57 protein-coding genes and 2 pseudogenes (2 of these 59 cut by a window edge) are annotated in these 55683 nt (G+C 59.8%); 30 read left to right on the forward strand and 29 right to left on the reverse strand.

Annotation, left to right across the window (positions count from 1 at the left end; genetic code table 11):
- The 4 genes from ACF6ZU_RS29110 to ACF6ZU_RS29125 all read right to left on the reverse strand — a co-directional run.
- Window positions 1-248, reverse strand: the start of a protein-coding gene (locus tag ACF6ZU_RS29110; RefSeq protein WP_392889408.1) for a LysR family transcriptional regulator. The gene continues 664 nt to the left of window position 1, outside the view; 248 of the gene's 912 nt are visible here — the first part of the coding sequence; its start codon is at window positions 246-248; its stop codon lies beyond the left edge, outside the window.
- A complete protein-coding gene (locus tag ACF6ZU_RS29115) occupies window positions 248-1168 on the reverse strand; it encodes a LysR family transcriptional regulator (protein WP_392889410.1) in 921 nt (306 codons plus the stop codon). Before ACF6ZU_RS29115 ends, ACF6ZU_RS29110 begins: the two co-directional genes overlap by 1 nt.
- 124 nt (window positions 1169-1292) lie before the next feature.
- Window positions 1293-1922, reverse strand: coding sequence for a glutathione S-transferase family protein (locus ACF6ZU_RS29120; protein ID WP_392889412.1), 630 nt, complete (start codon window positions 1920-1922; stop codon window positions 1293-1295).
- 359 nt (window positions 1923-2281) lie between these two features.
- The gene (locus ACF6ZU_RS29125; protein WP_392889414.1) at window positions 2282-3784 is read right to left on the reverse strand and encodes an aldehyde dehydrogenase family protein; all 1503 of its coding nucleotides are present in this window, start codon (window positions 3782-3784) and stop codon (window positions 2282-2284) included.
- A 226-nt stretch (window positions 3785-4010) separates the two neighbouring features.
- Between ACF6ZU_RS29125 and ACF6ZU_RS29130 the strand changes: the two genes are divergently transcribed.
- A complete protein-coding gene (locus tag ACF6ZU_RS29130; RefSeq protein ID WP_392889416.1) occupies window positions 4011-4160 on the forward strand; it encodes a peptidoglycan-binding protein in 150 nt (49 codons plus the stop codon).
- Between the two features lies 1 nt (window position 4161).
- Here the strand turns inward: ACF6ZU_RS29130 and ACF6ZU_RS29135 are convergent, their stop codons facing one another.
- Both ACF6ZU_RS29135 and ACF6ZU_RS29140 read right to left on the reverse strand, forming a co-directional pair.
- Window positions 4162-4584, reverse strand: coding sequence for a CZB domain-containing protein (locus ACF6ZU_RS29135; RefSeq protein ID WP_392893963.1), 423 nt, complete (start codon window positions 4582-4584; stop codon window positions 4162-4164).
- 6 nt (window positions 4585-4590) lie between these two features.
- Window positions 4591-5442 (reverse strand): annotated as a pseudogene (locus ACF6ZU_RS29140) (methyl-accepting chemotaxis protein); the annotation flags it as partial.
- A 228-nt stretch (window positions 5443-5670) separates the two neighbouring features.
- Between ACF6ZU_RS29140 and ACF6ZU_RS29145 the strand changes: the two are divergent.
- From ACF6ZU_RS29145 to ACF6ZU_RS29155, 3 genes are read left to right on the forward strand one after another with little or no spacing between them, the layout of a single operon-like run.
- Window positions 5671-5874: a hypothetical protein gene (locus tag ACF6ZU_RS29145; protein ID WP_392889418.1), complete on the forward strand. Its 204-nt coding sequence runs from the start codon at window positions 5671-5673 to the stop codon at window positions 5872-5874.
- A gap of 54 nt (window positions 5875-5928) precedes the next feature.
- The gene (locus tag ACF6ZU_RS29150) at window positions 5929-6444 is read left to right on the forward strand and encodes a DoxX family protein (RefSeq protein WP_392889420.1); all 516 of its coding nucleotides are present in this window, start codon (window positions 5929-5931) and stop codon (window positions 6442-6444) included.
- Between the two features lie 54 nt (window positions 6445-6498).
- Entirely contained in the window at window positions 6499-7197 is a 699-nt protein-coding gene (locus ACF6ZU_RS29155) for a dienelactone hydrolase family protein (RefSeq protein WP_392889422.1), read from the forward strand.
- Between the two features lie 193 nt (window positions 7198-7390).
- Here the strand turns inward: ACF6ZU_RS29155 and ACF6ZU_RS29160 are convergent, their stop codons facing one another.
- The 3 genes from ACF6ZU_RS29160 to ACF6ZU_RS29170 all read right to left on the reverse strand — a co-directional run bounded on the left by ACF6ZU_RS29160 (window position 7391) and on the right by ACF6ZU_RS29170 (window position 9785).
- A complete protein-coding gene (locus ACF6ZU_RS29160; RefSeq protein ID WP_392889424.1) occupies window positions 7391-7675 on the reverse strand; it encodes a hypothetical protein in 285 nt (94 codons plus the stop codon).
- A gap of 2 nt (window positions 7676-7677) precedes the next feature.
- The gene (locus ACF6ZU_RS29165; protein ID WP_392889427.1) at window positions 7678-8646 is read right to left on the reverse strand and encodes a nitrilase-related carbon-nitrogen hydrolase; all 969 of its coding nucleotides are present in this window, start codon (window positions 8644-8646) and stop codon (window positions 7678-7680) included.
- A gap of 200 nt (window positions 8647-8846) precedes the next feature.
- Complete coding sequence (locus ACF6ZU_RS29170) at window positions 8847-9785, reverse strand: GlxA family transcriptional regulator (RefSeq protein ID WP_392889429.1); 939 nt, start codon at window positions 9783-9785, stop codon at window positions 8847-8849.
- Window positions 9786-10207: 422 nt separating this feature from the next.
- Between ACF6ZU_RS29170 and ACF6ZU_RS29175 the strand changes: the two genes are divergently transcribed.
- A complete protein-coding gene (locus tag ACF6ZU_RS29175) occupies window positions 10208-11179 on the forward strand; it encodes a hypothetical protein (RefSeq protein ID WP_392889431.1) in 972 nt (323 codons plus the stop codon).
- Between the two features lie 99 nt (window positions 11180-11278).
- On the opposite strand, the gene ACF6ZU_RS29180 is transcribed toward ACF6ZU_RS29175, so the two are convergent.
- Together ACF6ZU_RS29180 and ACF6ZU_RS29185 are read right to left on the reverse strand one after the other, a co-directional pair.
- The gene (locus tag ACF6ZU_RS29180; RefSeq protein ID WP_392889434.1) at window positions 11279-12214 is read right to left on the reverse strand and encodes a Ppx/GppA family phosphatase; all 936 of its coding nucleotides are present in this window, start codon (window positions 12212-12214) and stop codon (window positions 11279-11281) included.
- A gap of 108 nt (window positions 12215-12322) precedes the next feature.
- Window positions 12323-12943 carry a cell wall hydrolase gene (locus tag ACF6ZU_RS29185; RefSeq protein WP_392889436.1) on the reverse strand — a complete coding sequence of 207 codons (621 nt, stop codon included), beginning with the start codon at window positions 12941-12943 and terminating at the stop codon, window positions 12323-12325.
- A 200-nt stretch (window positions 12944-13143) separates the two neighbouring features.
- Between ACF6ZU_RS29185 and ACF6ZU_RS29190 the strand changes: the two genes are divergently transcribed.
- Window positions 13144-13995, forward strand: a complete 852-nt coding sequence (locus tag ACF6ZU_RS29190) for a CAP domain-containing protein (protein WP_392889437.1) — start codon at window positions 13144-13146, stop codon at window positions 13993-13995.
- Between the two features lie 245 nt (window positions 13996-14240).
- The gene (locus ACF6ZU_RS29195) at window positions 14241-15140 is read left to right on the forward strand and encodes a bestrophin family protein (RefSeq protein WP_392889439.1); all 900 of its coding nucleotides are present in this window, start codon (window positions 14241-14243) and stop codon (window positions 15138-15140) included.
- An 18-nt stretch (window positions 15141-15158) separates the two neighbouring features.
- On the opposite strand, the gene ACF6ZU_RS29200 is transcribed toward ACF6ZU_RS29195, so the two are convergent.
- Together ACF6ZU_RS29200 and ACF6ZU_RS29205 are read right to left on the reverse strand one after the other, a co-directional pair.
- On the reverse strand, window positions 15159-15947 hold the full coding sequence (locus tag ACF6ZU_RS29200; RefSeq protein ID WP_392889441.1) for a DeoR/GlpR family DNA-binding transcription regulator: 789 nt from the start codon (window positions 15945-15947) through the stop codon (window positions 15159-15161).
- A gap of 68 nt (window positions 15948-16015) precedes the next feature.
- The gene (locus ACF6ZU_RS29205) at window positions 16016-16684 is read right to left on the reverse strand and encodes an ATPase (RefSeq protein WP_392889444.1); all 669 of its coding nucleotides are present in this window, start codon (window positions 16682-16684) and stop codon (window positions 16016-16018) included.
- Window positions 16685-16820: 136 nt separating this feature from the next.
- Between ACF6ZU_RS29205 and ACF6ZU_RS29210 the strand changes: the two genes are divergently transcribed.
- Window positions 16821-17174, forward strand: a complete 354-nt coding sequence (locus ACF6ZU_RS29210) for a hypothetical protein (protein ID WP_392889446.1) — start codon at window positions 16821-16823, stop codon at window positions 17172-17174.
- A 16-nt stretch (window positions 17175-17190) separates the two neighbouring features.
- Here ACF6ZU_RS29210 and ACF6ZU_RS29215 read toward each other — a convergent pair whose 3' ends face one another.
- Window positions 17191-19992 (reverse strand): amino acid adenylation domain-containing protein, encoded by a 2802-nt coding sequence (locus ACF6ZU_RS29215; protein ID WP_392889447.1) that lies wholly within the window; start codon window positions 19990-19992, stop codon window positions 17191-17193.
- Window positions 19993-20346: 354 nt separating this feature from the next.
- Between ACF6ZU_RS29215 and ACF6ZU_RS29220 the strand changes: the two genes are divergently transcribed.
- From ACF6ZU_RS29220 to ACF6ZU_RS29240, 5 genes and pseudogenes are all read left to right on the forward strand, one after another.
- Window positions 20347-21162 (forward strand): energy transducer TonB, encoded by an 816-nt coding sequence (locus ACF6ZU_RS29220; RefSeq protein ID WP_392889449.1) that lies wholly within the window; start codon window positions 20347-20349, stop codon window positions 21160-21162.
- An 84-nt stretch (window positions 21163-21246) separates the two neighbouring features.
- The gene (locus ACF6ZU_RS29225; RefSeq protein ID WP_392888638.1) at window positions 21247-21972 is read left to right on the forward strand and encodes a MotA/TolQ/ExbB proton channel family protein; all 726 of its coding nucleotides are present in this window, start codon (window positions 21247-21249) and stop codon (window positions 21970-21972) included.
- Window position 21973: 1 nt separating this feature from the next.
- A complete protein-coding gene (locus tag ACF6ZU_RS29230) occupies window positions 21974-22375 on the forward strand; it encodes an ExbD/TolR family protein (RefSeq protein WP_392889451.1) in 402 nt (133 codons plus the stop codon).
- Between the two features lie 483 nt (window positions 22376-22858).
- Window positions 22859-23254, forward strand: a complete 396-nt coding sequence (locus ACF6ZU_RS29235; RefSeq protein WP_392889453.1) for a RidA family protein — start codon at window positions 22859-22861, stop codon at window positions 23252-23254.
- A 37-nt stretch (window positions 23255-23291) separates the two neighbouring features.
- Window positions 23292-23828 (forward strand): annotated as a pseudogene (locus tag ACF6ZU_RS29240) (zinc-binding dehydrogenase); the annotation flags it as partial.
- Window positions 23829-23882: 54 nt separating this feature from the next.
- Here the strand turns inward: ACF6ZU_RS29240 and ACF6ZU_RS29245 are convergent.
- On the reverse strand, window positions 23883-24806 hold the full coding sequence (locus tag ACF6ZU_RS29245; RefSeq protein WP_392889456.1) for a LysR substrate-binding domain-containing protein: 924 nt from the start codon (window positions 24804-24806) through the stop codon (window positions 23883-23885).
- A 143-nt stretch (window positions 24807-24949) separates the two neighbouring features.
- Between ACF6ZU_RS29245 and ACF6ZU_RS29250 the strand changes: the two genes are divergently transcribed.
- A complete protein-coding gene (locus tag ACF6ZU_RS29250) occupies window positions 24950-25354 on the forward strand; it encodes a RidA family protein (protein ID WP_392889458.1) in 405 nt (134 codons plus the stop codon).
- Window positions 25355-25430: 76 nt separating this feature from the next.
- Window positions 25431-25925 carry a PaaI family thioesterase gene (locus ACF6ZU_RS29255; protein ID WP_392889460.1) on the forward strand — a complete coding sequence of 165 codons (495 nt, stop codon included), beginning with the start codon at window positions 25431-25433 and terminating at the stop codon, window positions 25923-25925.
- Here ACF6ZU_RS29255 and ACF6ZU_RS29260 read toward each other — a convergent pair.
- The 3 genes from ACF6ZU_RS29260 to ACF6ZU_RS29270 form a co-directional block, all read right to left on the reverse strand.
- Entirely contained in the window at window positions 25922-26317 is a 396-nt protein-coding gene (locus tag ACF6ZU_RS29260; protein WP_392889462.1) for a response regulator transcription factor, read from the reverse strand. The two genes, ACF6ZU_RS29255 and ACF6ZU_RS29260, sit on opposite strands and share 4 nt — an antisense overlap.
- Window positions 26318-26386: 69 nt before the next feature.
- Window positions 26387-27286 carry a LysR family transcriptional regulator gene (locus ACF6ZU_RS29265; protein WP_392889463.1) on the reverse strand — a complete coding sequence of 300 codons (900 nt, stop codon included), beginning with the start codon at window positions 27284-27286 and terminating at the stop codon, window positions 26387-26389.
- A gap of 30 nt (window positions 27287-27316) precedes the next feature.
- A complete protein-coding gene (locus ACF6ZU_RS29270; protein WP_392889465.1) occupies window positions 27317-28381 on the reverse strand; it encodes a hypothetical protein in 1065 nt (354 codons plus the stop codon).
- 372 nt (window positions 28382-28753) lie between these two features.
- On the opposite strand from ACF6ZU_RS29270, the gene ACF6ZU_RS29275 reads away from it, so the two are divergent.
- From ACF6ZU_RS29275 to ACF6ZU_RS29285, 3 genes are all read left to right on the forward strand, one after another.
- Window positions 28754-29737, forward strand: coding sequence for a quinone oxidoreductase family protein (locus ACF6ZU_RS29275; RefSeq protein WP_392889466.1), 984 nt, complete (start codon window positions 28754-28756; stop codon window positions 29735-29737).
- A gap of 571 nt (window positions 29738-30308) precedes the next feature.
- Window positions 30309-30818 (forward strand): phage infection protein, encoded by a 510-nt coding sequence (locus ACF6ZU_RS29280; protein WP_392893965.1) that lies wholly within the window; start codon window positions 30309-30311, stop codon window positions 30816-30818.
- Window positions 30819-31002: 184 nt separating this feature from the next.
- Window positions 31003-32520, forward strand: a complete 1518-nt coding sequence (locus ACF6ZU_RS29285) for a sensor histidine kinase (RefSeq protein ID WP_392889467.1) — start codon at window positions 31003-31005, stop codon at window positions 32518-32520.
- A 10-nt stretch (window positions 32521-32530) separates the two neighbouring features.
- Here ACF6ZU_RS29285 and ACF6ZU_RS29290 read toward each other — a convergent pair whose 3' ends face one another.
- Window positions 32531-33721: a patatin-like phospholipase family protein gene (locus ACF6ZU_RS29290; RefSeq protein ID WP_392889468.1), complete on the reverse strand. Its 1191-nt coding sequence runs from the start codon at window positions 33719-33721 to the stop codon at window positions 32531-32533.
- 395 nt (window positions 33722-34116) lie between these two features.
- On the opposite strand from ACF6ZU_RS29290, the gene ACF6ZU_RS29295 reads away from it, so the two are divergent.
- Window positions 34117-35136, forward strand: a complete 1020-nt coding sequence (locus ACF6ZU_RS29295; RefSeq protein WP_392889470.1) for a GlxA family transcriptional regulator — start codon at window positions 34117-34119, stop codon at window positions 35134-35136.
- On the opposite strand, the gene ACF6ZU_RS29300 is transcribed toward ACF6ZU_RS29295, so the two are convergent.
- The gene (locus ACF6ZU_RS29300) at window positions 35128-36573 is read right to left on the reverse strand and encodes a mechanosensitive ion channel domain-containing protein (protein ID WP_392889472.1); all 1446 of its coding nucleotides are present in this window, start codon (window positions 36571-36573) and stop codon (window positions 35128-35130) included. The genes ACF6ZU_RS29295 and ACF6ZU_RS29300 overlap by 9 nt on opposite strands.
- 18 nt (window positions 36574-36591) lie before the next feature.
- Complete coding sequence (locus ACF6ZU_RS29305; protein ID WP_392889474.1) at window positions 36592-37554, reverse strand: LysR family transcriptional regulator; 963 nt, start codon at window positions 37552-37554, stop codon at window positions 36592-36594.
- Window positions 37555-38392: 838 nt separating this feature from the next.
- Here ACF6ZU_RS29305 and ACF6ZU_RS29310 point away from each other — a divergent pair.
- From ACF6ZU_RS29310 to ACF6ZU_RS29325, 4 genes are all read left to right on the forward strand, one after another.
- Complete coding sequence (locus ACF6ZU_RS29310) at window positions 38393-39043, forward strand: response regulator transcription factor (protein WP_392889476.1); 651 nt, start codon at window positions 38393-38395, stop codon at window positions 39041-39043.
- Between the two features lie 103 nt (window positions 39044-39146).
- Entirely contained in the window at window positions 39147-39521 is a 375-nt protein-coding gene (locus ACF6ZU_RS29315) for a response regulator transcription factor (protein WP_392889478.1), read from the forward strand.
- Window positions 39522-39755: 234 nt separating this feature from the next.
- A complete protein-coding gene (locus ACF6ZU_RS29320) occupies window positions 39756-40958 on the forward strand; it encodes an NAD(P)/FAD-dependent oxidoreductase (protein WP_392889479.1) in 1203 nt (400 codons plus the stop codon).
- 112 nt (window positions 40959-41070) lie between these two features.
- On the forward strand, window positions 41071-41328 hold the full coding sequence (locus ACF6ZU_RS29325; RefSeq protein ID WP_392889481.1) for a transmembrane sensor/regulator PpyR: 258 nt from the start codon (window positions 41071-41073) through the stop codon (window positions 41326-41328).
- A gap of 776 nt (window positions 41329-42104) precedes the next feature.
- Here the strand turns inward: ACF6ZU_RS29325 and ACF6ZU_RS29330 are convergent.
- From ACF6ZU_RS29330 to ACF6ZU_RS29355, 6 genes are all read right to left on the reverse strand, one after another.
- A complete protein-coding gene (locus ACF6ZU_RS29330) occupies window positions 42105-43559 on the reverse strand; it encodes an ATP-binding protein (RefSeq protein WP_392889483.1) in 1455 nt (484 codons plus the stop codon).
- Between the two features lie 264 nt (window positions 43560-43823).
- Window positions 43824-44294, reverse strand: a complete 471-nt coding sequence (locus ACF6ZU_RS29335; RefSeq protein ID WP_392889484.1) for an Lrp/AsnC family transcriptional regulator — start codon at window positions 44292-44294, stop codon at window positions 43824-43826.
- Between the two features lie 26 nt (window positions 44295-44320).
- Window positions 44321-45622: an NAD(P)/FAD-dependent oxidoreductase gene (locus tag ACF6ZU_RS29340; RefSeq protein ID WP_392889486.1), complete on the reverse strand. Its 1302-nt coding sequence runs from the start codon at window positions 45620-45622 to the stop codon at window positions 44321-44323.
- Window positions 45623-45714: 92 nt separating this feature from the next.
- The gene (locus tag ACF6ZU_RS29345; protein WP_392889488.1) at window positions 45715-46554 is read right to left on the reverse strand and encodes a transporter substrate-binding domain-containing protein; all 840 of its coding nucleotides are present in this window, start codon (window positions 46552-46554) and stop codon (window positions 45715-45717) included.
- Between the two features lie 78 nt (window positions 46555-46632).
- A complete protein-coding gene (locus ACF6ZU_RS29350; RefSeq protein ID WP_392889489.1) occupies window positions 46633-47403 on the reverse strand; it encodes an amino acid ABC transporter ATP-binding protein in 771 nt (256 codons plus the stop codon).
- Between the two features lie 15 nt (window positions 47404-47418).
- Window positions 47419-48384 (reverse strand): amino acid ABC transporter permease, encoded by a 966-nt coding sequence (locus tag ACF6ZU_RS29355; RefSeq protein ID WP_392889491.1) that lies wholly within the window; start codon window positions 48382-48384, stop codon window positions 47419-47421.
- Between the two features lie 348 nt (window positions 48385-48732).
- Here ACF6ZU_RS29355 and ACF6ZU_RS29360 point away from each other — a divergent pair, with 348 nt between their 5' ends.
- Window positions 48733-50301 (forward strand): arylsulfatase, encoded by a 1569-nt coding sequence (locus ACF6ZU_RS29360; protein ID WP_392889493.1) that lies wholly within the window; start codon window positions 48733-48735, stop codon window positions 50299-50301.
- Window positions 50302-50373: 72 nt separating this feature from the next.
- Here ACF6ZU_RS29360 and ACF6ZU_RS29365 read toward each other — a convergent pair whose 3' ends face one another.
- A complete protein-coding gene (locus tag ACF6ZU_RS29365) occupies window positions 50374-51342 on the reverse strand; it encodes an MBL fold metallo-hydrolase (protein WP_392889495.1) in 969 nt (322 codons plus the stop codon).
- A 193-nt stretch (window positions 51343-51535) separates the two neighbouring features.
- Here ACF6ZU_RS29365 and ACF6ZU_RS29370 point away from each other — a divergent pair, with 193 nt between their 5' ends.
- The 4 genes from ACF6ZU_RS29370 to arsH all read left to right on the forward strand — a co-directional run bounded on the left by ACF6ZU_RS29370 (window position 51536) and on the right by arsH (window position 53842).
- Window positions 51536-52156, forward strand: coding sequence for a LysE family translocator (locus tag ACF6ZU_RS29370; protein WP_392889497.1), 621 nt, complete (start codon window positions 51536-51538; stop codon window positions 52154-52156).
- Window positions 52157-52264: 108 nt separating this feature from the next.
- Window positions 52265-52612 carry a metalloregulator ArsR/SmtB family transcription factor gene (locus ACF6ZU_RS29375; protein ID WP_392889499.1) on the forward strand — a complete coding sequence of 116 codons (348 nt, stop codon included), beginning with the start codon at window positions 52265-52267 and terminating at the stop codon, window positions 52610-52612.
- A gap of 45 nt (window positions 52613-52657) precedes the next feature.
- Window positions 52658-53128: an arsenate reductase ArsC gene (locus ACF6ZU_RS29380; protein ID WP_392889500.1), complete on the forward strand. Its 471-nt coding sequence runs from the start codon at window positions 52658-52660 to the stop codon at window positions 53126-53128.
- Window positions 53129-53140: 12 nt separating this feature from the next.
- A complete protein-coding gene (arsH, locus tag ACF6ZU_RS29385) occupies window positions 53141-53842 on the forward strand; it encodes an arsenical resistance protein ArsH (protein ID WP_392889502.1) in 702 nt (233 codons plus the stop codon).
- Between the two features lie 29 nt (window positions 53843-53871).
- Here the strand turns inward: arsH and ACF6ZU_RS29390 are convergent, their stop codons facing one another.
- A complete protein-coding gene (locus tag ACF6ZU_RS29390; RefSeq protein WP_392893967.1) occupies window positions 53872-54342 on the reverse strand; it encodes a GNAT family N-acetyltransferase in 471 nt (156 codons plus the stop codon).
- A 359-nt stretch (window positions 54343-54701) separates the two neighbouring features.
- On the opposite strand from ACF6ZU_RS29390, the gene ACF6ZU_RS29395 reads away from it, so the two are divergent.
- Complete coding sequence (locus ACF6ZU_RS29395) at window positions 54702-55556, forward strand: ABC transporter substrate-binding protein (protein ID WP_392889504.1); 855 nt, start codon at window positions 54702-54704, stop codon at window positions 55554-55556.
- Between the two features lie 83 nt (window positions 55557-55639).
- On the forward strand, window positions 55640-55683 hold the 5' end (the start) of the coding sequence (locus tag ACF6ZU_RS29400; RefSeq protein WP_392889506.1) for an amino acid ABC transporter permease/ATP-binding protein. It continues 1465 nt past the right edge of the window; only the first 44 of its 1509 coding nucleotides appear in the window; its start codon is at window positions 55640-55642; the stop codon falls past the right edge of the window.

The following is a 55683-nucleotide window of genomic DNA, read 5'->3' on the forward strand; positions in this document are numbered from 1 at the left end:
GCCGACGCCTCCGCTTCATCGATCGCCTTGAGGATGCGCGTGCAATCGGCCATGAACCCCGCACCGGCCGGCGTCAACGCAACCCCTTGGGTACTGCGCAACAACAAGGTCACCCCGAGGCGCGCCTCCAGCCGAGCGACGGCGCGGATCACCGTGGGCCCTGACACATTCAGGCGACGGGCCGCCGAGGCAAGGCTCGGACGCTCCGACAGCGCTTCGAACATCCGCATCTCGTGGTAGCGATCCATCAACCCCTGCCCTTTACGGCGGGCCTGAGTGCGGGGTCGGCGCCGAGACGTTCGGCGAGGAAATCGACGAAGGTCCGGACTTTCGCGGGCACGCGATTGCTCTTTGGGTACACCACATGGATCGGCAGCGCGGGCGGTTCGAACGCCTGGAGCACCACTTCGAGTTCGCCGGCGTCAACGTGACTGGCGACCTGATACGACAGCACTCGCGTGATTCCCCAGCCTCGGCATGCAATGCTGATCGCGGCCGCATTCGACGACACCATCAAGCGCGGGTCAAAGCGAAAGCTCAGCGCAGTGCCGTTGTTTTCGAACTGCCAGTCGCTGAGCAAATGACTGGCCGAAGACATGACGATATTTGCCTGGCTCAGCGCCTCGGGGTGTTGCGGCCGGCCATGCTTTTCAAAGTAGGACGGTGCGCCGCAGATCACCTGACGGACCTCGCCGACCGGAATCGCGTGCTGGCCATTCTCCTGCAGGTGGCCGATGCGGATCGCAACATCGATGCCCTCGTCGGCCATGCTCACCACGCGATCCACCATCAATGCGTTGAGGTACACCGAGGGAAAGCGGTCCATGTAGTCGACCAGTATCGGCGCCACGAACAACTCGCCGAACAGCACTGACGCGGTCACCGTCAAATGCCCGCACGGAATGGTGTAGCTGCCGGCCGCGGCCTCCTCCGCCTCCTCGACTTCACCGAGTATGCGTCGACAATCCTCCAGATAACGCTGGCCGGCTTCGCTCAAATGCAGGCTGCGGGTGGTACGCGACATCAGTTGCGTACCGATCCGCTCTTCCATTGCGGCGATGGCGCGGGTCACGCTGGGGGGAGAAATCTTCAGGCGTCGGGCCGCCGCTGCAAACCCTTCCTCCTCGGCGACGGCGAGGAAGATCTGCATTTCCTGAAAGCGATCCATGGGCGCCCCTGTCTTGATCCAAACACATAGAGGCCTGCGGGCGCGGGTGCGCTCGAAGGCCATCGCACAGAATTGTCGCCCTCAGCTCATCGGGCCAATGCCCGACAAGCGCCCGAGGTTCGCTCTACGCCTGTTGCAGGCCTGTGGCAGTTCGTTGCATGCCAACGAAACGCGGCAAGGCTTCGATGCTGGCCAGCCAGGCACGGACTTTAGGATAGTCGGCCAGGGAAACATTTCCTTCCGGGGCATGGGCCACGTAGGTGTAGGCCGCCACGTCGGCAATGGTTGGAGCTTCACCGGCGAGGAAGGCGCTTTCGCTCAATTGCTGTTCAAGAACTTGCAGTAAATCGTGGGAACGCTTGATTGCATCGACGGGATCGTAACCGGCGCCAAACACGGTGATCAGTCGCGCAGTGGCAGGCCCGGAATTGATCTGCCCCGCGGCGACTGACAACCAGCGTTGCACGTTAGCCTGCGCTTCCGGGTCGGACGGCAGCCATTGGCCGTTGCCGTATTTGGCGGCCAGGTACACCAGAATCGCGTTGGAATCCGCCAGGACCTTGCCATTGTCATCGATGACGGGCACCTGGCCGAAGCTGTTGAGCGCGAGAAATTCAGGCTTTTTGTGCGCGCCCTGCATCAGGTCGACAAAGACGAGTTCAGTCGGCAACCCCAACAGGGACAGCATCAACTCGACGCGATGGGAGTGGCCGGACAATGGGTGACGATACAGTTTGATCGCAGGCTGGGACATGACGTACTCCGCTGGGTGGGGGTTCGACCCGGTGATCGCGTCGATGGCGCCATGTTCCGCCCCTACCGCCATCAGCGGAATGCCCAGCTTTTACAATCCAGCATTTCATCTGGTGGAATGATCGCTGGCGCATGGCTGGCCGGTGATGGCGTTCTTGAGATCGCCATCGCCGGCAAGCCGGCTCCTACAAGTTTGCGTGACGTCTGGTCTCTCAGGTTCACTCCAACCTGTAGGAGCCGGCTTGCCGGCGATGGCGTCAGATCAATTAAAGGTGATGCCATGGGAAAAATCGGTATCGCCCGCAACAAAAAACGCACGCCCCGGCATTACCGGTGCGTGCGTTCAATGTTACTCGCGACTCAGCGTTTGACCGACAGATCGACCTGGGTCATGCGACTGCGGATGGTGAACACGCCGTCTCCGGAGAGAATCGCGCTGCGGGCAAACAGGCGGCCGCTTTCCCAGTTCGAAAGCCCCAGCTCCGGCTTGTTCAGCGCGTACTGCCCGTCGACCCAGCGGGTGATCCCGTTGCCGACAAAGGGCGCGTTGACCGCATTGTAGAAACGCTCATGCGCTTCGGCGTCTTCACTGATCAGCGACACGGTGAATTGCGGGCTGTAGCGGTTGAACAAGGCGATGGCGCTGTCCAGGTCATCGACGATCTTCAGGCTGACTTCCGGGGTTTCCTCCCATTCCCACTCGCGGCCCAACTGATCTTCGGGCAGCGGCTCGGCCTGCGCTTCGGTCTGGTAGCCTTCGGCGCGGCAGACATCGACGGTCCCGTGGCGCCAGTCGTAAGGCAAGTACGTCTCGCTGCCCTCGACGATGTGCAACTTGCTGCCCTCATCCCGTGCAGCGCCCGCCTGTTTCAAGGCCTGCAGGAACAGCGGCACCAGTTCGGCGGCGCGGTCGCGGTGAATCAGGCAGACGTTCAGGGTGTTGCAGACCTTGCGATCCAGGGAGTTGCGCACGACAGCGGCAAAGCGCTTGGCGTCGGCGTCCTTGTCGGCGATCAGCCAGGCGCCACCGGTGCCATGCAGGCTGACGGCGGTGCCGGCCTGTTGGGCGATGCTGCCCAATTGGCTGACCGCACGCCCCGAACCACGGGCCACGGCCAGCGACAGGCGCCGGTCGGCGAACATCGCCCAACCGGCGGCGTGATTGATGCTTTCCACCAGCGACACCGCGCCCACCGGCAAGCCGGCCTCGGCTAATGCCGGGTTCAACGCATGGGTGACGATGGCTTGCGCGGTGCCCAAGGCATCGCTGCCAATGCGCAGCACCGCGGTGTTGCCGGTGCGCAGCACGCCAGCGGCGTCGGCGAAGACGTTCGGCCGGCCTTCGAAGACGAACGCCACGATGCCCAGCGGCGAAACCACCTGCTCGACTTTCCAGCCGTCATGCTCGACGCAACTGATCACTTTGCCGCGTGTGGCCGGTGCATCGCGCCAGGCCCTGAGGCCGGCGATCATGTCGCGGCGCATGCGTTCATCGGCCAGCAGCCGCGTGGTCGAGCGTCCCCGCGATTTTGCCCACTCGATGTCAGCCAGGTTGGCCGCCTCGATCAGGTCCCAGCTGTCCTGATTTTCCAGACGCTGAGCGAACAGGTCGAAAAAGCTGCTGATCGCCTGGTCGGACACGGCGGACATCGCGGTGAACGCCGCTTCGGCCCGCTCGATCGCGACCGACGCGGCTTTCTGGTCGGCAACGGGGATCAGCAACAACTCACCGCTGACCTGCTCCACCAACAGGTGGTCCCCGGGCTGAAAGCGCAAGGCCAGTTCGGGGCTGACCACGGTGACGCGGTTACCAGCGAAAGGGATTGGCGTGCCAGCGACTAGACGTTCGAGCGCAGAAGACATGAAGCGGTTTCACCATGCAATGGGCGGTCGGAAAATGTATAGCAAATTTTCTGGAGCGTCATTAACCGCGGGCCACCCTGCGCGCTTCAAGCTAGACCGCCGCCCCTTGTGGGAGCGAGCCTGCTCGCGAAAAACGTCCAGGCAACGCGCGCCTTCAGACAGCAAGCGTTATCGTTGGCCTCCATCGCGAGCAGGCTCGCTCCCACAGGGGGCTTGAAGGCAACCGATGACGCATTACGCAGGCCTACCTGACCTACCTGGCTGGCATCCTGGCCCGGTCGACGGCATCGTCGGCAATCGCACCCGGGACGCGATGAATCTGTTTCAGGCGCAAGAGCACCTGGACGTCACCCGGGTAGAGGCGCTACCGCTCTGACTCAGCGCCCGGTCGGGGATTGCAGCCGTGCGTGCAGCAATCCCTTGACCGTGCGCATCACCGCCGCATTCGCGTCCTCCATCTGCCCGACGTGCTTGAGCGCCTCCTCCAGCTCGCCTCGGCCATGAGCGTCGAGTGCCGCCTGACCACTGCTGTGAACCAGTCGATGGGGCACTTCCATCCGCCGAAAATCGGCGTCGCGCTGTTGGTTCTGGTTCTGATCGCTGTAATACCACTGGCCGAACAGGCACTCGGTTTCGTCCGGCAGGGTCAGGGGTGAATGCGGCTTGGGATTGAGCAGGCGGTCGTACACCGTGACCTTGAGTGTCAGCTCTTGCAGGTTGGCCAGCTCGACGTCCGACAGCAAATGCGACTGGTCAATCTCGCGCTGCATCTGCTGCGCCTCGCCGTACATGCCGGCCATGGCCTCGGCGGTCCTGTCGATCACCGCGCCGAAAGCGTTGGAGACTTGGCTCTGTTGCGAAATCGCCTGTTTGGCCTGGCTGATTTCCTGCTGGATGGCCGAGGTTTCCTTGACGATTTCCCGGGTGGCTTCGGCGGTCTTTTCCGCCAGCAGCCGTACTTCCCCGGCGACCACCGCAAAGCCACGCCCGGTGTCCCCGGCGCGGGCGGCTTCGATGGCGGCGTTGAGGGCCAGCAGGTTGGTCTTGCGGGCGATGTCGCTGATCAGATCGACGATGCGGTCGATCTCGCTGGCGCGGCCCACCAGATGGGTGATCACTTCTTCCAGCGCGTCCAGACCGGCCGCCATGACCCGCGACTGTTCCTGCAGGTGGCTGACCTGTTCGCGGTTGTCGATGGCCGCGCGGGCGACGGTTTCCGCCCGTTGGTGATTGAGCTTGAGGCGCTGGTTGAGCATCGAGAAGGATTCGCTGACTGGCGACAGCGAGTTGCCGCAGATCAGCAGGTGTTGCGCCAGGCCCCGGAAAAAATCACGGTCGCGCAACTCGGCCTTACGGGCTTCCACCTGGGTTTCATCGACGTCTGCCGTGACCGGCGGCGGGATCACCGGCAAGGCCGGCACGACGTTGTAGCCAGTGGTTTTCCTGCGCCACGTGAAATTCATCGCCATCCCCCTACGCCCCCGACGCATTGCGTCAAAGGCGCGGACGATACGAATGATCAGGGCGGGATTAAAGATCCAATCCGCCGAAAAAAACCCAGACCAGCCAATTCGCGGGCTGAGCGCCGCCACGCCGGTTAATTGGAATACGTACTGTAGGAGCCGGCTTGCCGGCGATAGCGGTGTGTCAATCGACATATTTTCATCGCGTGAAAAGACGCCATCGCCGGCAAGCCGGCTCCTACAAGGATTGGTGAAATTTTTGGGTTACGTATCAGAGTGTGTACAGCCCCGTCCTTGACACACCCCATCCATAAAACCCCGCCCCCGCGACACATCGCAGATACACCCGATTGATGAAATGTGCCTGTCGATTGGCTCAGCCGATCAAAGCGCTCAACTCACTCAATGCTACGGAGAATCACCATGTTCAAGCTCTCGACTTCCTCCCTGACCCTCGGCCTGATCATTGCCGGCGGCCTGGCCCTGTCCAACGTCGCCTCGGCCTCCGAGTCCGAAGCGTTCAGCATGAAACAGCTGGCTCACGGCTATAGCCAGGCGCAGGCCGACTCAGCGGAAAAACCGGCCGAAGGCAAATGTGGCGAAGGCAAGTGCGGCGCCAGCGAGTAAACCCTGCACGGGGCCGCCGGGCCCCACATTCCTGACTGAACGGAGACCACGTCCATGAACTCTGCAATCTCGTCGGCCGTGAAAGGCCTGCACCTGAATCTCGACCGTGCCGGTAGCTGGCTCGCCCCCCTGACCTTGCGGTTGTTCATCGCCTGGGAATTTTTCGAGTCGGGCCTGGAAAAATGGAACGGCGACAACTGGTTCGCCGATATCCAGGACCGCTTCCCGTTCCCCTTCGACCAGGTACCGGCGACGCTGAACTGGGAACTGTCGATGTGGGCCGAACTGATTTGCGCCCTCGCGATCCTGGTCGGGTTTGGTACGCGTATTTCGGCGATTGTGTTGATCGTGGTGACGGTCGTGGCGACCGCGGCCGTTCACTGGCCGGCCGATTGGTCTACATTGAGTGAGCTTGCACAAGGTTATGCCATCACCAACAAGGGCCACGGCAACTTCAAGCTGCCGCTGATCTACCTCGCCGCCCTGATGCCGCTGTTGTTCTCGGGTGCCGGCAAGCTCAGCCTCGATACATTGCTGGCGCGATTCTTCTGGCGTCGCAATCAGCGCTGAAATGTTAACGTGGCACCCTGCACTTCCACCTTACTTGCGTAGACAGGAGCCACCATGAGCGTGACCACCCAATGGATCGAAATCGACAGCGCCGAAGGTAAGTTCGGCGCCTACCTGGCCATCCCGCATACCCAGAAAGGCCCGGGGATCGTGCTGATCCAGGAGATTTTCGGCGTCAACGAACACATCCGCTCCGTCGCCGAACAGTACGCCGCCGACGGTTACCTGGTGATTGCGCCAGACCTGTTCTGGCGCAGCGGCCACCGCATCGAACTGACCTACGACGAAGCGGGCTGGAAACGCGCCGTCGAATTGATGAACGCCACTGATGTCGGTAAAGCGCAGAAGGACATCGAACTGGCCATCGACGCCCTGAAAGCCCAACCGGGCCTGGACGGCGGCATCGCCTCCATCGGCTACTGCTTCGGCGGCCTGCTCTCGTACCACACCGCCGCCAACGGCCTGGTGGATGTGGCTATCGCTTACTACGGCGGCGGCATCCAGAATCAACTCGACCGTGCCGATGAAATCGAAGTGCCGCTGCTGATGCATTTCGGTGAACAGGACAGCCACATTCCCCTGGAAGCCGTGGAGAAAATCGCCGAGCGTTTCGACACCAATGACAACGTTGAAATCGTGGTTTACCCGGAAGCCGAGCATGGCTTCAACTGCTCGCACCGCGACAGCTACAACCAGCGCGCAGCGGCTGAGGCGCATGGCAATACGTTGATCTTCCTGGGCATGGAGCTTTAAGGCGCTACACGCCTTTTCGTAGGAGCCCGGCTTGCTGGCGATGGCGATTTCGTGGGCGCCATCGCCAGCAAGCTGGCTCCTACGGATCTCGGGTGTATTCGGGAGCGAGGGTTGACGCAAAACCTTGTAGGAGCCGGCTTGCCGGCGATGGCGATTTCACGGACGCCATCGCCAGCAAGCCAGACTCCTTTGTTTACTTGATCAACATCCCCAACGGGCTCAGCGGCCCGATCGGCATCAGCTCGAACGTCAGCAGATCCACCTCCCCCAGCGGCAATGCCTTGAGCAGGCGGTCCGCCTCTTCGACCGAATCGACGGTCATCAAAAAGATTACCCCCGCTTCGTTGTCGCGCATCCAGAACTGTTCCATCTTGCCGTCCAGGTACAGCTGCAAGGTGGCGGGTACTTCGGCGGGCAGGTAAGCGATGCGCTGCTCGGCGGTCAGGGGCTTGAGGGTTCCGATGGCCATGACTTTCATGATCACACCTCCTCCGCTTGCACAGTGACGGCCAGCTTCGGCTGCGAATTATGTTCATGAACATGGCGATGCGGCGTGCGGTCGATGTTCAGGCTGAGAATTTCCGGACGGCTGTAGTGACCGCGCCCGTCCATCTGGCGCTTGCGGATTTCGATCTGGAACAGGTCGATGTCGGTAATGACTTCGCCTTCCCCTTCAGTCAGCGCGTCCACCACTTCGCCTTGCGGGTCGATGATCGCGGTGTAGCAACCGCCGGAAATCGGGCCGATGGCGCAACCGGTGTCAGCCATGATTTGCGCCTGCTGTTCCGGATACAGCCAGGCCGTCGAGTTGACCACGAAGCACGCCGATTCCAGCGCATGCATGCGGATGCTGACTTCCATCTGCCGGGTGAACAGCGGGCCGGCGAACGAACCGGGGTACATCGAGGCGTGAATCTGCTCGCCGTCCTCGATCAAGGCATAACGCGCCAGCGGGTTGTAGTGTTCCCAGCAGGCGAGCTGGCCAATGCGGCCGACGGCGCTGTCGGTAGCGCGCAGGCCGGAACCGTCGCCCATGCCCCAGATCATCCGCTCGTGATAAGTCGGCGAAATCTTGCGCCGCGCCTGAATCAGGCTCCCATCCGCATCGAACAGCAATTGCGTGTTGTAGAGCGTGCTGCCATCGCGTTCGTTGACGCCGATGGACACCACCATATTGGCATCCTTCGCAGCTTTGCCGATGGCATCGGTGGTCGCGGATGGCACGACGACGGCCTGATCCAGCAGTTTGTAATGCTCGGAACCCATTTCGAACGGGCTCTGCACGAAGGAAAAGTACGGGTAGTACGGCACGATGGTTTCCGGGAAAACGGCGAACTGCACGCCCTTCTCGCCGAGTTCACGGATCTTGTTCACGACTTTTTCTACGGTGCCTTCACGGCTGTAGAGCACGGGGGCGATCTGGACGGCAGCGGCTTTTACGATGGTCATGGCGGTGATCTCATTGGGGAATGGGCTTCAACGAGATCTAGATTACGGTAATAATATTTTGTCTCAAATGTCGAATACGCCACCTTTTACGCCACACGCAAAACTGTAGGAGCCGGCTTGCCGGCGATGGCGATTTCAAGGACGCCATCGCCGGCAAGCCGGCTCCTACAGATTATGCAAGGGTTAAAAATCGTGTGTTCCTACAGGTCATTCCGATTCGCACGCTGAATGACTTGCGGCGGCTGGCCAAACGCTCGAATAAACGCCCGGCGCATACGCTCGCGATCACCAAACCCGGTCTCTGTCGCCACCACATCGATGGCATGGCGGCCGGTCTCCATCATCAGGCGCGCCGCCTCCACCCGCAGGTTTTCGATGGCCTTGGCCGGTGATTGCCCGGTCTCGGCATGGAACACCCGACTGAACTGCCGCGGGCTGAGGTTGGCCGCGCTGGCCAACTCCTCCACCGACAACCCGGACTTCAGATTCTCTTTGGCATAGATCAACGCAGACTGGATGCGATCCGTCTTCGGTTCTAGCTCAAGCATCACCGAAAACTGCGACTGCCCGCCCGCGCGCCGGTGGTACACCACCAATTGCCGGGCGACACGCCGCGCCACTTCAGCGCCCAGGTCCTTCTCAACCAGCGCCAGCGCCAGATCTACGCAAGCGCTCATGCCCGCCGCCGTCCAGACATTGCCGTCGTTGATGAAGATCCGGTCTTCTTCTACCCGCACGTTCGGATAGGCCTTCTGCAACGCCGGTGCATGACACCAGTGCGTGGTCGCCCGCCGGCCATCGAGCAAACCCGCTTCAGCGAGGGCAATGGCACCGGTGCAAATCGACCCCAGGCGTCGGGTGGTCTGGCTTGCGTTGCGCAGAAAATCCACCATGCCGGGCGAGACCGGGCGTATCAGGTTGTCCCCCATCACCAGCAGCGTGTCGAACGGACGCTGGTCGAACGCCGTGGTCTCCACACCGAAACCGGCCGAGGTCTGCACGGTGCCGCCCTGCTCGGACAACAAGGTGAGGGTGTACATCGGCTGATCGGCCGCACCGTTGGCCATTTCGAACGCCGCACACATGGCCAGGCCCAGCACCTGGAATTCGGGATAAACAATGAGGCCGATCTCGTGCATGACGGTGATTTCCGAATGACCGTAAAGGAGGCTGGATAGCTTTTCAGGCCATCGAATTTGCACTGTACGCCCTAATTAGGTCTATACCCAACGCAAAGCCATTGTCCGTTAGCGGGGATTGGTGGCTCGGCAATTGTCGAGGCGTTGAATTATGCGAAGTTTTAGCTGGTTCAATGTTCCAGCAAGAACAAGTGAATCTGCCTGCTTTCCGGAAACGGTCTCAGGCATCCCCAAATTTACTCGCAGGAAAATTGCGAGACACTGGCACTACTCCAATAGATTAATAGAAATAAAACGCAATTTTTTATTGCGTTTCGCTCTTATCAGGCTGTCAGTTTTGACAGTTACTTTTCAGCCAGCGCTCCTTCTACACTACTGCCAATAGTTTATTTATTCCTTTTTACAATAGCGAGATTAGTGCCATGCCAAAACTCTCTGAAACCATCGAGCAAGAACTTGCAGTAAAGATGTTTGTCAACCGCCACGAAATCTCAAAAGACACAAAAGCTGTTGTGTTCATACTGAAAGACAACCTTCTGGAAATCGAGAATGTACCGGATAATATAAAGACATTGCGAACTGGAATATCTGATTACGGAAGTATAAAAATCAACATAACACCAACTGGACCAGTCGAAGTGATAGAAGGAAAGGCAACCTTTAACATTAATTTACCTGAAGCTTTAAAGGGCAGTTTCAAGTTAATTGTCTATACCGCTGATGTCTCAGAGATTTTGGAGCGTGAATATTTTATTACGGAGCAATTAATCGATGAACTCAGAATCGAGATAGACGGGAAACCTGTTCCCGAAGGTTTCGTGCTCAGGCACGGTAAAATTTATGACGTTAAACTCGCCCAAATTTCATCAGGTCCGATAGCGCAAATCCCCATAGCCCTGAGTTCCAAAAATATTGAAGGCGACTCAAAATTCAAAAGCAATCCTGATTTCTACCATTATTCGCTACCTCACAGCTGGGAGCTCATACCCGAGAGTGGGTCAGGCAGGTTTCAGATTATTGCAATAGGTCAGAACATGAGCGAAACCCTGGAATCGTCGACATGCCAGCTCGAAGATTCAGGATTGCAAATTTATCACGAGGGCAAACTGATCCCCGAGGGAGAAGTAATATATCTTCGCGAAGAGACCAACACTAAACTGAAGATTAAAACCGGCGCTATTGGTCGTGTACTCGAGGTAAAATGGGGTGAGCCGAATGGTTACTTTGGCATTGCAATGGACCCCGATTTGCCTATTAACAACTCTGTACCACTGGAAGGTCAGACTTTCTCCGTGATAGCTGGCATACAAACTTCTGGAAATGGATTTGCGATAGACATAAAACTAGATGACGGCACTATTTGGTCAAGACGTCTTGAGTTTTTCGTCCGCTGAAATTAGACACTACTTTTTGGAAGCAAGCTAAACCTGCTTAACTTTGCGCTGGTAGTTGCGCCTTTACGCGCACGTCTAAACTCCTATTCGCAGATAACATCAAAGCCGGGACATCAACCCATGCAACACCCCAAAACGCAAACCCGGCTCTGAAGGCGTCATGTGCGAAACGCCGAAGACCTTGAACGCCGCCAGCATCAACACCAGTCCGCCCGGCAGGATGCTCAGGCGATGGCTTTGCAAACCGGCGAGCCTGAGCTGATTGACGTGCCCCACTTCCAGCAGGCGCAGCGACAGGCGCAACAGGCCGCTGTAGGTGATGCCGTTCTGGCCTTCGTCGTTCAGGCCGTTGGCCTTGAGCACTTTGGCCAGCATCCGGGCGGTGCCTGAAGAGCCGATGACCTGCTGCCAGCCCAGAGAGCGGTAGCGGCGCGCCACGCGTTCGAATTGCAGGGTCGCGACACGTTCGGCTTCCAGCAGCGCGGGCGCGGTGATGCGGCCGCCTTGAAAGTAACGCGCACCAAAGGTGCCGCTACCGATGGCAATGCTTTCGGTCAGCAGCGGCTGTGCGCCCTGCCCGAGGATCAATTCCGTGGAGCCGCCACCGACGTCGATCACCAACCGCTTGCGCTCCGTGCCGGGCACCGTGTGGGCCACGCCGGCGTAGACCAGCCGTGCTTCTTCATGCCCGGAAATTACGTCGATGCGGAATCCCAGGTGCCGTTCCGCGCTGGCCAGGAACAAAGGGGCGTTGTCGGCTTCGCGCACGGCGCTGGTGGCCACCGCGCGTACGCGACCGGGTTCGAAACCGCGCAGCTTCTTGCCGAAGCGTGCGAGCGCCTGCCAACCGCGATCCAGGGCCATTTCGTCGAGCGCCCCGCCCTGAAATCCTTCCGTTAACCGCACGGGTTCACGCAGGGTCTTCACTTCCTGGATCACCAGTTGCTGGTTACGCTTGACCGACTGGCCGATCATCAAGCGAAACGCATTGGAGCCCAGGTCGATGGCCGCAAACAGGGAGGCGTCGCCTTTCATTGAGGTATTCCTTGCACATTCAGCGGTCAGCCAACTCAGGTCGGCTGCACACCCAAGACGGTTTGCAAGGATCTTGGCACGGGTTCGATGACACCCAGATGACACCGACTATTTGGCCTCCCCGTTCCTGGGCTTATAGAAGAGGAACATGCTGGTCTCGGTGGTCTTGATGTATTTGCGGGCCCAATCGGGTTTTACGTTGCGGTCGTGGAAGTACATCGCGCCGTTGGTGCGGTCGTTGAGCTGTTTGTTGAGTGCCTTGCGCGCGATTTCCTTGGCGATGGCGTATTGGGTCTCTTCCTGAACCTGATCGGGACGCCCGTCGCACCACCAGGAAAACTGGCAATTCTTGGCTTCCGAACCTTGCTTGACCACAGCGCAGACGGTGTCCGGAAAACCTTCATGGCCCAGGCGATTCATCACCACGCTGGCTACCGCTTCCATGTCCGCGGCAGATTTGCCTTTGGCTTCCCAGTAGATCGAGCGCGCCAGGCAGGTGATGGCGTCGTCCAGCGGTGAAGCGCCGGCCGGATCGACGGCCTGCACTTCCGAGGTGGTAATCGCTTCGGCCTTAGGCACCGGGACATCGGCGCCCTTCTCCGCAGCTTTCTGTTCCAGCACTTCGGCCTTGTTTTCGGCCACTTCCTTTTTCTGTTCCTGTTCCGTCGCCGATGCCTGGCTGCCGAGTAACGTGATTGCAAAGCAGGTTGCTATCCAAATCAAGCGCATGATCGACCCTTCTGAGTGGACTGGATTCAAGCAGCGAAATGTCGGCGCTGAGTGCCCCTGGCGGGCGACATGGCTTGATTGTAGTTGTCATTTTTCATTGCGACAGACGGCCAGCATCCTGTATTTCGGCGCGAAAAGGCATTGCACTCACGGGGGTGAAATCGCGCATCATGGGCGCAGTCCGAACAAGGGAGATTTCCATGCGTGTCCTGTCATCCGTTTTGCGTCTTGCCACGTTGTCATTGGGCCTGTTGTTCGCCGCGAAGGCGCTGGCGGTCGACGAGAAACAACTGATCGACTCGATCAACGATTACCGCAGCCAGGTCCAGCGTTGCGCCGGCCAGGTCTCGTCGGAGCTGCCGCCGCTGGCGGGCGACCCCCGGTTGGCACTGTCCGCCACCAGCATCGGCAACCTGCAACAGGCCATGGTCGCCGCGAATTACCCGATGAAGAATGTGCAGGCGATCAGTTTGTCCGGACCGCGTGGTGCCGCCTCGGCGATGAAAGCGATACAGGAGAGTTTTTGCCAGATCGTGCTCGACCCGCAATTCGTCGATATCGGTGTCAGCCGCAATGACCGCGACTGGCGCATCGTACTGGCGCGACCGCTGTTGAGCGCGAAACTGGGCAGCTCGCAAGCCGAAGGCCAGAAGCTGCTGGCCGAACTCAACACCGCCCGCAGCCGCCCGCGTCAGTGCGGCAGTCAATCCTTCGCTGCTGCCGCGCCGCTGACCTGGAACGCCGTACTGGCGACCGCCGCCGAAGAGCATTCCCGCTCGATGGCCAACAACAATTACTTCGACCACAAGGACCGCGACGGCCGCACGCCGGGTGACCGGGCCGAACTGGCGGGTTACAGCGCGCAACTGATCGGCGAGAACATCGCGGCCGGGCAAGACACGGTGAGCAGAGTGGTGGAAGGTTGGGTCGCCAGTCCCGGTCACTGCGCCAACCTGATGAACCCGCAGTTCCAGGAGTTGGGCGCGGCGTATGCGGTGGACCCGAAGAGCGACTCGGGGATCTATTGGACGGTGATGTTCGGCACCCCGTAAACGCTTCTCCTGTAGGAGCGAGCCTGCTCGCGATGGACGTAAACGATGACGCGTTCTTTCTGAATGAACGCGGCGCCCTCAGGTCCATCGCGAGCAGGCTCGCTCCTACAGGTGCCGTGTGCGGTCGCTGTCATAGACTGTGTCGATCAACTGGTCATCTATAGTGATTGGACGCCCCGGCCCGTTGCTTCTAGCCTGCGCGCATTGATTTCGCGAACAGCGCCCTCCGACGCAGGCCAGGCACCATGATCGTCCGCCCCAAACCCAACCTGATCAACATCCTCACGTCGCTCAAGGGCTCGATTGCCAGGAAGATTGCGCTGCGTTGCCTGATGGTGACGCTGTTGGCGTCCATCATCGTGCTCGTGGAAACCCTGCACCCCAACTATTTCGCCAAGGTGAACGCGACGCCGTTTACCCTGCTCGGCCTGTCGCTGTCGATTTTCATGAGCTTTCGCAACAACGCCTGTTACGACCGCTGGTACGAAGCACGCAAAGCCTGGGGCGAAATGATCGTTGCGATCCGTTCGATGATCCGCGAAACCCAGGTGATCAAGGACGCGCACGCGCGGCAGACCATCCTGCGCAACCTTTGCGGGTTCGCCCACGCGCTGAACGCAAAATTGCACGGCAAGCGCGAGCTGGACGCTGCGGGTGAATGGATTGAACCGAAGCCGGACGGCAACGCGCCGGACATCAGTGGGCGCATTCTCAACCAGGTCGGCCAGCAATGTTCGGCACTCGGCGAGTCGGAAGCCATCAGTGAGTTTCGCTACACGATCATGGCCAGTCACCTGACGAGCCTGAGCCGGTCGCAGGCGGTCTGCGAGCGGATCAAGTACACGCCACTGCCCTTCGCCTACACCCTGCTGTTGCACCGTACGACTTACCTGTTCTGCATCCTGCTGCCCTTCGCCATGGCCGAATCGCTGGGCTGGCTGACGCCGGTGTTCACTGCCATCGTCAGCTACACGTTCTTCGGCCTGGATGCGATCGGCGATGAACTGGAGGACCCGTTCGGGCGTGACGAAAACGATCTGCCGACCCATGCGATCGTGCGCAATATCGAGCGCGAAATCCTCACTGCGCTGGGTGAAACACAACTTCCCCCGGCCCTTGAACCCGTGGATTTTGTGCTGAGCTGAAATCCGGGCCTGGCGGTTTCAGGCGTCCGCCTGGACCACGTCGATTCCCAGCTTGCGATAGTCGCCGATATCGCCCGATGCCACGTGCCGCTCGGTGATCAGCGTATGAATGCGGCTGCACGGCGCCACCACGAATGGCTCCACCGCGCCCAGCTTGTCCGCCGTGGTCACGGCAATGACCTGCGACGCACTGTCGATCAGCGCCTGTTTGACCGGCACTTCATCGAAGTGCAGCGAGCTGATGCCCACGTCCGGATGAATCGCACAGACCCCGGTAAACAGCACGTCAGCCTTGATGCCCTGCAACAGGCGCAGGGTTTCGTGACCGCTGACGGACATCGTTGCCAGGTTGAGTTGCCCGCCGGCCAGGATCACTTTGATGCCCGGGTATTCGGCGAGGATGATCGCAGTCATCGGTGAGGTGGTAATGGCGGTGATGGCGATGTCCGAGGGCAATGAACGGGCGATCTGCAGCGTGGTGCTGCCGGAATCGAACATCACGATCTGGCCGTTTTCCACCCGTGCCGCCGCGAGTTGTGCCAGGTGGGTCTTGACCTCATCGGTTTCGCTGACCCGGGTGAAGTAATCCTTGCCGGTGTCCTTGGGCCGTGGCAGCGCCCCGCCATGCACACGCTGCACCAGGCCGGCCGTGGCCAGTTCCGACAGGTCGCGGCGGATGGTGTCTTCGGAGACTGCGAAATGCTGGCTCAACTCGGAGGCCATGACCTTGCCGTCACGCTCGAGGAGCAGGAGGATTTTTTGCCGGCGCAGGGAAGGAAGCTCGGCCGTCGAATGCTGGTCTTGCATGTTTATGCCTGGGTTTGCGGGTTTATGCGAGATTAGCCAAACCCCTTTGCAAACACAATCGGCAAACGTCAGTTGCTCGCGACCTGCGCCATCGCCCCCGAGGTCACCAGCGCTTTCAGCGAAGCATCGAACTGCTTCAGCGCGTTCACTTGCAGCGTAGTTTGCTGGTCGATCTGCGCGGCAATCTCCGGAGCGGCCTTGCCATGCACCCACACCGAAGGCATTTGCTGTGCACGGGAACCCTCGGCCTGGCCGACGTACTGCAAGTTCGAGTCGTAGAATTTCGCCATGAACCGTGCTTCGACCTGGTTGTTGCGCTTCGAGACCAGGCGGTTGTAGGTGTCGAGCATCACCACCACGTCCGGGTGGGCTTGCACCAACGCGTCGAGGTTGTCGTAGACGGTCACCGACGCGAACTCTTTCTGCAACGAGCCCATCAGCCAGTTGATCGCCAGTTTCGGGTCGGAGCTTTTGACGAACGCAGTGCTGATACGTGAATCCAGCTCTGGATTCTTCGCACCGCTCAGCGCCACCGAATGGTATTGCTCAAGGTATTCGAGGGTGTTGACGGTGTTTTCGCTGTAGAGCACGCCCACCGACTGGGCATGCTGCAAGCTCGCGGCGCTGTCGGCGACCGGCGCAAAGTGGCAGGACTGGTCAGCGGCGTAGGCCGGTGCGGTAGCGGCAAGGCTGCCGGTCAACACGGCGACAAGGGCCAGCAAGGTAGAGATTCTCATCGCGCAGGTTCCTTCGGAGGCGAATTCGGTATGTGGCTATCCTCCTCCGATGCCGGGAAAACAGAACTTGCGTTTATTGATGGTGGTTATTGATTAAACGAATGGTTGGCATCACACCGCCCCTGTAGGAGCCAGCTTGCTGGCGATGGTCGTCAACGATGACGCTTGCTGTCTGAATGAACGCGGTGTCTGGGCGTTTTTCGCGAGCAGGCTCGCTCCTACAAGGGATCGGGTTCACACGGGTGAAATTGTAGGAGCCAGCCTGCTGGCGATGGACGTCAACGATGACGCTTGCTGTCTGAATGAACGCGGTGCCTGGGCGTTTTTCGCGAGCAGGCTCGCTCCTACAAGGGATCGGGTTCACACGGTTGAAATTGTAGGAGCCAGCCTGCTGGCGATGGACGTCAACGATGACGCTTGCTGTCTGAATGAACGCGGTGCCTGGGCGTTTTTCGCGAGCAGGCTCGCTCCCACATGGGGAGCGGTGTGATGCCAAGACCGGGGTTTCAGGCCACCCGCCCCACCGTCTCCGCACTCACTTTTTTCTTGCCCTTGTTCCAGCGCATCAACACCAGTCGCAGAACCCTGTTCCAGGCGTAACTCACCACAACGCCACCCACCAATGCCAGGATCACCGCAAACAACGGCTGGTCGAGGATGCGGCGGGCCACCGACTGGAATTGGAAGTGCGTCAGATAGATGTACAGCGTTGACGAAGCGATCAGCGCCAGCCCGCGCGCAATCAGGCCCGGGACGGGAATCGACTTGATCCAGATCACCGCGAGCACGGCCGGCACGGCGATATCGACATACCCCTTCACCTGCAGGTATTGCGCGCCATGCCCGTAGATAAACAGAAGATCTTCCCCGCCCATCACAATCACCGTCACCGCAGTGACCACCCATTTCTGCACGGTCGAATGGGCATAGTGAATCGCCATTCCGAGCACCATGATCGCCAGGTAATGGTGCGGCACGCGGTTATAGAGTTCGCTCGCATCGAACACATAGGTGCCGATCAGAATGTCGGCCACCGCCAGTCCGCACGCGGCAATGACCAGGTTCCGGAACGGGTCGGCCATGATCAGTTTGCGCACGCGCTCGAACGACAGGGCGAAGCCAATGATCAGGATCATCTGCAGGAGCACTTCGATATACCAATACGTGAATACCCCGACAACCCGCTCGGGAAACCAGTTGGAAACCAGCAGCACGGTTTGCCAATGCACCTTGTCGAACACCGCCTGGACCAGCACGGCATACAGAATGGTCGGCGCTGCAATACTGGCGACGGACTTCAATAGCGAACGTGCGTTACCGCGTTCATTGATGGCCTGGAGCTGAAACCTCGCCAGGCTCAGACCCGACACGATAAACAGCACCTTCGTCTCACCCGCCACCAGCCATTTGGTAAACAGATGCAGGTGGCCGGCGACGATCAGGAAGATCGAGATCACGCGCAACAGGACCGGAACTTCCATCGCTCGAAGGGAGAACCGGGAAGACCTGGCGCTCTGGGTCAATTCGCACAGCTCACTGACCGGGATCATTTCCCATTGATCGGGCAGATGACCAATCAGCTCTTCCAGCACCATGGAGGCCTGGACAAACGACAGCGAATCCCCGCCCAGCTCAACGAACGACAAGCTCGCATCGATACGCGGGACTTCGAGGATTTCCGACCAGGCGACCACCAGTTTTTGCGTCAGCGGCGAGAGGTTCTGGCTCGACTCCGGCGACATTGCGCTCGAATCGATCGAGGGCAACGCTCGCTTGTCGATCTTGCCGTTCGGTGTCAGCGGAATCGCCTCCAGGAACACGAACAGCGCCGGGACCATGTAGTCGGGCAGTTCCTTGCTGACATGATCACGCAATTCCTTCGATGAAACCGCCGTTGTCGCGACGCAATAGGCAACCAGCCGGGGAAGCGCACTGTCATGGTTGGCGAGCACGACGCACTGTTTGATGCGCGGGTGCCGTGAGATCGCGCCCTCGATTTCCGCCAGCTCGATTCGATGGCCGCGGATCTTGACCTGGCTGTCCCCACGACCCAGGAACGAGACACTGCCATCGGAAAGGTACGTGCCGAGGTCACCGGTTTTATAACAAATGTCGTCCTCGACATGGGTAAAGGGGTTCACCACAAATTTTTCCCGGGTCAGCACGGGATCATTCCAGTAGCCCAGCGACAGATAAGGGCTACGGATCAGGATTTCGCCGACCTCTGCCTCGCCGACCAGCTGCTGCGATTCATTCACCACCAGCAGCTGTGCGCCTTCGATGCCTTTTCCGAGCGGGATTTTGGCGTTGCCAGCGGCCGGGTCGATCTGGTGGAAGCCCATGGCCTGGGGGGTTTCCGTGGTTCCGTAGAAGTTGACGCTTTTGGCGTTGGGCGCAATGACGCGGATCTGTTCGTACAGCGTGTGGCTCAGCGCATCCCCGCCCCAGAACAGGTAGCGCAGGGCATCGAATCTCAGGTCGCCCAGTTTTGCGCCGGTTTCAATCAGCTTCCCCAGCGGTGGCGTCAGGTGAATGATGGAAATCCGCTGCTCATGAATCCACGTTGCCAATGCCACCGGGTCGATAAGGGTCGACTGAGCGGGACACATGACTTGCGCGCCAATCGACAACGGTGTGAACACGTCCCGGTAAACGGGATCATGCCCCAGGCCCGAGAGCAGGGAAAAACGATCGGCGCTGGAGAGCGAATGACGCTGGACGTGCCACTCGATGAAGTGCACCAACGGCGCATGGTGGGTGACGATGCCTTTTGGCTCGCCCGTGCTGCCCGATGTAAACGTGATATAGGCAGGTCGAGCGGGATCGACCTGAGGCAACACCTGCTGATGTCCGCCAAAGGCTTGCAGCGACTCGTCGGGACTTTCCGCTATTCGAACGACTTGCGCACTCGCCTGCTCAGGCAGCTCAACCGTTGCGTCGCCGCACAGCAGCACGAAGGACGGTTCCAGCACCCGAATGATTTGCGCCACGCGCGCCGGTGGGTAGGCGGCGTCCGCCACCGTGAACGTCAGCCCTGCACGCAATGCGCCGAGCATGGCGTAGACCAGCCCCGCACTGCGGCTCGCGACAATCACCACCCGGTCCGCCTCGGTCGCGCCATGGCCGATCAGGAAGGACGCAATGCCCCGGCTGATCGCTTCGAGCTGGCGATAGCTGCAGGCTGCGCCATGGGAAACCACCGCAACGGCATCGGGCGTTCGCCCCGCCTGCTCCAGGAAGTCCGCGAATATCGGACGTTCAGCACGACGTTCCAGGTCGAGCGCAGGGTTTGGGCGAAGGTCGTTCATATCGTTTTTATGCTCCGCGGCCAGACAAAAAATACACAGCCTAGTTCAGTTCGAATCGATTGCATGAACGTTAATGCACGGCAGCAGGTGGCGCCATTGCCGGCGGCAAAAAAAGGCTGAGGTTTGAGCCGTTGCGAAGGGTCGATTGCTGCTCCAGCAACACCTGATGAGCAGCCCGGTGCGTCTGGCAAGACACATCAGGGACTGCGACAGCCGTTTCAGCGCCATTTGACGCTGGATTGGCAATTGGTATGGCTCTTGCTCTAGCCCTTGCACAAGCATGTTTGCCTGCGCGGACACGAGTTGATGACGGGAAGGCATTTCCCGTGTTGCTAAACAGTCAGGAGTTAACCAATGGCCAATGTCCAAACCGCCACGGCACTGGATGTGCGCTGGCGACAGGCACCGAGCGGAGAGTTGCTCGACTTGGGACGGGTCTACCTCGGTCCTTTGGCGCAATCGCGCCTGCACAGCACACCCAAGCGCGTCCTGAGCCGCCGCGAAGCGGTGTTGCTCGGCGTCTTCGCGCTGGTGCTGCACGGCGCGGTGATCGTCTGGGTCAACAGCACCCCGACGCCGCCGCTGCCGGTGGTGCCGCCGGAAATCCCGCCGATGACCATCGAATTTTCACAACCGGCGCCGCCTGTGGTGGAACCGCCACCACCCGAGCCGATTGTGCAGCCGGTGGTCGAGCCTCCGCCGCCGGTGGAGGATGAACTGGCGGTCAAGCCGCCACCGCCGAAACCGATTCCCAAGCCCAAGCCCAAGCCTGTGGTCAAGCCTGTGCCTAAACCAGTGGCCAAACCGGTGGAGCAACCGCCCGCGCCACCGGCCCCACCGCAACCGGTCGCAGCCCCGGCGCCACCCGCACCGCCGGCGCCGAAACCGGTGACCCCGGCCTCGGCCAGCGCTGGTTATTTGAAGAACCCGGCACCGGAATATCCATCCTTGGCGATGCGTCGCGGCTGGGAAGGCACGGTGCTGTTGCGTGTACATGTATTGGCCAGTGGCAAGCCCGGGGAAATCCAGCTGCAGAAAAGCAGCGGTCGCGACCAGCTCGACGAGGCCGCACTGGCAGCAGTGAAGCGCTGGAGTTTCGTCCCGGCGAAACAGGGTGATGTCGCCCAGGACGGCTGGGTCAGCGTGCCGATCGACTTCAAGATCAAGTAACTCAACTTCGAACGCTTTTATCGCGGGCCACCTGACAAAAGGCGCATCGCTACACCTGATTAATGCCTTGCTGGAGAGCCCACCATGAACCTCATTGCGTCCCCGTTTGAATCCATCGAACACGCGGTCATCTGGCTGCTGATCATCTTCTCCGTCGCGACCTGGGGCCTGGCCTTGTTGAAAGGCGTGCAGTTCACCCGACTGAAGACCCAGGACCGCAAATTCCACAAGCAATTCTGGGCCGCCTCGAGCCTGGATTCCGCCGCCGAACTGGCCCACAGCCAACCCGGCGCCGCGGCCCGCGTGGCGCTCGCCGGTTACGCGGCGATCCAGGTCCCGGACGGCGTGCAGGCCACTGACCTGAGCCAGGCGATCAACCATCAGGACCGCCTCGAACGCGCTTTGCGCCAGCAGATCGTGCGCGAGCGGCGTTCGCTGGAAACCGGGTTGGCGATCCTCGCCAGCATCGGCAGCACCTCGCCCTTCATCGGTCTGTTCGGTACGGTCTGGGGGATCATGTCGGCATTGAAAGGCATCAGCGCGGCCGGCTCGGCGAGCCTGGAAACCGTGGCCGGGCCGATCGGTGCGGCGCTGGTCGCCACTGGTGTGGGCATCGCCGTCGCGGTGCCGGCGGTGCTGGTCTACAACTACCTGCTGCGCCGGTTGAAGCTGACCGCCGCCGACCTCGACGACTTCGCCCACGACTTCTACAGCCTGGCGCAGAAACATTCGTTTCGTGTGCTGACGCACCCGGCGCTGAAAAAATCCGGCGCCACCGCGACCGGGCAGAAAGTGAAGGAGGCGTCCTGAGATGGCCTTTTCCACACAAGACAATGACGAAGTGCTGAGCGAAATCAACGTCACGCCGCTGGTGGACGTGATGCTGGTGCTGCTGGTGGTGTTCATCGTCACCGCGCCGCTGCTGACCAACTCGATCCCGATCAACCTGCCGAAGACCGAATCGGTGGCGCCGGTGGAGCAGAAAGACCCGCTGGTGGTGAGCATCGACGACAAGGGCAAGCTGTTCATCAACAAGGACGAGATCCAGCCGGATTTGCTGGAAACCAACCTCAAGGACGCCAAAAGCAAAAACGCCGACGTGCGCGTGCAGCTGCAGGCCGACAACGGCGTGAACTACGGCGAAGTGGCCCGGGCGATGGCCTCGATCGAGCGGGCGGGCATCACCAAACTGTCGGTCATCACCGCGAAGTAGGAGCCGGCTTGCCGGCGATGGCGCCCGTGAGAACGCCATCGCCAGCAAGCTGGCTCCTACAGGGATCTTCGTCGCCATCAAGTGACATGACACACCATCAATCGTGTAGGAGCCGGCTTGCCGGCGATGGCGGAGTGTCAGGCACCATCGATGTCTGCTAATCGGTCGCCATCGCCAGCAAGCTGGCTCCTACAGGGATCTTTGTCGCCATCAAGTGACATGACACACCATCAATCGTGTAGGAGCCGGCTTGCCGGCGATGGCGGAGTGTCAGGCACCATCGATGTCTACTGATCGGCCGCCATCGCCAGCAAGCTGGCTCCTACAGGGATCTTCGTCGCCATCAAGTGACATGACACACCGCAAACCGTGTAGGAGACGGGGTGCCGGGGTTGGCCCCCTCCCGCCTGCGGCAATCTGGCGCCTGCGGAGATCGTTGAACGCTGGGTAGAATCCGTTGATTACCTGCCCGGAGTTCCCGCCATGTCAGACCGTGAAATCGTCATTCCAGACACTCTGAAACCCATCGTCGAACGCGCCGGTTACGCCCCTGCCGTCAGGGTCGGCGACACCTTGTACTGCGCCGGCCAGGTCGGACGAACCGCGGAACTGGAAGTGATCCGCGATCCCGAGCAACAGTTCATCAGCGCCTGGGAAAACCTGCGCAGCGTGCTTGAGGCCGGAGGTTGCCACTTCGAAGACGTGGTCGACATGACCACCTATCACGTGGACATGTCGCAGCACATGGCGGTGTTTCGCGAGGTGAAAAACCGCGTGTTCCCCAGAGGCCTGTGCGCCTGGACGTGCATCGGTGTCAGCGAACTGGCTCATCCAGGGCTGCTGGTGGAAATAAAATGCATCGCCGTGCGGCGCAGGTAAGCCGCTCCACATCGAGGCCGCGTTGACACTTCATCGGGTGGAATTCGACGTCAAGCCCACTGACCGGGTCGGTGTGGTGGGCATCGGCGGCCTCGGTCACCTGGCCTTGCGCTTCCTCAACGCCTGGGGCTGCGACGTCACTGCCTTCACTTCATCGCTGAGCAAGCAGGACGAAGCCAAGCGTCTGGGCGCACACCACGTGATCGCCTCGACGGACAGCAACGCCTTGAAAGCCATCGCCGGGACCCTCGACTTTCTGCTGATCACCGCCAACGCCGACCTCGACTGGCCAGCCATGCTCGGCACCCTGCGCGGCAAGGGGCGCCTGCATTTTGTCGGCATCGTGCCCGGCGCGATTCCCGTGCACGTGTTCAACCTGATCCCGCAACAGAAGAGCCTGTCCGCCTCCCCCGTCGGCTCGCCTGGCACCACCGCGACCATGCTGGAGTTCTGCGCCCGGCATCAGATCCTGCCGCAGGTCGAGCACTTCCCCATGAGCCGGGTCAACGAAGCCATCGATCACTTGCGCAGCGGCAAGGCGCGTTACCGCGTGGTGCTGGACGCCAGCAAGTAACCGGTCATAACCGATCGCTTCCTTAGCGTTCGGTGCGTGCCCCCCACCAGACAGTCATGAGGGGTGGCCTTTGACCGGCGCATGTTGCGCCATCAATTGCGCCACCCATTCGATGAACACACGGAGCTTGAGGCTGATGTGCCGGTTCGGCGGAAACGCCACGTAAAGCGGCATCGTATCGAGTTGCCAATCGGCAAACAGCGGAACCAGTTCGCCCCGCGCCTCGAAGGCCTTGGACATGTACTTCGGCAGCCACAGCACACCCAACCCCGCGAGGCCTGCCGAGAGATAGGCATTGCCATCGTCGACGGCCAGCGCGTAACGACCTTTGACGTGCACGTGTTCGCTGTGATTGTGCAGCGCATAGGGCACCGGCTTGCCGGTGCGTGCCCACAGGAAACCGACGATGCGATGCTCGGAGTCTTCCAGTTCCTGGGGATGGACGGGTGTGCCGTGTCGAGCCAGGTAGCTCGGTGCGGCAAAGACGCCGAGCGGCAGGTCAGCGACGCGCCGGGCCATCAATGACTGATCCCTCAGTTCGCCGCCGCGCACCACGCAATCGACATTCTCATCGATGATGTCGACGATGCGATCGCTGACGCCCATGTCGATCTGGATGTCCGGGTATCGCGCATAGAAATCGGGCAATGCCGGCATCAGGATCATGCTCGCCAACGGGCTCGGCACATCCACCCGCAATCGACCACGGGGCACTGCCGAGGCGCCGGACAGGCTGGTTTCAGCATCGTCCATGTCAGCCAGCAACCTGAGCACCCGCTCGTAATACACCGCGCCGTCAGCGGTGACGTTGACCTTGCGCGTGGTGCGGTTGAGCAACTTGACGCGCAGTCGCGCCTCCAGTTGCTGCACCAGTTGCGTCACGGTGGTCTTGCTCATGTGCAGGGTGTCGGCAGCCTTGGTGAAACTGCCCGCCTCCACCACCCGCGCGAACGCCTGCATCGCATCAAAACGGTCCATTGTCGCCCCGGTTATCGTTCGGATTGTTTGGGAATCCCAAACAGTGAGCGCCAAGGTTGCTCGTTTATCGCCCCGGCGCAAGCCCCTAGAGTTCACCCATCGTTGATTTCGGGTCGCTTCAGGCCCCTTGATGGAGGCACTTTATGACACAGCGTGACGTTGTTTTTCCGCCCGGACGCCAAGCGCTTTACGAGCGTAATCGCTACTCGCCGGCCGTTCGTTCCAATGGCTTTTTGTTCGTGTCGGGGCAAGTCGGCAGCACCGAGGATGGATCGCCCGAGGAGGATCTGGAGGCTCAGGTCCGACTGGCCTTCAACAACCTGAATGCGATCCTCGGCGCCGCCGGTTGCACTTTCGACGATGTGGTCGACGTGACCGTTTTCATCGTCGATCCCGAGTCGACGTTCGAGACCATCTGGAAGATCGTGCCGGAGTTCTGGGGCGAGGCGCCGCACCCGACGCTCACTGGGATCGGGGTGACCTGGCTGTATGGATTCCGCTTCGAGATCAAGGTGATCGCCCGGCTTCCGGAAGGCGACCGAAGCTGATCTGACGTCGGCGCGGAAATATGTTCGGCGTTAGAATCGAAAACGTTCAATCAACCTTTTCGAGGATGCTCCCGGTATGTCCACGCCCGACACTTCCCTGCAAGACACCGCCGCGCCCGACGGCGTTTGTTACGGCTGCGGCGGCGACAACCCGCACGGGCTGCAGATCAAGAGCTTCTGGCATGAGGACGGCGTGCATGTCATCGCCGAGCACATGCCCGAAGCCAAGTACTGCGGCTGGCCCGACCTGGTCTACGGCGGACTGATCGCGATGCTGGTTGACTGCCATTCCAACTGGACGGCGATGGCCTATCACTACCGCGAGGAACACCGCGATGCCGCCAGCCTGCCGCGCATCAACTGCGTCACGGGCAACCTGGGCATCAAGTTCATCAAACCGACGCCGATGGGCGTGCTGCTGACCCTGAAGGCAAAAGTCGAAGGGGAAGTCGGACGCAAGACCCGGGTCATCTGCGAGGTGTACGCGGGGGATGTGCTGACGGCGGTTGGCGATTCCGTGTTTGTGCGCGTCGATACCGGGCAATTGGCCGCGGTGGCCCACGGTCGCTAATCAGCGCGTTCTTGACTGGCCTTCATGGTGTTCAGCACGTGCTGCACGTGTGTCATGAGTTGCTCACCATTGAAGGGCTTCTTGAAATACCCTACCGCTCCCAATTCGCGGGCCTTGAGCTCGGGTGTCTCGCCGATGCAGGCGGTGATGAAGATCACCGGGAACCGCAGCTCGCGCGCTTGCAATGCTTCGACCATCTGCAGGCCATTCATGCCCGGCATGCGGATATCCGAAATCAGGCACGCGGTCGTGTCGAGCGCGTAGTCGGCCAGATACTCTTCGGCGCAGGCGTAAGTTCGTGCGGCGTATCCCATTGATCTGACCAGGCTGTCCAGCGAAATACGGATGGCTTCGTCGTCGTCAACGATCGAAATGATTGGTGTGTTTAACAATTAATTCAACCTTGAGTAATGGGAGCTGATTGATCCAGCTCAACTTGATTTAAGACGCTCATCCGCCTCTCAATTTTCATGTTGTTTCAGAAAATCAATGAACACGCGGAGCTTCTGCGGCATTGCGCTGCGGCTGAAGTAATACAGCGACAGGCTGCGTTGAGGACTCCAGTCCTCCAGAACGCGGATCAGCCGGCCGTCGGTGAGGTAATCCTGGACATAGCGATCGTAGAAGTAGGCATAGCCGCCGCCATTGAGCGCAGCGTCGAGCAGGGTCATGCCGTCATTGCTGGAAATGCGCCCCCGGGTTTCGATCTCGACGTCCTGGCCTTCCACTGTAAACGTCCACCGTTCATGGCCCCCGGTAACCGCACTTTTGTAGCGGATGCAATCATGGTGCATGAGGTCGGCCGGCACCTTTGGCACACCGTGACGCTTGATGTACTCGGGCGATGCCACCACTGCCATGCGAATCCCGGAGCCCAGCGGAACAGCGACCATGTCCTGTTCCAGAATGCTGTTCACCCGGATGCCGGCGTCGTAACCATCGTTGACGATGTCGACGACACGGCTCTCGATCGCAATATCCAGATTGATCTCTGGATAGGCCGCCAGAAACCGCGTCAACAACGGCTCCAGAAACATGACATAAGCGCTGCGCGACAGGGTCAGCCGCAGCGTGCCGGAAGGTTTCGCCGCGACCTCGGCCAGGTCGGCAAAAGCGCCCTTGAGCTCAAGCACCAGCGGCGCGACCTTGCGATAAAACACTTCACCCGCTTCGGTCAGGCTCACGCTGCGTGTCGTCCTGTTGAACAATCGAACGCCGGCCCTTTTTTCCAACTGGCGGATGGCGTGACTGATCGCAGACTTGCTCACGCCCATCATGACCGCCGCCGCGGTGAAGCCGCGCACGTCTGCCACGCAGACAAACACCGTCAACAGCTCAAATCCATCGGTATCGATCGTCAACGTCAGGCCCCTTCCAGTCGAGACAGCGCATCAGGACAAACGGACGCCCGTGATACCGAGCATGATGAGCAAGCTGATCAGCGCGCCGATAACGGCACCGCCCCACCAGGTTTTATTGGCACCGGATTTGGAAACACCGTGTGCCAGCATCACCACCCGCAGCCCGGAAAACAGGTGGGTAATGATGAAGAACACACCGATCGCATAATGCGGCAGCAAGCGGATACCCCAGGGATCACGAATCATCCCCACCGGATCACCGGAGGCGAAATCCCAGCCCGTTTCGATACCTGCGTAAGTCCTGGCGAATACGAACACAGCGTTCAGATGCCCCAATATGAATACGGCCAGAAACACGCCGGAGCCGACCTGGAAAATCCGGTAATTGTCGCTGCCGACCGAACTCCAGTTCCAGGCCAGGCGCAGGCCGCTAAACACCTGGAACAGCAAGGCGATCACGAGAACGGGTTCGACGAAGGATGAGCGATAGACGGTGCGCCCTATCTCCATGACCTGCGCATGAACCTGCGGGCCAGCGAGACCGAACAAATGGTTGAACAGATGGAAAGCGATAAATAACAGGACGATCGCACCTGCGATGCCGTGGGCTACTCGTAACGCCGGCATGGCGCGAATCGGGCGGATCGGCTGCTGCAGGCCGCTACCGTCCCGGCTCAGATAAAGCCCAAAGCCTATCCACGAGGCGGCCCAGAACCACTCATCGGGCACAGGACTGCCCAACATGATGAGATTGACCCCGACAAAACAGTACAGCGTCGGCGCGCAGATGATGAACAGCGCCAGGCGTCGTACTTTCAACTGCGCCACCGCATTGTGCTGGCGGGTGATGCGCTGGCACGCCAAGGCAAATCCCATCGCGGGAACGGAGAAAATGGCCAGCATCACCACGGTAGCCAAAAGCAGATAAACGGGAGAAATCACCGCACCCGGCTCGACGCTCGTGACCAGCGTATGAAAGGCATTCAAGAAATAAGGGTAGACCGAGGTCGTCAGCACTGGCGCCCACACAACCCACTTGCTCAGCGGCTTGCTTGCCGCCATTTGGTAAGGGCTGTCCGCCCATCTTTTGAACATCAAACAATCCTCGAAAGTAAATTAATTGCCTCAAGGACTGCGATAAAAAAGACGCCCTTGAACACTTCCACAAGAGTGCCAGAGAAACGTAAATACTTATGGGCGATTAAGTATGGTCACCTCATATGAAAGTATTAGTTTTCACGGTACGGAGCTTTTGATTACAGCTTTCCAGTAGCACCGAGCAACCCAGCGCGCCGACTTATCGTCGATTGTCAAATTTCACTGCACAGTCCGTATACCGTAAGACGGATTATCACTTGCTGGCTAGATCTTATAATTCGCCGCCCCTTACCATTAATCAAAACACTCCATGCCGCACTTCCTTACTCAAGTAGATGAGTGCGTCGAGTTGAAGAAGGAACACTAAACATGTCCAATAAAGCAAGAGCGGCCCGCATCCATGCCTATGGCCCGCCAGAAGTGCTGGTATTCGAAGATATCGAAGTACCTAATCCGGGCCCCGGCCAACTGCTGATCCGTAATACCGTCATCGGCCTGAATTTCGTGGAAGTCTATTACCGTCGCGGGACCTTCCCGGTGCCGGCGTTTCCAGCCGTTCTCGGCAACGAAGCCGCGGGCATCGTCGAAGCGGTCGGTGCTGGTGTTGTCGGCATCAAGCCAGGCGATCGCGTGGTTTATTCGGACGATATACACGGCGCCTATTCGACGCTGTGCCTCTACTCGGCGGATCGGGTGGCGATCGTTCCTGATGGCATCAGCGACAAACAGGCGGCTTCGAGCTTCCTCAAGGGCCTTACCGCCCGTTACCTGCTCAAGGAAACGGTCAAACTGAAAGCCGGCGATACCGTGCTTTATCACGCGGCAGCAGGCGGTGTCGGGCAACTGTTCACGCAATGGGCCAAGGCGCTGGGCATCCGGGTCATTGGCACGGTGTCTTCCGCGGAGAAAATGGCCATTGCCCTGGAAGCCGGCTGTTCACACGTGATCAACTACCGAACGGAAAATTTCGCCGAGCGCGTCATGGCACTCACAGGCAATGCGGGCGTGAAAGCTGTGTTCGATTCCGTGGGCAAAGACACGTTCGTCGACTCGCTGGCCGTTCTGCAACCCAGGGGAACGCTCGTCGTGTTCGGCAAGGCATCCGGCAATCCGCCGCTCATCAACCCGTTCGACCTTGCGCCGCGCTCACTGAACCTGACCTGGCCTGTACTGCCGGTGTATGTGGCGACGCCGCAACAATTAGCGGCGTCAGCTGAAGACCTGTTCCAGGCCATCAAGAGCGGAATCATCAAGGTTGAGCCGAGTCGGGTCTATCCCTTCGAACAACTGAAAGACGCACACCGGGACCTTGAAGAACGCCGAACTACGGGTGCAGCTGTTTTGATTGTTTGATCGCAGTTATTAGCATAAATGGGCGCATGACTCCTGGCACACCCGGTACACCGAGTTGCCGGGATCGCCAGCAAGCCGGCTCCTACAACAGCCCCTCAAATGCACTAAGACCTGTGTAAATCATACTTAGGGATGAATGACTCATACGAACATGCCTTCGGTAGACCCCTAGGCATAAGTGACTCGCCAGTTCGTTCCAGTACTATTTAATCAGCTTCGACAAAACGAAACTTCTACCGCTTTATCCGCTCATCGACATAAATAGCGCCTCGACTAACCAAGGGGATTTATGAACTGAGCCGATTAATTATTTTGGGTGAATATGATGAAGACTTCCGATCTGGGCCTGGCTATCGCATTTCTCGCCGCAACCGGTTTTATTACTACACACGCTGTTGCTACAGAAACGCAATCTGCACCTAATGTTGTCGCCGGTCGGGAGAATAATGCTTCCGATGACACGACCCCACCCGTGCAACAGCATCGGGCCCGATCGGCACCCACTCGTATAGCCGAAGGTGGTTCGGACAAATTGCTCGAGCGTCGCGTCGCCGAAGGTGGCTCGGACAAACTGCTCGAACGTCGTGTCGCCGAAGGCGGCTCGGACAAACTGCTCGAACGTCGTGTCGCCGAAGGCGGCTCGGACAAACTGCTCGAACGTCGTGTCGCCGAAGGCGGCTCGGACAAGCTGCTCGAACGTCGTGTCGCTGAAGGCGGCTCGGACAAGCTGCTCGAACGTCGTGTCGCCGAAGGCGGCTCGGACAAGCTGCTCGAACGTCGTGTCGCTGAAGGCGGCTCGGACAAGCTGCTTGAACGTCGTGTCGCCGAAGGCGGCTCGGACAAGCTGCTCGAACGTCGTGTCGCTGAAGGCGGCTCGGACAAGCTGCTTGAACGTCGTGTCGCTGAAGGCGGCTCGGACAAGCTGCTCGAACGTCGTGTCGCCGAAGGCGGGGCTGATCGCATGCGCGAACGCGGTCTTGCCGAAGGCGGGTCTGATCGCCTGATCGAACGTCGCGTCGCCGATTCCGGCTACTCGTACAACGCCAGAATGACTGTCGCGACCCATTTCTCCATGGACTGAGCAGGTCGCTTCAGTCCATGAGCACCGCCGCCCCTAAAGTTACACGCACGTTGTGAATTGACACCCCGGTTTGGTACCTCCTTTCCAAAATGGGTTTTTGCGCTCTTCCTATCGAAAGGGCGCTTTTTTTATCGGTCCGTAATTGCGCATTTTTTTCTGCAAAAAATTAGGCGAGGGAAAAAACATGCTGCTCACCCGACTGTGCAAACGTTTTCTGGAGTCAGACCGGCTGGCGTTCATCGCCTCTGTTTCCGCCGCCGTCACCATCTCGATCATCAATCTTCTGATTGACTCGGATCTGGCGCATGCCGTGCTCTACATCACCCTGCTGTTTATGTCGGCGCATGTTTTTTCGATCCGGGTAGTCACCATTGTCGCGTTGTTCTGCTTCCTCTTGGTCACCGGAAGTTTCATCGTCGATTACTTCTACGAAGCGACAGGCAGCATCGTGGGTTACATCCGGTGCCTCGTTTCGCTGGTCACCATCACGTTGTTGACCGTACGCAGCAAATGGTCGACCAACGAATTGCGTCGCAACCAGGCCTTTCTCACCGGGGCGCAACGATTGAGCCGGACCGGCAGCGTCGGGTTGCGCTTCGATCACGGCCGCTGCAGGGAAGTACGCTGGTCCGAGGAAGCGTTCCGCATCTACGGTTACCCACGGGACATCGAACCGTCCTGGACGCTGATGATCGCCCGGCTGCACCCGGATGATCGCTCAATGGCCGACAACCTGTTTGCACAACTGGCGGCGGGCGAACCGGACATCGAGGTCGAACAGCGATTGCTGATGCCCGATGGCAATCCGCGTTACGTGCAGATGGTGATCAATGCCATCAATCCCAACACTCCCGCTCATAGCCGCGAGTACGTGGCGGCTTTGATGGACATCACCGCGATGCGCCAGGCCGAGCAGGCCCTGCTCGATTCCCGGGCGCAACTGGCACACGTCACGCGAATGACATCGCTGGGCGAGCTCGCCGCCTCCATCGCCCATGAAGTGAACCAGCCATTGGCGGCGATTGTTTCCAGCGGCGAGTCCTGCATGCGCTGGATCGACCGTGAAAAACCAGAACTGGAAGAGGCCAAGCTGTCCCTGCAACGTATCATCCAGTGCTCGCTGCGGGCCAACGATGTCATCGCGGGTATTCGCGCGCTGTCGAAGAAGTGCGTGCCACAACGTCAACATTACGCCTTCGACAAAATCGTGACGGACGCTTTGGTCCTGGTTCAGCACGAGATGAGTCACAAGCACATCAAACAGCAGCTATCGCTGGATGCGGCCAACGCCCGTATCAATGGCGATCGCGTGCAGCTGCAGCAAGTCATCATCAATCTGGTAATGAATGCCTGTCAGGCCATGGGCAATTCGTGCCAAGGCATGCGTTCGCTGAAGCTCCGTACCTGGGTAGAACGATGCGAGGTCATGATCGAAGTCAGTGACAGCGGCACAGGCATCGATGAGGCTGATTTGCCGTCACTGTTCAATCCGTTCTACACCACCAAGGCGGAAGGTCTGGGCATGGGACTGTCCATTTGCCGCTCGATCATCGAGTTTCACGACGGCAGGATCTGGGCCGCGAACAACGAAGGACAAGGCGCAACGTTCATGTTTGCCTTGCCGCTGGTCAGGCACACACAAGCCGTCTCGAAGACCTTCATCGGCCCTGGCGAGCAATCGCCGCGCCTGAGTTTCAGTTGACGATTGAACATCAATGCCCGCCCCCGCCAGCCAAGGGAGCCTCGTCGCCGGCTCGCGTCAGTTCGGCGTAGCTGGCCACGCCTAGGTCAAACAACCCGGCCATGCGTGCCGCCGCAAAATCCAGCGGGTCGGCGTCCATGTCGGACGGCAGCGCGACGTAACGCAGCTGGACGTTATGACGATGGGCAAATGCCGTGGCCATCGCCAGGTGCATGCGCAGATTGGCGCGGCTCAGTGAGTCGAACGAACGACCCATGATTGCCACGGCCCCACCACTCAACTGATTGTGACGGGGCGCCATCGGCGCGTTGATCAGTATGAATATCTTGCCGGGCATCAGGCTCGGCTGATTGATTTGCCACTGCACCAGTGCTTCGGGCAACAACATGAAAGGCGCGTTGATTCCACCGTCGGCATGGATTTCAGACGTATCGCCATCCGCGATCGGGACCGGCGGAAAGATCCCCGGCACACTGGCCGACGCGGTCATGATCGTGCGAAACAGGGCCAGCGCCTGCTGCTCGTTGCCAGGTTCCCGGGCAGACAAGGCAATCGCGCCCATGTCCCAGATGTTGGTTTCCTGGGTATCGAGATTGGTGGTCGCCACCAGTAATCGGCGACCCTGCCGGTGCTGATCGGCAACGGCTTGCAACAGTGCCGGGCTGGTGTAGCGCTCGATGAGTTCGGCGAGTGGTTCGCCGCTGTAAAGCGACGGTCGCGCCAGCATGCCGAGGCCGCGCTCGGTCAGTTGGGTCGCACCGACACTGCGGTAACCCTGGATCAGTCGGGGGTCCCAGTATTTGCCGGCAAAAGCCAGCGGTGCGATCAACGCGCCGGTGCTGACGCCGGTGACCAGATCGAACTCGGGACGTGTACCGCTGCGGCTCCAGCCGACCAGCACCCCGGCGCCAAATGCGCCATTGGCCCCGCCGCCCGAGATCGCCAGTGCCGTAATACTCGTGCGTCCGGCTTTTTTGCGATCCGCGTCCCACGCCTGCATGAACGCCATGGATTGCTCGGCGTTGTCGGCGACGAAACGAAAACGCTTCAATGACGAGAACTCTTGAGCCGGCTTAGGTGTTGAAACCGTGTCAATCATCGGTCGGCTGAGCGAGCCGCACCCGCTCGGCACGAGCACCGCAGTGAGCAGGATCAACAGCAACGCACGGTACACAACCTGGCCCGGAGATTTTTCGCTCATGGCAATGTATCCCCGGTCAGTGACTCGGCAGTAGCAAAGGGAAGCGAGATGAGAGAAAGAATAGAGCACCCCAAAAAAGTCGACCGCTTTGTTCCAGGCCGCAAACCAACCGAATGAGCAGGTTTCTTTCGGTATTTACTCAGGTATCAAACGCTTGCGGGATGAGCCACAACACCCGGTCCAACAGGAAACTCTAATGGCTGGTGCAGGCGATGAATATGACATATAACCCTGAATAACAGCCAACCGAAAAAACGGCGTTCAGTGCCTGAAACCGTCATGAACGCCGGTTATCGCGACAACTTGACAACTTTTAGTCGAGGGCTTATTTCACCTCGCGCCAGTGCTTTCCACAACGACGCCACTGCTGGCGAAAACCGAGTTTTGAAACGCCCATGAATTCGATTGTCTGCAACACCCATCCATCCACCGAGCCGCTGTCACAGGCACGCACCTTGGTATTTCTGGCCTACCCACAGATGGGGCTGCTGGACTTGACCGGTGCACAGACTGTGTTCTGGGCGGCATCCAAAGCCATGGCCGAGCGTGGTTTGCCCGGTTACGCATTACACACGGCCAGCCTCGAAGGTGGATTGATTGCCACCGCCGAAGGCCTGTCGGTGCACACGACTTCCCTGCACTTGTTCAACGACGTGGCGGTCGACACGCTGATCGTGCCGGGCGCGCCCAACATCCGCCAGGCAATGATCGATGGCGTCGGGCTGGTGAACTGGCTGCGCGATGCCCACGTCAGGGCCAAACGCACCGCCTCTGTGTGCAGCGGCACATTCCTGCTGGCCCAGGCCGGGCTGCTTGAAGGGCTGCGCGCGGCCACGCATTGGGCGATGTGCGACATGCTCAAGAGCGGTTTCCCGGCGATTGATGTCGACATCGATGCCATTTTCATTCAGCAAGGCACGGTCTGGACTTCGGCGGGCGTGACCACCGGCATCGACATGGCGCTGGCGCTGGTCGAGGCGGATTGCGGTCGCGAGGTCGCGTTGCAGGTCGCCCGGGAACTGGTGGTGTTTCTCAAGCGTCCCGGTGGACAGGCGCAATTCAGCGTGTTGCTGCAATCGCAAACGGAGGACAGTGCCGGCTTCGACGACTTGCACATGTGGATCAGCGCGAACCTCGGCGATGCCAGCCTCACGGTCGAAGCACTGGCCCGGCAGGCGCAGATGAGCCCGCGCAACTTTGCCCGGGTGTACAAGCGCAAGATCGGCCGTACACCGGCGAAAGCCATCGAGATGTTCCGCATGGAAGCCGCGCGGCGGATGCTCGAAGACTCCCAGCGCAACATCGACCAGATCGCTCAGTTGTGTGGTTTTGGCGACGAGGAACGCATGCGCCACACCTTCCACCGCCACCTCTCGATATCGCCACGGGAATACCGCAGCCGGTTCTCACGCTGAGAGCAGGCGTTTCTTCTGCAGCCAGCTCAGGAAACCGCTGCGCTTGACCTGCTCCGGCTTTTTCGCGACCACCGACTCACGAATGTCTTCGCGCTGGTGCTGCAAATTATCCAGGGCCAGTTGCAGTTCGCTGTAGTGCTCCAGTTGCGTGTCGAGCATGTCTTTCTCGATCCGGAACAACCGCCCGCTGGTGATGCTGCGAAACTCTCCTCGAGAACGTCCTTGCGCAAGGATCCCCTCCTCGCCCATGACTTCGCCCGGCCCCATGCGCCCGGCCTCGATGAAACGTTCACCGTCATGAATCGAAACCGAGACCACGCCCGTACTGATTACCATCAGGCAATCGGCGATTTCGTCGAACGCGAGAAGCACTTCGTTGGCCTGGTAGTCCACGGGTGTCATGTGGTCCGCGAGCCGGTCGCGCTCTTCGAAGTTCAGCGAGCGGAAGACCCTGACATCCTCAAGCAACCTTCGCGGACGGCTCCAGGACTGGCTGGCCACCGTGCTACCCCACGTGACACCGGCGGATTCGAGGTGCCGATGCGCGAGATCAAACATCAGGTTGCGCACTTCGGTCTTGTGCGACATCGATTGGACGAAGCCCTTGAGCTCATATTCGTTGTACTCCAGGTGCGAGCTTTTGACCGACACCTTGGGCGCGAATCCGGGGAGCAAGGCGCGGGTGCCTTGCAGGGCTTTTTCCAGTGCATCAATGGCCCGTCGCGGCCGCACGCTGCTGGGAATCGCCATGATGATACTGACGCCATGCACATTGCCGGGCCGGCTGAAGTTGAGGATCTTGGCTTTTGCCGCCACGGAATTGGGCACCACCGCCATCGCCCCCAGTTCCGTCAGCAGATGAGTCGAACGCCAGTCGATCTCCACCACTTTGCCTTCGGTGCCGTCGATGGAGATACGATCATCCAGTTCATACGGCTTGGTGGTGTTGAGCACGATGCCGGAGAACACATCGCTCAAGGTGCTTTGCAAGGCGAGGCCGACAACGATGGCCATTACCCCCGAAGTTGCCAGCAGGCCCTTGACGGGTAGCTGCAAGACAAAGGCAGCGGCCCCGACGATGGCGATCAGGAAAATCGCGGCACCGATCAAGTCGTGCAACAAACGTGAGGTATGCGCTTCGCGCGAGGTCAGGCCATTGCTCAGAATCACCGTCAGCGTTCTGGCCGCAAACAGCCACCAGGCAATGCCCAATACAGTCGCGACCAGGTTGAGGATCGCATCCTCCGGCCACAACGGCGGCTGCAACGGGCTGATGCCGGCCGCCATCAACACCCAACAGAATGCTGCAAACACGACAACGCGCAAGGAAATGCGCAAGCCCGGCCGGGTGACGCCGAGGCAGTGCCAAAGTGACAGATCCAGCAGGATCAAGACTGACCCGACGATCAAGGGGTGGGCTTGCAAGAAAATGAGCATGTTCTGGTCCTGGATGCGTCAAGCGACCGCTGAAATGTAAGCCTTGACCGGCATCTGGCGGGCAGGCGACGCAGTCTGTTCACAGAGAAACGCGCTGCACCGCGAGCGCAACCAGCGCTCACCGGGATCGTTATGCGTTGCCCCGCGCCACACCATCGAAAGCTCTTGCTGCGGCAATTCAACCGGGGCGAATTCGGCCCTCAGGCCACCGATCGAAGCCATGGAAAGTGCGATGTAATCCGGAACGATGGCGATCATGTCGCTGTTTGCCAGGAGCACCGGCAACGCGCTGAACTGCGGCACCGTCAACACGACTTTGCGTTGACGACCGAGCTGACTCAGCGCGCGATCGGCCTCTTCAATGACATTGCCCATCGACGACACAACGGCGTGTGGGCGGCGGCAGAATTCGTCCAACCCCAACTCGCCGGGCTGCCCGTCGGCGCGCAACAGCATCGGACGGATTGGCCGCAACCCTTTGCGCCGGGCGTTGGCGGGCAGCTCCAGGGTGTGGCTGATGCCCAGTGAGATTTCCCCCGAGGTCAACAGTTGCGACATCTGCCAGTGATCCGCACGGCGCACCACCAGCGTCATGTTCGGCGCCTCGATCCGTAGACGGCGTAGCAGCAATGGCAGCAGCGCGTACTCGACATCGTCCGAAAGGCCGATGTGAAAGGTCGCTTCGCTGGTGGCAGGATCGAATGCCTGGCACCGACTCAGGGCCGCCGCGATGCCGTCGAGAGCGGGTGCGAGGTTGGAGAATATCTCTTCCGCACGGGAGGTGGGCTCCATGAACCGGCCCGAGCGAATAAACAGCGGATCATCGAACATCAGGCGCAGACGGCCGAGCGCACTGCTGATGGTCGGCTGACCGAGGAACAGCTTTTCGCCGACTCGGCTGACATTTCGTTCGTGCATCAGCGACTCGAAGACCACCAGCAGGTTGATGTCAGCACGACGCAGGTCATTTCTGTTCATCATGGGAAACCGCCCGGCCATGAGGCCACTGAGGTTAGAGAGTTGGCGTGTCACCTCGCCCCTTCAACCAGCCCGGAGCAGTGATGCGCGGTGTATGAACAGGTTATGCGGGAGGCCGGGTTTCGTATGTCGTACCTGAGGTCAGGTGGATCATCCATGGGTGTAGCGTTCGATACTTGAGTATGGGGTTGGGTGGGATTCCGGGGCTTGGTTTGACGGTGGCGGCGGCCGCAAGATCGCTATCGCCAGCAAGCCGGCTCCTACAGGGGGTTGGGGTGGATGGTGGTTGTATGTTCGCCACGAACTTGTAGGAGCCAGCTTGCTGGCGATGGCGGCCGTGAGATCGCCATCGCCGGCAAGCCGGCTCCTACAGGGGATTGGGGTGGATGGTGGTTGTATGTTCGCCGCGAATTTGTAGGAGCCAGCTTGCTGGCGATGGCGGCCGTGAGATCGCTATCGCCGGCAAGCCGGCTCCTACAGGGGATTGGGGTGGATGGTGGTTGTATGTTCGCCGCGAATTTGTAGGAGCCGGCTTGCTGGCGATGGCGGCCGTGAGATCGCCATCGCCGGCAAGCCGGCTCCTACAGGGGGTTGGGGGGATGGTGGTTGTATGCTCGCCACGAATTTGTAGGAGCCGGCTTGCTGGCGATAGCGGCCGTGATATCGCCATCACATGACGAGCCGCCTGGCCGTTTTTCAGGGGTTTATGTCCTAGTTGGATGGGAACGATTGCTTCTACGATGGGCAACCATGCTCCGCCTCTCGACACACGGAGCGCATGACACCAAAGAAGAAGTCCAGCCCGAGGACCGTTGATACCAATGCCCGCTACGGAAGCACCATGAACGAACATCACCCCATGAACAAAGTCGTCAACAACGAGCCGCTCGTGTTCATCGTCGATGACGACGCACCGTTGCGCGAAGCGCTCGGCAGTCTGTTGCGCTCCATCGGTTTGCAGGTCGAGCTGTTTGGCTCTGCCGCCGAATTCATGAATTACACCCGCCCGGACATTCCCAGCTGCCTGGTGCTGGATGTGCGCTTGCAGGGCACCAGCGGGCTGGATTTTCAACATGAGTTGGCGGCCGCCAACATCAACCTGCCGATCGTGTTCATGACCGGGCACGGCGACATTGCCATGACGGTACGGGCGATGAAGGCCGGTGCGGTGGATTTCCTCGCCAAACCGTTTCGCGAACAGGACCTGATCGATGCGGTTTCCGCCGCCCATGCCCGCGACAAGTCGCGCCGTGAAGCCGAGCGCGGCAACGATGAGTTGCGCGCCCGCTATGCGACGCTGACCCCGAGGGAACAAACCGTGATGACCCTGGCGGCGTCCGGACTGATGAATAAACAGATTGCCGGCGAAATCGGCCTGAGCGAGATCACGGTGAAGATCCACCGTGGCCAGGCCATGCGCAAGATGTTCGCCCGTTCTTTCGCCGATCTGGTGCGAATGGCCCAGGCACTCGGCGTCGATCGTCCTCAATAAGGTTTCTATACGCACGTATAGTATTCCGCGCGGCAGGACGGCGTATCTTGCGCTGATGGCGGGCGCCCTCGATGGGCTACCCGAGATCAGTCCGGGTAAATCAATGTCCTGCACTTCTATTGTTTCCGTTGTCGACGATGACGAGTCCGTGCGCACCGCACTGGACAGTCTGTTGCGCTCCCACGGCTATACCGTGCGGGTGTACGCCAACGCGGAGGCGTTTCTGTCGTCCACCGGGCCACAGGACACGGGCTGCCTCATCTCCGACATACAAATGCCCGGCCTGTCGGGCATTCAAATGTATGACGAGCTGTCGGCCAGGGGCATCAGGGTACCGGTCATTTTCATCACCGGTTACCAGGGTGCACCGCCCCGGGTCAGCGCCAATACTCCGGTTCCCGTCGCTTACTTTCCCAAACCTTTCCCCTGCGCGGCCTTGATGGCCTGTGTCGAAGACATCCTCAATCGTCAGGCCTGACCCTCGATACAACCGGCCTTAATACCTTGGTATGCCCACCTCACACTTAGGCGTGTTCGTACGAACCGTATGTAGAAGTGTCCTGCTCCTGTCCCCTCGATACCATCTTCTCCAGCGAACCGAAACAAGCGCTGCGGTGATCCACTGAAGCCTCGCTCCTGGATCAACCTCGACACGGTCACGCTTAAACAGACAACCCATTCAACGTTCGACTTTGTCTTCAGGAGTAATCCCATGAAACAGAACATCCTAGTAATTGGCGCCGGGTTTGGTGGGGTATGGAGCGCATTGAGCGCCGCCCGTCTGTTGGACCAGCATGACCGTAACGATGTGCAGATCACCGTCCTCGCCCCTCAGGCCGAACTGCGCATCCGTCCGCGTTTTTACGAGGCCGATGTCCACACCATGATGGCGCCGCTCGGAGACCTGTTCGACGCCGTCGGCGTGAAATTCGTCAAAGGCACCGCCGACCATATCGATGTCGAGAACAAGCAGGTCGCCTACAGCGATGTGTTTGGCACGCAAGGCAAACTGAGCTACGACCGACTGGTGCTGGCCGCCGGCAGCCGTGTGATCCGTCCTGCGCTCGAGGGCATCATCGAACACGCCTTCGACGTCGATCAGATCGAAGAAGCGACTCGCCTTGAAGCCCACATCAATGCACTGAAGGATTTGCCGGACAGCGCTGCGCGCAACACCGTGGTGGTTGCTGGCGGTGGTTTCACCGGGATCGAAACCGCCACCGAAATGCCGGCCCGCTTGCGTGCCGTCCTGGGTGACGGTGCAAAAATCCGGGTCATCGTGGTCGATCGCGGTCCGCAAATCGCGGCCTCGATGGGCGATGGCATTCGTCCTTCGATCGTTGAAGCGTCGGAACACCTGGGCATCGAATGGGTACTCAACACTTCGGTTGCTTCGGTCGATGCAGGCGGCGTGACGCTGGCTGACGGTCAGCGCATCGAATCCAACACAGTGATCTGGACCGTTGGTTTCCGCGCCAGCCCGCTGACCGAGCAAGTGGTCGGTACTCGCGATCCGCAAGGTCGTCTGCACGTCGATGGCAACCTGAAAGTGCTGGGGCATGCCGATGTCTACGCTGCCGGCGACGTGGCCTACGCCGCCACCGATACGGTCGGCAACTTTGCCGCCATGTCCTGCCAGCACGCCATCAGCCTGGGCCGTTACGCCGGGAACAACGTCGCGGCTGACCTGCTGGGTGTGGCGCCGATCACCTACAGCCAGCCCAAGTACGTGACCTGCCTGGACCTGGGTGCCTGGGGCGCGGTCTTCACCGAGGGCTGGGACCGTCAGTTGAAACTGGTCAAGCACGAAGCGAAAGAGCTGAAGACACAAATCAACACCGTGTGGATTTACCCGCCGGCGGCTGATCGTGCGATCGCACTGGCGGCTGCCGACCCGTTGATTCCCGTGGCCTGAGTCGCCGCGCAATGAATGCCCGCGGTAACGGCAGTCCGGGCCGCAACCCGGCTGCCGGTCGAGGCTGGGGGCACTTATTGCAGTTTTCCGTAACAACCCTGGGGTGACTGCCATGTATGGCTTTTTCGAGAATCCGAATCGCGTGCTGAAGCTGTCTCATGTGCTGCTGATCGGCGGGCTGGTCATGCTGGTGGCAGGGATCATCCTGGCGTACTTCTGTGATGCTTACCTGACATTGCCCGCGCTGGTCGGTGCCCACGCCATGACGATTCTCGGCCCGACCGCGATCAAGCTTGGCTATGTGATGCGGCTGCTGGCGTTCAATCGCCTGCGGCTCGACCGGGTCGCCAGCCACGCCATGGCGGTGTGATCCGAACGCTCTTCCCTGCCCGGCTCAGCGCTCTCCTTGCTGACCCGGCACTTCCCAAACGCCCGCCACCCGTTTTTTTGGCGGGCGTTTTTTTGTTTGTGCGGTGAGCGGGATCGATGACTTGCCCGACTCATCCTGTACACCCATCACCTATAGGAGCCCGGCTTGCCGGCGATGGCGTCCGTGAGATCGCCATCGCCGGCAAGCCGGGCTCCTACAAGTTTTGTGTCAACCCTGAATCCCGCACACAACCACGATCCGTAGGAGCCAGCTTGCTGGCGATGGCGTCCATGAAATCGCCATCACCGGCAAGCCGGGCTCCTACAGGTCTTGCGTCAACCCTCAATTCCGCACACAACCACGATCCGTAGGAGCCAGCTTGCTGGCGATGGCGTCCGTGAAATCGCCATCGCCGGCAAGCCGGCTCCTACAAGTTTTGCGTCAACCCTCAATCCCGAACACGCCCGAAATCCGTAGGAGCCGGCTTGCTGGCGATGGCGTCCGTGAAATCGCCATCGCCGGCAAGCCGGGCTCCTACAAGTTTTGCGTCAACCCTCAATTCCGCACACCCCCACGATCCGTAGGAGCCAGCTTGCTGGCGATGGCGTCCGTGAAATCGCCATCGCCAGCAAGCCGGGCTCCTACAAGTTTTGTGTCAACCCTCAATTCCGCACACACCCACGATCCGTAGGAGCCAGCTTGCTGGCGATGGCGCCCGTGAAATCGCCATCGCCGGCAAGCCGGCTCCTACGGTTGGTTGTTCGGTCAGTGCGCTATCAGGCGACAGCCACTTCACTGCTCAACACAGGCAATGCGATCGAAAACACCGCCCCTTGCCCCTGATTACTGGTGGCCCAGATCCGGCCTTCGTGAAACTCGATGATGGTGCGGCAGATCGAAAGCCCCATGCCCAGCCCATCGGCCTTGGTGGTGAAGAATGGATTGAACAACGACGGCAACGCCTCTTCGCTGATGCCCACACCACAATCCCGAACTTCCAGGATGGCCTCGCCGTCATGCACCCAGGTGCGGATTTTCAATAGACGCGTACGCGGGTCGACCTCGGTCATCGCCTGGCAGGCATTGATGATCAGGTTGAGGATGACTTGCTGCAGCTGGACCCGGTCGGCGCTGACCTGCACCGGCGTCAGCGCCAGTTCCACGCGCAACTTCACGTGGCCGCGGCTCAATTCGTACTGCACCAGGCCCAGGGTCTCGCTGACGATCTCGTTGAAGGATTCGCGCTGACGTTCAGGGTCACCGTTGCGCGACAAGGTGCGAATGCGCCGGATGACTTCACTGGCGCGCACGGAACTGCTGATCATGCGGTCCAGCGACGAACGCACTTCGCCCAGGTCGGGTTCGCTGCGGTCGAGCCAGCGGTGGCAGGCTTCGCCGCTGGTCCTGATCGCCGCCAGCGGCTGATTGACTTCGTGCGCAATCGACGCCGCCAGCTCGCCCAGCGAGGTTACCCGCGTGACGTGGGCAAGTTGCGACTGGGATTGAAACAGCGCGTCCTCGGCCTTGCGCGCCGCCGTGACATCCATCACCGCGCCGACGTACTCGAAGCCACCGTGCTGGGCCGGCAACGGGTTGGCGATCATGTGGATGTGCTTGATACGCCCGTCCGACATCTGCAAGCGATGCTCGACTTCCAGGCGCGGTTCGTGGCGCGAGAGTTGATCGAACACGGTTTCCACCAGGTGCCGGTCATCGGGATGGGTGCGCGCCAGGACCTTGAGCATGCTCGGCGATTCTTTCAGCGAGTACTCGAAGATCCTCGCCGTCTCCGCCGACCAGAACATCTCCGAACGGTCCACCCGGAACCCCACGCTGCCCACCTGGCTGAGCCGCTGGGCACCGACCAGGTACGTCTCGTTGCGCCGCAACGTATCCGCAAGATATTTGCTGCGCAACGCCAGAAACGTGATGGCGGACAACGAAACAATGCAACGCACATAAGCGCCCACGGCTTCGGTGTTCAGGTAGTCCTGCTCGACGATAAAAATGATGGTCAACACCGACAGGCACGCCAGCGCAACGGTGATCACCAGCCTCACCGAAAACACGTTGGCGGACATCAGCACCAACGTCACATACAACACCGTCGTCGCCACACTCAGGTTGGTGAAAAACTTGAATACGACGACGAACGAGGCGACAAGCAACGCAATCAGCAGCGCCATTGCATCGGTCTGCAGATAGTCTTTTCTCAGGGTCACGGGCGTCATGGTTTATCCGGGCTGAACGGGTAATCGGAATACCCGCAGCGGACCGTTAGCCCCGCACCGAGCTACTGAAAAATCTACGTTTGGAAGGTCTGAAACGCAGGCCGAATATAGTAAAAACCCGGCATCCTGGACATGACGAATAACCCTGAATTCATGCCACACCGCGTCACCACGAGCACGCCGGAACGAGTCGTTTGGCGCCGCAGTGTTTGAGCGCCAGTCACTGGCAGGGCGAAGCAGGCTTCAGGGCCAATTCAGCGGGATTTAAATCGTCAGTTTCCGGCTGAATTTGGTTTCCATCACAATATGCGAGGCGGTGTGCGCCACCCCCTTGATCATATTGATTCGGGTGAGCTCGGCATTGAGCTCGCTCAGGGTCGGCGTGACGAGATGAATGATGAAGTCGGACTCGCCCGAGACTGCGTACACAGCCTGCACCGAATCCATCTTGCGAAGGGAGGTCATGACATCGGTGTAACTTTTGTTGGTGCATGACGTCATGGTGAAACAACTGATGGTCTGCTGGAGCCTGTTCTGGTCGATGCGCACGCTGTAGCCGGTGATGACGCCGGCCTTTTCCAGACGGGCGATCCGCTCCTGCACCGAAGAACGCGAGACTTCGAGCTTACGCGCCAATGACGCGGTGGGCTCGCGCGCATTGGCTTGCAGAAGGCCAAGCAACTGCCTGTCCTTGTCGGTCAGGTTAAACAATGGACCGGGATTCTGCGCATCCATGAACACTTCCTTGATCTCGCTCGGATTCAGTTTTTATGAGTCGCCCGGCGTTGCGAACGCGTTTCCTGGAACATGTCCATCATCTTCAAGCCGGCGTACACCGTTTGCGCCGCTGCCGGGCCGAGAGGACCGCCATTCCATTCCAGGCCGTAGGCATCGAACAGACGGTAGCGATCGGTCTCGCCGCAAATCGCTTCGGCGATGACGCGGCCGCCCACCGGGGCTGTGTTCATACCATGGCCACCAAATGATGTACATGCCCATAGCCCCTTACCGAGCGGGCCGATGTGGGGCATCTTGTGCCGCGCATAGCCCATCAGCCCGGACCAGGCTTTTTCGATCTTGATGCCCCGCAACTGCGGATACACGTCGAGAATATCTTCGGTCAGCAACTGCCCCAGGCGTTTTTCATCCTGCAGGTTCCGGGTGGTGATACGCCCGCCCCAGAGCAGGCGGTCGCCCTCGACGATCCGGTAATAGTCCGAGGCTCGACGATTGTCTCCCACGGCATCCGTGGTAGCGACCGCGTCCGCCAGACGCGCCCCCAAGTGCTCGGTCAGCACCGCGTAGGTCGCGATCGGCAGAAAGGCGCGACGTAACTTACCGAACTCGGGACCGCCATAACCACCGCAGCAATACACCACATGAGCGCAATCCACGGCGCCCTGATCGGTGATCACACGGTGTCGCCCGCCCCTGCTCTCCACCTGGACCATGGGCGACTGTTCATAAATCTTGCCGCCGTTTTTCTCGATAAGCCGTGCCACGCCCAGGCAGTAATTCAAGGGGTGGAAGTGAAACCCGTGGTTATCGCGCAAACCCTGAAAATACCGGTCGGTCTTAAGCTTTTCCCGCACGGCCTGGCGGTCCAGGTACTCGAGGTGGAAGTCGAAATCCGTGGCCATTTTGTCGCGCAAGCGCCTGAGGTTATCGCCATCCTCGTAGCGAACCACGCTCAGTTTTCCTGTGGTCGGCGAGCAACCCGGCAATTGATGGCGGGCGATCATGTCGCGCACCGTGTCGACACCTTCGAGCGAAAGCCTGAACAGCGCAGCGGCGGTCGGTTTCCCGCAGCGTCGCTCAATGGACGACAGCCCTTCGGACCAGCCCTGGAGGACGAAGCCGCCGTTACGACCGGAAGCCCCCCACGCCACCCGGCCCGCCTCAAGCATCACGACGGACTGCCCTCGCGAAATCAGCTCCCACGCGGTGCTCAACCCCGCCAGCCCCGCGCCGATGATGCACACATCGGCCTGGACATTGGCGGACAAAGCCGCGCGCTGCTTGGTGTCGTGCATCGTGGCGGTGTAGTAATTGTTGTTGTACATGAAGTCCGTTGTCCTTTTTCGCGGCGCACCCCTGCAGCGCGCCGCGTCGAGAACGGGCGCCTGCAAGGCATGGGATTTATCGCAGCTGGGGTTTATTGCACTGTCGTGAGATCAGCGCCGTACCACTTTTCAGAAAGCTGCTTGAGCGTGCCGTCGGCTTTCATCTCCGCAACCGTCTTGGTCAGTGCGCTATTGAATGCCTCGTCGCCTTTATCCACGGCGATGGCCAACGGTTCGTAGTAAGCGGGTTTGCCTTCGACCCGTACGATCGGATAGCCGTTCTTGACGGCAGCAACGATGGTGGGCAGCGCCGACAAGGTCGCGTTGAGCCGGACGCCGTTACCCATCCGCAAATCATCCAGTGGGCCCATGCTGTCGCCGTAAGTCTTCACCTCGCCCGGCGTGACATCGTAGGTGAACGCCGGTACATCGGCGGCGTCGATCTTGAGCCGGCGGTTGATATAGTCTTCCGACGTGGTGCCCGCTTCGACGCCGACAATCTTGCCGTCCAGATCCGCGGCCGTGGCCCCGGCCGCATCCTTGTGCACGGCGAATACATACGGCGTGTAGTAATAAATCGCCGGGAAGTCGAGGACTCGAGAGCGCTCTACGGTTGGCGTCATGGAACCGACCGACAAGTCCCAGCGGCTGGACCAGCGCCCTGCGGTGATGATCCCGTACTCGGGCGTCACGAAGTCGACCTTGCTGCCCAGGCGACGGGCGATTTCAGTGGCAACGTCGATATCAAAACCTTGCAGCTTGTTGTCCGGCCCCAGGAACGATTGCGGCGGCCAGTTCGCGGAGGTCGCCACTTTGATCACCTTGGTTTGATGGATGCGGTCGAGCGTCGACCCCGCCCAGGCGACGCCAGTGGTGAGCGTGACAGCCGTGGCGACAGCAGCTGCAGTGAAGAAGCGGGAGATCGAGATCATGATTAAGCCTCCAGGTCGCTTGAGTGCGATTTTGTTGTTGTTTTTTGTCGATGATTTCGGACAGTACGGCGATGTTTCTCAGTGGCTGAGAATCTGCGACAGAAACTCCCGAGCGCGTGGATGCTGCGGGTTGTCAAAAAACTCGTTGGGTGTGGCTTGCTCGATGATGCTGCCTTGATCCATGAAGATGATTCGGTCGGCGACCCGCCGGGCGAATCCCATCTCGTGGGTGACGCACACCATCGTGATGCCGTCCCCCGCCAGTTCGCCCATCACGTCCAGCACTTCCTTGACCATCTCGGGGTCAAGCGCCGAAGTGGGCTCGTCGAACAACATGATGCGTGGCCGCATGCAAAGGGCTCGGGCGATCGCAACACGCTGCTGCTGGCCGCCGGAGAGCTGGCTCGGGTACTTGTCTGCCTGGTTGCCGATCCGCACTCGTTCAAGGTATTCGCAGGCCAGCTCACGCGCCTGCGACTCACTGAGCTTGCTCACCAAGCGCGGGCCCAGCATGAGGTTCTCCAGGACCGTCATGTGCGGAAACAGGTTGAACTGCTGGAAGACCATGCCGACCTGGCGCCGGATGCTGGCCACGCAGGCGGCATTGCGGGTCAGCTCGGTGCCTTCGATGAACACGTGGCCTTTCTGGAAGTCCTCGAGGAGATTCAGGCAACGAATCAATGTCGACTTGCCCGAACCCGACGGACCGCACACGACCACGATTTCGCCGCTGGCAATGTGCAGGTCGATGCCCTTGAGCACATGAAATTCGCCGTACCATTTGTGCATGTCCTGGATCGATATGGCGGGATACGCGGCAATGACGGCTGAAGCTGACGACTGATTCATCCTGATGCTCCTGACTCAGCGGTGGGCGCGATTGAAGTGCTTTTCCAGACGCGACTGAACGGTTTCCAGCACGATCGACAGCAGCCAATAAAGCACGGCGGCGGTGATGAGCATTTCCAGGTGACGGAACTCGGCGCGTCCCTGGGTTCGTGCCAGGAACATCAGTTCCCAGACGCCGATCACCGACACCAGCGAGCTGTCCTTGAGCATCGAGATGAACTGATTGCCGGTCGGCGGAATGATCAGGCGCATGGACTGCGGGAGAATCACCCGCGTCATCGTTTGGAAAGGATTCAGGCCGATGGCGCGTGAGGCTTCCCACTGACCACGGGAAATGCTGCTGATGCCCGCGCGGAAGATCTCGGTCATGTAGGCGCCATAGCAGAGCGAGAGCGCCAGAATCCCTGCCGGGACGGCGCCGACCACGTAGCCGAGCTGCGGAATGCCCAGGTAGATGAGATAGATCTGGATCAGCAGCGGAACACCGCGGAAAAACGAGGTGTAGAAGCTGGCGATGGCGATGGCAAAACCATTGGAAGAGAGACGGGCTGTCGCGCCCAGGAGCGCCAGTACGAAGGCAATGGCAATGGAAATTGCGGAGACGTAGACCGTCGTGAACACCCCTTGGGTAATCATGAAGCCCACTTTGGTGGCAATGAAGCTGTAGGAAAGATTGAAGGTGTCGAAGAATAAAAGGAACAACACCAGCAGTTCGCACCAGACCGTAATGATCTGTGCCTTCAAGGGGAACCGGCCAAGGATGAACAGGTTCAGCACAACCGTGAGGGTAAAGGTCCCGCCGACTGCGATGTCACGTGCCAGAGGTGCTTGCAAGTCGAGAACGATCGGGCCCATCAGGTTGGAGAGCCGGCTTTGACCCACACCGCAGACCAGCGTGATGACGAAGATGACGGCAGCGACTACGCCCATGAATAGCGCGCTGTCAGTCATGCGAGCCTTGACGATATGGTCTTTGTACATGGCTTACGAACCTCAGGGTGAGCCCCTTTATTGTTGTAAGTCCATTATGTGTGTGCGAATTGCCGGGCGGGACCCGGCAAAATGCCGGAATGATCGGTTTATTCAGACATATCGCCGGGTGCTATCCCTCCATCTGCTGCCCTATACCGTTGATCGCAAAGTGGCGCTTTAGAGGGGTTTATTGACCGGCAAAAAACGTATGGCTGAACTAATGTCGATAGGGCTGCCGATTTGTGCCGAAACAGGGGAAACCAATCGCACTCGAACCGGCAATGGTCCAAGCGGGGGTAAGGACTGCAATAAATACCCAGTCGCACACAGCGACCCACCGGCAAAGGAGCAAGTCAGATGACTCGCGTACGCAAGTGGTTACCCCAGTTTGCCCTTGTGGCAGCGTCGATTTTTACGTTATCCGGAATTGCCTCGGCGGCCGACAAACCCAACATCCTGGTGATCTTCGGCGACGACATCGGCCAAACCAACATCAGTGCCTACGCTGACGGCGTGGTTGGCTATGAAACGCCTAACATTGACCGGATTGCCAAAGAAGGCATGAAGTTCACCGATTACTACGCGGAAAACAGCTGTACCGCCGGGCGCTCGACATTCATTACCGGGCAGTCACCTTTGCGCACCGGCCTCTCCAAAGTGGGGATGCCCGGCGTGGCGGTCGGCTTGCAGGCCAGGGATGTCACCATTGCCCAGGCGCTCAAGGCCCGAGGCTACGCAACGGGCCAGTTCGGTAAAAACCACCTCGGGGACAAGGACGAATACCTTCCCACCAATCATGGCTTTGATGAGTTCTTCGGCAATCTCTACCACCTCAACGCCGAAGAGGAACCGGAACGGCCTTACTGGCCAAAGAACAACGCGGCATTCATCAAGGCGGCCTCACCTCGCGGGGTGATTCACAGTTTCGCTGACGGCAAGATCGAAGACACCGGTGCGCTGACCAGCAAACGCATGGAAACCATCGATGACGAAACCACCCAGGCCGCCATCGGTTTCATCGAGAAACAGGCCAAGGCTGACAAGCCTTTCTTCGTCTGGATGAACACCACGCGCATGCATGCATTCACCCACATACGCGATTCGATGAAGGGCCAAAGCGGCATGGCGGGCAATGACTATGCCGATGGCATGCTGGAACATGACGGCGACGTCGGCAAACTGCTCAAGAGCATCGACGACCTCAAACTCGCCGACAACACCATCGTGATCTATACCACCGACAACGGGCCTAACCAATGGTCCTGGCCGGATGCGGCGACCACCCCTTTCCGTAACGAGAAAAACTCCAACTGGGAAGGTGCTTACCGGGTGCCGGCAATGATCCGCTGGCCAGGCAAGGTCAAGCCCGGCACGGTGTCTACCCAGATGTTTTCCGGACTGGACTGGTTCCCGACCTTACTGGCGGCCGCGGGCGATGTGGATATCAAGGATCGCTTGCTCAAAGGCACTGACGTCGGCGGAACGAACTTCAAGGTTCATCTGGACGGCTACAACCAGCTCGATTACCTGACAGGGAAAACCAACCAGAGTGCGCGGACCGATTTCTATTACTTCAGCGATGACGGCGATCTCGTGGGCATGCGCTACGACAACTGGAAAGTGGTCTTCTGCGAGCAGCGTGCACCGGGTGGGCTGAAGGTATGGAGCGAACCGTTCACCTGCCTGCGCGTGCCCAAACTCTTCAACCTGCGCATGGATCCGTACGAGCGTGCCGACGTGGTGTCTGACCAATATTATGATTGGCTGACCAAGAACGACTACCTCCTGTTCGAGGGCACCCAAAAAGCAGCGGCCTTCTTGCAGACGTTTGTCGAATACCCGCCAAGCCAACGCCCGGCGAGCTTCAGCATCGACCAGATTCGCGAAGAGGTCGACAAGCAAATTGCCGAGAAGATGAAGAAGTAGAACGTCACTTCCTCCAGCGTCCGCCTATTGGCGGACGCTGTCTTTTTCGGTCGCACTGCCTTTTTCGCTCGATCAGTAGTCCCAGATGGCCGCGATCCAGCGGAAGGCGTTGCCATCGACGGCCACCCGGCCAATGGACGGGAACGGCAAGTGCGTCGCGACCAGCAACTCACCACTCGCCGCCGCCTCTTGCATCAGGCGCACCCGTACGCGCATGGCCTCTTCGGGATCGTGTTCAAAACCGTTGTGCCATTCGGGGTGGTCGAAGGCGACCGGGAACAGTGCGTCGCCGGCGAAGGTCAGCCGTTCGCCGCCAGACGTCACATACACCACGGCGTGCCCCGGGGTATGGCCGCCGGTGAGTTTGACCACCACGCCCGGCGCCACTTCATATTCATCTTCGAAGGTGCGCAGTTTGCTGTGGAACGCTTCCATGAATTGCCCGGCGGTGGAACGCAGCACGTCCGGCACCGGCGCCGGCATGGTGGTGAGGGAAAAATCGGGATCTGCCCAGAACTCGATCTCGGTCTTCGACACGTGGATGCGCACGTCCGGACGCAAGCCGTTCTTCACCTCGTCGACGAGCAGCCCGCCGATGTGGTCCATGTGCATGTGGGTGATCACCACGTCGGTCACGGACGCGAGATCGATGCCGGCTGCTTCCAGTCGTTTGGGAAACTGTCCGGCCCGTGGGAAGCCCGGGAACTGCCCGCCCAATCCAGCGTCGACGAGGATGGTCTGCTCGCCGCTGCGCACCACCAGCACATTCAGCGGCCAATCGAAGGCGTCCGGGCCGAGGAACTGGTCCTTGAACCAGGCGGCGCGGTCTTCCGGCTCGACATTGGTGGACATCGTCGAGGTCGGCAGAGGCAGCACACCATCGCTGACCACCAGTACGTCGATCTCGCCGATCCGCAGCGCATAGCGCGAAGAAACCAGCTCCTCGACTGCCGACCCGTCGAGGCGTGAGGCCGCTTGCAGTCCGCTGTTTTTCTGATGGGTTCCATCGGTTTGGGTCAGGGAATTCAAAGGGGTTGCCATGAGCTTTCTCCGGGTGCGAGAGCGACGAATCGCCGAGAAATCCAGTGTGCATCGCGACCCTGCGTGCCGGTACCGTATCTAGGTATACCTGAACATACCCACGTATAGTTTCCGGCCGGCAATCCTGTGCCTATCGGCTGTCAGCCCGGCCCGTGCTAACGTGCGCCCACCCTCCTCCTGAAGTCTCACGCCCATGTCCATCACCGACAATCTTCTCGCGTTTACCTTCGCTGCCACGTTGCTGACCTTGACCCCGGGGCTCGACACGGCGCTGATCCTGCGCACCGCTACGGTGGAAGGCAAACAGCAGGCAATGCGTGCGACGCTGGGCATCAATGCCGGCTGCCTGCTGTGGGGCGCGGCGGTGGCCTTTGGGCTAGGGGCTTTGATTGCCGTCTCGGAACTGGCCTATGACCTGCTGAAATACTGCGGTGCCGCTTACCTCGCGTGGCTTGGATTGAACATGCTGTTGCGCCCGCGCAGTGCGCTGTCACCCGTCGAGGCCGGTACGAAGCCCGCGTCCAACTGGTTCCTGAAAGGCATGACCGGGAATGTCCTCAACCCGAAGATCGGCATTTTCTACGTGTCTTTTCTCCCGCAATTCATTCCCCAGGGACAGCCGCTGGTGGCCTGGACATTTGGTCTGGTGAGCATTCATGTGCTGCTCGGACTGATCTGGTCGATGGTGCTGATTGGCGCGACGCAACCACTGGCCGGCGTGCTGCGGCGTGAAAAAGTGATCAAGTGGATGGATCGCACCACGGGGATGATTTTTGTGCTGTTTGCGGCGCGATTGGCCTTCAGCAAGCGTTGAGAATTCCACCAAGGCGTCGACGATGATTCGACCGTTCGACCGGCCATCGCTTGACCAATACATATGGATATCCATATATTCGCCTATCCATATGTAAAGGCCCCTCCAATGATCACCCCTCCCGAGGTCTTCAAAAGCCTGGCTGACGAGACCCGCGCCCGCGCCACCCTGCTGATCGCCACCCAGGGCGAGCTGTGTGTCTGCGAATTGATGTGCGCCCTCGACGACAGCCAGCCGAAGATCAGCCGTCATCTCGCCCAGCTGCGCAGCAACGGCCTGTTGCTGGATCGCCGTCAGGGACAGTGGGTTTATTACCGTCTCAATCCAGCCCTGCCCGCCTGGGTGCACGACATCCTGCGGACAACGGCGCAGGCCAATGCCGACTGGCTGAAGAACAACGCCTCGCGCCTGCAGCACATGGACGGGCGCCCGGTACGCGACGCGGCCTGCTGCTGAATCCCCCACCCTTTTGATGTCCGCCCGAAGCGGCAGGAGCAATCCATGCGAGTCCTGTTCATGTGCACGGCCAACAGCTGCCGCAGCATCCTTTCAGAAGCCATGTTCAACCACTTGGCACCGCAAGGATTTGAAGCGGTGAGTGCCGGGAGTTTCCCCAAAGGCCAGGTTTTGCCACGCAGCCTGGCCACGCTGCAAGACGCCGGCATGCCGATCGAAGGCCTGTCCAGCAAGGGCAATGACGCCTTCGAAGACAACCCGCCGGACATTGTCATCACGGTGTGCGACAAGGCAGCCGGCGAATCCTGCCCGGTGTATTTCGGCCCGGCGTTGAAAACCCATTGGGGCCTGGAAGACCCGTCCGACGTCAGCGGTGACGAGGCCATAGTCGATGCGGCCTTCCGCGCCACGCTGGCGCACATCGAGCAGCGCTGCAAAGCCTTCCTCGCACTGCCCTTCAACCGCCTCAGCCGCGATGAGCTCAAACGCGAGCTCGATCGCATCGGCGCTCTCTGAACAGGAGGAAATATGTCAGAACAAACGCCCAACCTTGATCACAGCCTTTTCGACGGAACGCCGATGGCGACCCACCGAGGCTCGCACAAACCACGCATCCTGTTGCTGTACGGATCGACCCGCGAGCGCTCGTTCAGTCGGCTGATGGTGGAAGAAGCCGCGCGACTGCTCGAGTATTTCGGTGCAGAAATCCGCATTTTCAACCCGTCCGGCTTGCCATTGCCCGACGATGCCCCCGTAGAGCATCCCAAGGTGCAAGAGCTGCGCGAGCTGGTTCTGTGGTCGGAAGGCCAGGTCTGGTGTTCGCCGGAAAGGCACGGTTCGATGTCGGCAGTGTTCAAGGCGCAGATCGACTGGATTCCCCTGGCCCTCGGCGCCATTCGCCCCAGCCAGGGCAAGACGCTGGCAGTGATGCAAGTCTGTGGCGGCTCGCAATCCTTCAACGTGGTCAACCAGCTCCGGGTATTGGGCCGCTGGATGCGCATGTTCACGATCCCCAATCAGTCATCGGTGCCGAAGGCCTACATGGAGTTCGACGAGGCTGGCCGGATGAAGCCGTCGGCTTACTACGACCGGGTCGTCGACGTCATGGAAGAGCTGGTGAAGTTCACCCTGCTGCTGCGCGATCACCAGGAAACGCTTGTGGATCGCTATTCCGAGCGCAAAGAGTCCGCCGAGCAGCTGATGACCCGGGTGAATCAACGTTCGATCTGAGGCCGTCGAGTTCAGAGGGTGTGGCTTGGCTAAATCGTGTCACTCAAGGTTTTTTCGAAGTAGACACGATCAAACCCATCCTCCGTTCGCCGCTCGACTTCGAGGTAACCCAGTCGAGGGTAAATCGACAGATTGTCGGTCATCTTTGCATTCGTATAGAGACGAACGCTGGCCAGGCCCAAGCGCCTCGCCTCTGCCTCGCAAAATTGAATGAGTGCCTTGCCGATCCCTTGCCCACGACCCGCCTCGGACACCGCTACATTTTCGAGCAGCATGTGCTGATCCACGGGGAAGAAGACGATGAAGCCGCGCAATTCGTCCTGCTCTCCAGTGGCAAGGTGCACAAGGCCTTCTGCAATCTGGGTCCTGTAATCAGCAGACATCGGTGCGGGCTTTCGGCCTATTGTCGAAATGTACTGGGAATAGGCTTGCTCGGCACAAGCGCGCACCGCTGCTTCGTCGTTGGCAACTGCCTGGCGGATCATTTGAATTTCACCCATCAAGAATTCTGAGATGCCTGCGTGCGGCGTGAGGACGGTGAAGGCACCGATCGACGCTGCCACGTTAGCGTTTGTGGTCGAAGAGTAACCCGCACAGACCTGTTTTCAATCATGAGCCCTCGGTAACAGCTCCAGACCTCTTCCGCGCTGAAAATCCCTTCTTGCATCCCGCAATGTTGCGTTCAGTAACAAATCGCGCCGTTTTAGTGCCCCCGCCCGCTCTTGAAACGTGTTCGACCTACAAAAAGCATTCAAAAAGACCCTAAACCCAGTTATTGGCACGTTAAAAGCATACGTGTAGTTATCAGATTGTTGAACAATCTGCCAACTCACTGCGTTCCGAAACTGAGGATACGAACATGCAAAAAGGTCTGACGGGCAAGAAATCCATGCGCAACCTGGCACTGACGATCTCCCTGGCTTGCGTGGTGCCGCTAGTGTCTGCCGCAGAAATCAAAGGCACGCTCAAACAGGGAGAGCTGTCGGTCGGTTCCGACCTGACCTATCCGCCCTACACCTATCTGGACCAGAAGCAGCCAAGCGGTTTCGACCCCGAGTTCATGCAGTTGATGGGCAAACAATTGCGATTGGAACCGCGCTTCCTCGACACCCGCTTTGCCAACCTGATCCTGGGCGTCAATGCCCAGCGTTTCGACGTAGTTGCCTCGGCGCTGTACGTCACCCCGGAACGCGCCAAACAGGTGGATTTCATCAGCTACCTGAAGACCGGCTCCTCTTTGATGGTGCTCAGTGCCAGCGACTTCAGGCCACAACAACCCGAAGACCTTTGCGGCAAGCGCGTGGGTTCGATCAAGGGCGCATCCTGGGTGCCCAAGCTCAACAAGGTTTCCGACGAATATTGCCTGGCCTCCGGTAAACCGGCGATCCAGTCTCGTGAGTTCCCGACCTCGCCCGAAGCGGCACAGGCCTTGTTGGCCCAGGCAGTGGATGTGCAGATGGAAGATCCCGCAGTCGCCAAAATCACCGTAGAAAAACTGCAGGGCAAAACCGTTATCAGCTCCAGCCAGTTGATCTATCCAGTCGTCATCGGGCTGGCGGTGCGCAAAGGCAACCAGGCGCTACTGGAAGAACTGACCACAGCCCTCGACCAGATCAAACAGAACGGCAGCTACGGCGAGCTGCTCGCCCGCTACAACCTGGACGAACCGAATGCCGAAGAAATCAACACGGCGCTGGGCACCACCACCCCCTGAAACCCTGCGCCGGGCGCATCCAGTAGCGGAATCATTGATTTCTTCCGATCTGCGGAAAAATCACAGTAACGCGGAGTAAGTACATGCAATTCGATTGGCATTACACCTTGGGCCTCCTGTGGAACGG

The organism is Pseudomonas migulae (genome assembly GCF_043225285.1).
Lineage (GTDB): Bacteria > Pseudomonadota > Gammaproteobacteria > Pseudomonadales > Pseudomonadaceae > Aquipseudomonas > Aquipseudomonas migulae_C.

Coding starts and splice junctions, on each gene's coding strand:
- ACF6ZU_RS29350 (WP_392889489.1), bottom strand. CDS start 47,403: ATGAATCAGTCGTCAGCTTCAGCCGTCATTGCCGCGTATCCCGCCATA.
- ACF6ZU_RS29120 (WP_392889412.1), bottom strand. CDS start 1,922: ATGTCCCAGCCTGCGATCAAACTGTATCGTCACCCATTGTCCGGCCAC.
- ACF6ZU_RS29340 (WP_392889486.1), bottom strand. CDS start 45,622: ATGTACAACAACAATTACTACACCGCCACGATGCACGACACCAAGCAG.
- ACF6ZU_RS29195 (WP_392889439.1), top strand. CDS start 14,241: ATGATCGTCCGCCCCAAACCCAACCTGATCAACATCCTCACGTCGCTC.
- ACF6ZU_RS29390 (WP_392893967.1), bottom strand. CDS start 54,342: ATGGGTGAAATTCAAATGATCCGCCAGGCAGTTGCCAACGACGAAGCA.
- ACF6ZU_RS29155 (WP_392889422.1), top strand. CDS start 6,499: ATGAGCGTGACCACCCAATGGATCGAAATCGACAGCGCCGAAGGTAAG.
- ACF6ZU_RS29220 (WP_392889449.1), top strand. CDS start 20,347: ATGGCCAATGTCCAAACCGCCACGGCACTGGATGTGCGCTGGCGACAG.
- ACF6ZU_RS29250 (WP_392889458.1), top strand. CDS start 24,950: ATGACACAGCGTGACGTTGTTTTTCCGCCCGGACGCCAAGCGCTTTAC.
- ACF6ZU_RS29300 (WP_392889472.1), bottom strand. CDS start 36,573: ATGCTCATTTTCTTGCAAGCCCACCCCTTGATCGTCGGGTCAGTCTTG.
- ACF6ZU_RS29335 (WP_392889484.1), bottom strand. CDS start 44,294: ATGGATGCGCAGAATCCCGGTCCATTGTTTAACCTGACCGACAAGGAC.
- ACF6ZU_RS29270 (WP_392889465.1), bottom strand. CDS start 28,381: ATGTTCAAAAGATGGGCGGACAGCCCTTACCAAATGGCGGCAAGCAAG.
- ACF6ZU_RS29275 (WP_392889466.1), top strand. CDS start 28,754: ATGTCCAATAAAGCAAGAGCGGCCCGCATCCATGCCTATGGCCCGCCA.
- ACF6ZU_RS29225 (WP_392888638.1), top strand. CDS start 21,247: ATGAACCTCATTGCGTCCCCGTTTGAATCCATCGAACACGCGGTCATC.
- ACF6ZU_RS29255 (WP_392889460.1), top strand. CDS start 25,431: ATGTCCACGCCCGACACTTCCCTGCAAGACACCGCCGCGCCCGACGGC.
- ACF6ZU_RS29125 (WP_392889414.1), bottom strand. CDS start 3,784: ATGTCTTCTGCGCTCGAACGTCTAGTCGCTGGCACGCCAATCCCTTTC.
- ACF6ZU_RS29190 (WP_392889437.1), top strand. CDS start 13,144: ATGCGTGTCCTGTCATCCGTTTTGCGTCTTGCCACGTTGTCATTGGGC.
- ACF6ZU_RS29165 (WP_392889427.1), bottom strand. CDS start 8,646: ATGACCATCGTAAAAGCCGCTGCCGTCCAGATCGCCCCCGTGCTCTAC.
- ACF6ZU_RS29345 (WP_392889488.1), bottom strand. CDS start 46,554: ATGATCTCGATCTCCCGCTTCTTCACTGCAGCTGCTGTCGCCACGGCT.
- ACF6ZU_RS29160 (WP_392889424.1), bottom strand. CDS start 7,675: ATGAAAGTCATGGCCATCGGAACCCTCAAGCCCCTGACCGCCGAGCAG.
- ACF6ZU_RS29235 (WP_392889453.1), top strand. CDS start 22,859: ATGTCAGACCGTGAAATCGTCATTCCAGACACTCTGAAACCCATCGTC.
- ACF6ZU_RS29185 (WP_392889436.1), bottom strand. CDS start 12,943: ATGCGCTTGATTTGGATAGCAACCTGCTTTGCAATCACGTTACTCGGC.
- ACF6ZU_RS29200 (WP_392889441.1), bottom strand. CDS start 15,947: ATGCAAGACCAGCATTCGACGGCCGAGCTTCCTTCCCTGCGCCGGCAA.
- ACF6ZU_RS29115 (WP_392889410.1), bottom strand. CDS start 1,168: ATGGATCGCTTTCAGGAAATGCAGATCTTCCTCGCCGTCGCCGAGGAG.
- ACF6ZU_RS29170 (WP_392889429.1), bottom strand. CDS start 9,785: ATGCACGAGATCGGCCTCATTGTTTATCCCGAATTCCAGGTGCTGGGC.
- ACF6ZU_RS29325 (WP_392889481.1), top strand. CDS start 41,071: ATGTATGGCTTTTTCGAGAATCCGAATCGCGTGCTGAAGCTGTCTCAT.
- ACF6ZU_RS29285 (WP_392889467.1), top strand. CDS start 31,003: ATGCTGCTCACCCGACTGTGCAAACGTTTTCTGGAGTCAGACCGGCTG.
- ACF6ZU_RS29150 (WP_392889420.1), top strand. CDS start 5,929: ATGAACTCTGCAATCTCGTCGGCCGTGAAAGGCCTGCACCTGAATCTC.
- ACF6ZU_RS29305 (WP_392889474.1), bottom strand. CDS start 37,554: ATGATGAACAGAAATGACCTGCGTCGTGCTGACATCAACCTGCTGGTG.
- ACF6ZU_RS29380 (WP_392889500.1), top strand. CDS start 52,658: ATGCGAGTCCTGTTCATGTGCACGGCCAACAGCTGCCGCAGCATCCTT.
- ACF6ZU_RS29320 (WP_392889479.1), top strand. CDS start 39,756: ATGAAACAGAACATCCTAGTAATTGGCGCCGGGTTTGGTGGGGTATGG.
- ACF6ZU_RS29365 (WP_392889495.1), bottom strand. CDS start 51,342: ATGGCAACCCCTTTGAATTCCCTGACCCAAACCGATGGAACCCATCAG.
- ACF6ZU_RS29135 (WP_392893963.1), bottom strand. CDS start 4,584: ATGGCCGGCATGTACGGCGAGGCGCAGCAGATGCAGCGCGAGATTGAC.
- ACF6ZU_RS29230 (WP_392889451.1), top strand. CDS start 21,974: ATGGCCTTTTCCACACAAGACAATGACGAAGTGCTGAGCGAAATCAAC.
- ACF6ZU_RS29375 (WP_392889499.1), top strand. CDS start 52,265: ATGATCACCCCTCCCGAGGTCTTCAAAAGCCTGGCTGACGAGACCCGC.
- ACF6ZU_RS29360 (WP_392889493.1), top strand. CDS start 48,733: ATGACTCGCGTACGCAAGTGGTTACCCCAGTTTGCCCTTGTGGCAGCG.
- arsH (WP_392889502.1), top strand. CDS start 53,141: ATGTCAGAACAAACGCCCAACCTTGATCACAGCCTTTTCGACGGAACG.
- ACF6ZU_RS29175 (WP_392889431.1), top strand. CDS start 10,208: ATGCCAAAACTCTCTGAAACCATCGAGCAAGAACTTGCAGTAAAGATG.
- ACF6ZU_RS29295 (WP_392889470.1), top strand. CDS start 34,117: ATGAATTCGATTGTCTGCAACACCCATCCATCCACCGAGCCGCTGTCA.
- ACF6ZU_RS29330 (WP_392889483.1), bottom strand. CDS start 43,559: ATGACGCCCGTGACCCTGAGAAAAGACTATCTGCAGACCGATGCAATG.
- ACF6ZU_RS29355 (WP_392889491.1), bottom strand. CDS start 48,384: ATGTACAAAGACCATATCGTCAAGGCTCGCATGACTGACAGCGCGCTA.
- ACF6ZU_RS29215 (WP_392889447.1), bottom strand. CDS start 19,992: ATGAACGACCTTCGCCCAAACCCTGCGCTCGACCTGGAACGTCGTGCT.
- ACF6ZU_RS29370 (WP_392889497.1), top strand. CDS start 51,536: ATGTCCATCACCGACAATCTTCTCGCGTTTACCTTCGCTGCCACGTTG.
- ACF6ZU_RS29180 (WP_392889434.1), bottom strand. CDS start 12,214: ATGAAAGGCGACGCCTCCCTGTTTGCGGCCATCGACCTGGGCTCCAAT.
- ACF6ZU_RS29205 (WP_392889444.1), bottom strand. CDS start 16,684: ATGAGAATCTCTACCTTGCTGGCCCTTGTCGCCGTGTTGACCGGCAGC.
- ACF6ZU_RS29310 (WP_392889476.1), top strand. CDS start 38,393: ATGAACGAACATCACCCCATGAACAAAGTCGTCAACAACGAGCCGCTC.
- ACF6ZU_RS29145 (WP_392889418.1), top strand. CDS start 5,671: ATGTTCAAGCTCTCGACTTCCTCCCTGACCCTCGGCCTGATCATTGCC.
- ACF6ZU_RS29290 (WP_392889468.1), bottom strand. CDS start 33,721: ATGAGCGAAAAATCTCCGGGCCAGGTTGTGTACCGTGCGTTGCTGTTG.
- ACF6ZU_RS29130 (WP_392889416.1), top strand. CDS start 4,011: ATGACGCATTACGCAGGCCTACCTGACCTACCTGGCTGGCATCCTGGC.
- ACF6ZU_RS29315 (WP_392889478.1), top strand. CDS start 39,147: ATGTCCTGCACTTCTATTGTTTCCGTTGTCGACGATGACGAGTCCGTG.
- ACF6ZU_RS29395 (WP_392889504.1), top strand. CDS start 54,702: ATGCAAAAAGGTCTGACGGGCAAGAAATCCATGCGCAACCTGGCACTG.
- ACF6ZU_RS29245 (WP_392889456.1), bottom strand. CDS start 24,806: ATGGACCGTTTTGATGCGATGCAGGCGTTCGCGCGGGTGGTGGAGGCG.